We start from the raw sequence: 57671 nt of genomic DNA, 5'->3' as shown, positions 1-57671 counted from the left end.
AAATGAAAAGCTAATGGATGTTGTTACATCTATTAGTGGTTCTTCTCCAGCATATGTGTATATGTTTATAGAAGCCATGGCAGATGCTGCTGTACTTGGTGGTATGCCGAGAAAACAAGCTTATAAATTTGCGGCTCAGGCTGTATTAGGTTCTGCAAAAATGGTATTGGAAACAGGAATACATCCAGGTGAATTGAAGGATATGGTTTGTTCTCCAGGTGGAACGACGATAGAAGCTGTAGTAACGCTAGAAGAAAAAGGTTTAAGAACAGCTATCATTTCAGCTATGAAACGTTGTACGCAAAAATCTATGGAAATGTCTAGTTTAACTAGTAAGTGAGAAGCGAATTTATATAATATTTCAAATCTATTTAATGTAAAAGAAATATTATGAGGCTAGTTAATAACTAAGTAAATTTATATACAACACTAACGAGAAGAACAAACCTTATTTTAAAGGGGATACAGAAAATATGAGTAATTTACTAAAAAAGAAATCCGTTACACAATTGTTAGAGCATAATCAAAGCAAGACTTTAACGAAAACATTAGGGGCATTTGATTTAATTATGTTAGGGGTAGGCTCGATAGTTGGAACGGGTGTTCTTGTGTTAACTGGATTAGTAGCAGCAAGAAATGCTGGTCCAGCAGTTGTTTTTTCATTTATACTTGCAGCAATTATATGTGGATTTATAGCATTATGTTACGCGGAAATTGCTTCTACACTCCCGGCGTCTGGTAGTGTATATACGTACTCATATGCAACAATTGGTGAGTTTGTTGCTCATCTAGTAGGTTGGTCATTGCTGTTAATATATATCGTGGCAACAGCAGCTGTCGCTGCTGGATGGACAGGCTATTTCCACAATTTAATAAAGGGATTTGGATTAGAGATACCTAAAGCTCTAGTAACGATTCCTTCGCATGGTGGTATTGTGAATCTACCAGCAGTAATTATTACATTGATATTGGCATGGATGTTATCTCGTGGTACGAGGGAAAGTAAACGAATCAATAATATAATGGTATTGATTAAAATTGGAATGATTTTGTTGTTTATTACGGTTGGTATATTCTATGTAAAACCAATGAACTGGATACCAATTGCACCATACGGTTTAAGTGGAGTTTTTACGGGTGGAGCAGCTATTTTATTCGCTTTTACGGGTTTTGATATATTAGCAACTTCAGCAGAAGAAGTAAAAGATCCGAAACGTAATCTTCCGATCGGTATTATTGCATCATTAATCATATGTACAATTATTTATGTTATGGTATGCCTTGTTATGACAGGAATGGTTTCCTATAAAGAATTAAATGTTCCTGAGGCGATGGCTTATGTAATGGAAGTTGTAGGACAAGGAAAAGTCGCTGGTGCAATTGCTGCAGGTGCTGTAATTGGCCTTATGGCTGTTATTTTTTCCAATATGTATGCGGCAACACGAGTATTCTTTGCAATGAGTCGTGATGGATTGTTACCGAAATCATTTGCGAAAGTTAATAAGAAAACTGGAGCACCGACTTTTATAACTGGATTGGCAGGAATAGGGAGCTCTATAATAGCTGGGTTTATTGATTTGAAAGAATTAGTTAATTTAGTTAATATCGGTAGTTTGGTGACGTTTGCGTTAGTTTGTCTATCAGTTATTATCCTTCGTAAATCACACCCAAATTTAAAACGTGGATTTATGGTACCTTTTGTACCTGTATTACCATGCGTTGCAATTGTATGCTGTGTGTTTTTAATGCTAAATTTACCGTTAAGGACATGGGTGTACTTTAGTATTTGGATTACTATTGGGGTAGTAGTATATTTCCTTTATTCGATAAAACACAGTAATTTAAATGAGGAAACGATCTCGAAATTACATGATAAAATTGCGAGATAATAACGATCGAAAATTTTATTAATAATCATATTGATAGTTGAGTAACATAGAAACAGTTTTTTGACATTTAGCAAGAGATAAAATAAGAGATGCTAGGGCAGCTAAGTACTTTTTTAGAAACCTTGCTTGTTTTTTACGATTTAACACTGCTAAGGAGAGAGAAGTATGAGTGAATTGCATTTTATGAGTATAGAAGAATTGGATAATAAATTAAAAAAATCTGACAGTGGTATTTATTTCATTAAAGATTATAATGACAATATTATTTATGTAGGCAAGGCTTTTAGTATAAAAAGTAGAGTATTAGCTCATTTTAATAGTTATTCCAATATTGAGGAATATGTACATTTATTTAATAAAGTAGCGTATCTCATTGAAGATAGTTTGTTAAAACGCTCATTGTTACAAGTTACTTACATGATTAAATATAAACCAGTATTAAACAAAGAAGTACAAAAAGAATTCCCAGAGTTGTATACTCAATACATTAAGCAGACAAATAAAAAATCTATGTTGTTAGAAATTGATGAAGCTAAAGAAAAAAGGGATGAGTTAAAGAATAAATTAGTAAAATTAGTGGGTGGAAAAACTATGTTTTATGACATAATTTGTCTGTTAAATAATGGATATAACTATCATGTCCTCGCAAAAGTATTGAGCATAGAACTTCAAACTTTAATTATAATAAAAGAACACCGAAATAAATTCCCGATACCACATAATTATAAGAGGACAATAAAACATCAAGATATAATGTATGCTTTATCTGGAAAAAAGAATTTAAGTACTTAAAGGTTAAACACTTAACTTTAAAATAGTAAATTCGTTGCTTTTGTAGCTTTTATTGTTATATTGAAATGCAATGTACATTTGTGTTTCAAATTTAATTGGTGAAATAAGGGGAGGGAAAGGGTTCCTATAAAAATACTGGAATAAATTAGGTTATTCATGCGTAAATAGCATAATTAGGTACATGTTATTTATAAATATTCAAAGATACGAAAGTAATACAAATGAAATTCTTATTTCTGCTACTACAAGTACTATTGAGCAAATGAAGTATGAAAGTGCTTTTGAACTAGGGGTCACACTGGGACCTGATACATCACATCATCTGCAAATGGTTCGGATCGGTGGAGAGATTACAAAACGCTTAGTTTGAATGGCTGAAAAACAGTTAACAGGTCAATACAGACTACACTAAGAAAATAATCCGTATATATATGGATTATTTTTCCTTTAATTTACAAAAAAATAAATTTCGAAATTGAAAAAACCTCTCAGATTCCTTTGTAATAAACTTTTTTATTCGTGTTAATGACATAGGTATCAAAAAATAATCAACCCGATACGAACGATGTATGAGCCTTTAAAAGAGTTTTGGTGTTATTTGCAATTTTAATTTCATAATACTTAAGCCGATATAATAAAATGTTTTATGTCTAAATTGATATAAAGTAATAATTATTAAATGATATTTCTTTTTTATAGAATAAGTAAAAACTGATATTGTAGTAATTACTGTTTTGAGGTCAATTTACTGTGCACCTTAATTAGTGAAGTTTTTTTGTTGATTAAAAACTATTGTATTTGGAAATTAATAATAAGTTTATCCCGCTATTTGCCGGGCAGTAAGACCTCCACCTCAAAATTCAGCGGAAGCAAAGAAGTTAGGTGGGGGGCGGGCTGCCCGTAAAAGCCCGATTGGTATGGGCTAATAATCAGTGGGGGATGAACAAAACCCCCACTGATTAAAGTTTCACTTTATGTGATGCGGTAATAAAACTAGCTAGTTTGCTATTTTTAGTATTTGTAAAGTCTATATATTTTTTCCTCTTTTGTGGAAAGTAAAACTAATGTTACGACCAGTAATATAGTGTCATTTTTTGAATATTCCATTCGTTTTTTATTTTTAGTTGATGAAAAGACCTTTCTCTCAATTAAATGTTTAATTGAATCCTTGAATTTCCTCTACCTTGTATTTTTCAAAGCATAGTGCTTCAAAAATAGCCGTATCGCTTTCATCTGTTTCCAAATTCACAACTTCTTTATTATCTTTTTCTAAAATTTGGAGGAAAATAGTTTTTCAGTTTCACATGTAAATTAGCAGTATTTATTTTTTGAATTCAATTTGTAGAAAGGATTGAATTGGAACTTTGACTGTTATTTCTTGCGGTGGTACAGTATCTCCTGTTACTTCGCTTTATTTTAAATCTTTTTCCAGCTTGGTCCTCGCATTGACTACCACTGTATTTTGAAGTACTTCACTGTTTTCTCAAGTTCAATAATTATATTTTGTAGAATTAAGAAAAGAACTTAGTGTATTTCCTTTACGTATCTACTCTGATATTTAGATGCTAACTACAATTAAATAATATATGATTTTTATAAAAAAGATATAGTAATATTTTGTTGTGAATTGTACTAATTTGATATTTTATAGTATTATTTGTCGTGAATTATATATAACAAAATATATTTTATGGATCTATAAAGGAGAATGTAATGAATACTTCTATCGATATACAACACTTGTGTGATCTTGCACATAAAGCATTTAATGCCCCTGTACATATTTTATCTGCAGACAGAAAAATTTTATATCATTCTACATCTGATAATGTTTGTAGTCCTTTTTATTCTTCAAAAGAAGAACATCTTACTGATATTTATCAAGAAAACGATCCCTTTAACTTGCCACTTTTCCGAAGTAACAACTATCTTGAAAATTTTGTTCTAATTCATATAGAAAATCATGATGATATTAAAGGGACTATTATAATCGGTCCTACTATACATTCAAAAGATTCAGATGATATGATCATAAAATTTCAGAAAGAATTTAAATCAAATGATAACATTCAAGAAAGACTTGCCTATTATCAGTGTTTATCTGAGATTAAAAAAACTACATTAATTGATATGGGAATTTTATTACATTACATGATTTTCAATGAAAAGTTAGATGTAGATATTGTCTTGGAAAAAAATAAAGTACTAGAGGAAGTTCCTAATAAAATTGTGAAACCGGATTTATATATTTTAAAACGCCGACAAAACAAACCTAAAACGCACAATATGGCATTAGTAAATGATTTCTTTTCGACTATTAAAGAAGGGAATAAAAAAAAGTTAATACAGTATATGTATGCGGTTTCGCAAGAAGATGTTGAACTTATGCTAATAGAGGATCCGCTCAGGAATCAAAAAAACCTTGGAATTATTGCGATTACCTTAGCCACTCGATATGCAATAGAAGGAAACCTGCCACCAGATATTGCTTTTGCCCATAGTATTTTATATATACAAACCCTAGAACAATTAGATAATGTAGAATCTGTAAAGCGATTATCAGGGGACGCTTTACGTACCTTTGCAGATCGTGTGAAAGAATACAATGCAAAAAAGTATTCTTACGCGGTTACTACATGTATAAAACATATTAATAAAAATGTTTACGATGGAATATCTCTGAATGAACTTGCTAATCATTTAGAAATTACGCCTACTTATCTGTCTAAACTATTTAAAAAAGAAATGGGAATTACTTTAAGTGAATATATTCAAAGGGAACGAGTGGAAGAAGCAAAGAAATTATTAACCCTCACTACTTATTCGTTATCAGATATCTGTGCTTGGCTTAACTTTAATGACCAAAGTTATTTTATAAGAGTTTTCAAAAAAATCACTAGCATGACTCCTAGGCAGTACCGTGAAAAATATACAATAATATAAGCTTGTTATTTGCTGTCTCCAATGTAAAGACTTAAACATGGGTGTAAGTATCCCAAAAAATGAAAATTCACTAACCATTATTTTGCTAAAGAAAAAAAAGACAGAAGGCTGCAAAGTGTTCCAAGGAAGCTTTGCAGCTTTTTTGTAATTTAAAACCTATGTTTATAACGATGATAAGTTTATAGACTAATATCTTCATACTGAATATTTGTTAATAATGATATTAGGATGTTTTGTGAAAAAATCAACAATATAACATATATTACTAAATATATCTACATTTTATGCAATTATACATAAGTAAATAAAGGTAAAAAAGTATAAAAAGACCTATTATATTATTCTATAAGTATTTTTTCTAAAATAAAATTTCTCGGTTGAGCTAAAATAGTTATTTTTAACCGTATACACATTAATTTGTAATCATTACAATTACAGAAATGAAATTTACGGATAACTATATTTATATAATTTTTTTCGGTTCATATTTTTATTTAACAGTAAATTATCGATCGTAATCGACAAAATTTTTCTATTTACGCATTAAAAATTTAATGTTTTAATGAACAACATAACTGGTATGACCAGACAGAAAGGATAAGGTTACGCTAATAGGAATTATAGTGAAGTTGTAAGTAACATTATGTTGAAAATATTTTTCGAATAGTCTATTTATTTACAAGAGGTCAAGAATCAAGTTTGTAATAAACGTGTTCTAAGTTTCTGCATAACAAAAGTGAAGTTATTCCGCAATAAAAGTATAAGCGATGTACAGTATAATTTCACCTTTTGTAGTCTAGTAAGGAGCTTGCTGATAAAACTAAGAGTAATATTATTAAATTTAAATTAAACAATGTTATGACAAGATTAACTGTAAGCATTGGTTTATTGATTCTCGCAGTTCTGTAAGTTAAACCGCAATTCTAGGGAAGAATTACTCATTTACTATTCATAGGGTGCTTGATTCAAATATAGTTAATAAATTTTTGTTATTTATATTTGAAAAAATAAAGTATCGAAGTGAGAAGTAAGTAAAATCCTTACATCCTATTAGAAGTAAAAAATAACGATATTATCCTATCTGAAAGATTTCTCCTTCTTAATCAGTTTACAAAGAGAGAGGTCGTACAAGTTATATGAATTAAGTTATAAAAACAATGGTAAAGGAGTGTACGGAATGAAAACTAAAATAATTACAGGATTATTAGTCACATCCATTGTAACTGGAGGAAATATTCCTATCAATACTCTCGCAACACCAACCGTTCAAGCGGAAACTCAACAGGAAGGCATGGATATTTCCTCTTCATTACGAAAATTAGGTGCGCAATCTAAATTAATCCAAACGTATATTGATCAATCTTTAATGAGTCCTAATGTACAGTTAGAGGAAGTCACAGCTTTAAATACAAATCAATTCCTAATCAAACAAGATATGAAGGAATGGTCATCGGAACTCTATCCACAGTTAATTCTATTAAATTCAAAAAGTAAAGGATTTGTAACAAAATTTAATAGCTATTACCCGACATTAAAATCGTTTGTAGACAATAAAGAAGATAGAGAAGGGTTTTCGGATAGACTTGAAGTACTTCAAGAAATGACTATGACGAATCAAGAAAATACGCAACGGCAAATCAATGAATTAACAGATCTTAAATTACAGCTTGATAAAAAATTAAAAGATTTTGATACCAATGTGGCAACTGCTCAAGGCATACTAAGTACAGATGGAACAGGAAAAATAGACCAGTTAAAAAATGAAATATTAAATACCAAAAAAGCAATTCAAAATGATTTACAGCAAATTGCATTAATACCAGGGGCTTTAAATGAACAGGGATTTGCTATATTCAAAGAAGTTTATAGTCTTTCAAAAGAAATTATTGAACCAGCTGCTCAAGCAGGGGTGGCAGCGTATAACAAAGGAAAAGAAATTAACAACTCTATTTTAGAAGCTGAGAAAAAAGCAGTGCAAGAAGCAACAGAGCAAGGTAAAACTGCTCTAGAGATTGAATCAGCAAAGAAAGCAGCTCGTGAAGCAATTGAGAAAAGCAAACAAGGTGAAATAGCAGCCGCAGCCGCAGCAAAAACACAAGAGTATGACCTGATGAAGGTCATTGATACCGAAAAGATTAAGAAAACATTTGGCGTTTTTGCTGAAGTAAATAAATTAACAGCAGAGCAGCGAGCATATTTAGATGATTTAGAGAAACAAAATCAAAAAATATATGATTTAACAACGAAATTATCAATAGCTGATTTACAAAAATCAATGCTTCTTCTTACACAAAATGATTTGCATACGTTTGCAAATCAAATAGATGTAGAACTTGATCTACTAAAGCGCTATAAAGAAGATTTAAATCTAATAAAAAATAGCATTACAAAATTATCTACTAATGTTGATACAACTAGCGAGCAGTCTCAAAAAGATACATTAAGACAATTAAAAAATGTAATAAGTTACCTTGAAGAGCAAGTATATAAATTTTGATATTACGTTTTTGGAAATCTATAAAGAGTATAAGCATTTAGCGAAAGAAGGAGAATAGTCATGAAAAAATTTCCATTCAAAGTACTAACTTTAGCTACATTAGCAACTGTTATAACTGCTACTACCGGTAACACTATTCATGCATTTGCACAAGAAACGACCGCTCAAGAACAAAAAGTAGGCAATTATGCATTAGGCCCCGAAGGACTGAAGAAAGCATTAGCTGAAACAGGGTCTCATATTCTAGTAATGGATTTATACGCAAAAACAATGATTAAGCAACCAAATGTAAATTTATCTAATATCGATTTAGGCTCAGAGGGGGGAGAGTTGCTCAAAAATATTCACCTTAATCAAGAGCTATCACGAATCAATGCGAATTACTGGTTAGATACAGCGAAGCCACAGATTCAAAAAACTGCTCGTAATATTGTAAATTACGATGAACAATTTCAAAATTATTACGACACATTAGTAGAAACTGTACAAAAGAAAGATAAGGCAGGTCTAAAAGAGGGTATAAATGATTTAATTACTACAATCAATACAAATTCAAACGAAGTTACAGATGTGATTAAGATGCTACAAGACTTCAAAGGGAAACTATATCAAAATTCTACAGATTTTAAAAATAATGTTGGTGGTCCAGATGGGAAAGGTGGATTAACTGCAATATTAGCAGGTCAACAGGCAACGATTCCACAACTTCAAGCTGAAATTGAGCAACTTCGTTCTACTCAGAAAAAACATTTTGATGATGTATTAGCATGGTCAATTGGTGGTGGATTGGGAGCAGCTATTTTAGTTATTGCAGCTATTGGAGGAGCGGTCGTTATTGTTGTAACTGGCGGTACAGCAACACCGGCTGTTGTTGGTGGACTCTCGGCTCTTGGTGCAGCTGGTATTGGTTTAGGAACAGCGGCTGGTGTCACAGCATCTAAGCATATGGACTCCTATAATGAAATTTCTAACAAAATCGGAGAATTAAGTATGAAAGCAGATCGTGCTAATCAAGCAGTTCTTTCGCTTACTAACGCGAAAGAAACATTGGCATATTTATATCAGACTGTAGATCAAGCGATATTGTCTCTAACAAATATTCAAAAGCAATGGAATACAATGGGCGCAAATTATACAGATTTACTGGATAATATCGATTCTATGCAAGACCACAAATTCTCTTTAATACCAGATGATTTAAAAGCCGCTAAAGAAAGTTGGAATGATATTCATAAAGATGCAGAATTCATTTCAAAAGATATTGCTTTTAAACAGGAGTAGAACTGAAATATAAAACCTAAATTGGAGGAAAATGAAATGATAAAAAAAATCCCTTATAAATTACTCGCTGTATCGACGCTATTAACTATTACAACTGCTAATGTAGTTTCACCAGTAACAACTTTTGCAAGTGAAATTGAACAAACGAACAATGGAGATACGGCTCTTTCTGCAAATGAAGCGAGAATGAAAGAGACCTTGCAAAAGGCTGGATTATTTGCAAAATCTATGAATGCCTATTCTTATATGTTAATTAAGAATCCTGATGTGAATTTTGAGGGAATTACCATTACTGGATATGTAGATTTACCTGGTAGAATCGTACAAGATCAAAAGAATGCAAGGTCACATGCTGTTACTTGGGATACGAAAGTAAAAAAACAGCTTTTAGATACATTGAATGGTATTGTTGAATACGATACAACATTTTACAATTATTATGAAACAATGGTAGAAGCGATTAATACAGGGGATGGAGAAACTTTAAAAGAAGGGATTACAGATTTGCGAGGTGAAATTCAACAAAATCAAAAGTATGCACAACAACTAATAGAAGAATTAACTAAATTAAGAGACTCTATTGGACATGATGTTAGAGCTTTTGGAAGTAATAAAGAGCTCTTGCAGTCAATTTTAAAAAATCAAGGTGCAGATGTTGATGCCGATCAAAAGCGTCTAGAAGAAGTATTAGGATCAGTAAACTATTATAAACAATTAGAATCTGATGGGTTTAATGTAATGAAGGGTGCTATTTTGGGTCTACCAATAATTGGCGGTATTATAGTCGGAGTAGCAAGGGATAATTTAGGTAAGTTAGAGCCTTTATTAGCAGAATTACGTCAGACCGTGGATTATAAAGTAACCTTAAATCGTGTAGTTGGAGTTGCTTACAGTAATATTAATGAAATGCACAAGGCGCTTGATGATGCTATTAACGCTCTTACTTATATGTCCACGCAGTGGCATGACTTAGATTCTCAATATTCGGGAGTACTTGGACATATTAAGACCGCATCTCAAAAAGCTGAACAAAATAGATTTAAATTCTTAAAGAATAATTTGGATGCGGCTAAAGACAGTTGGAAAACATTACGAACAGATGCTGTTACATTAAAAGAAGGAATAAAGGAATTAAAAGTGGAAACTGTTACTCCACAAAAATAGGGAAATATTAATTCTGCGTAAAGTGAACTAAAACATAGAAAGTCTATGATTACACTGTTAAACAGAAAAGTGATAATTAATAAATCCTTATATAACAGAAAGGCGGAGTCTCATTAAAGACTTCGCCTTTCAATTATATATAAGTATGATTCGAATAAAAAATAACCTTGTAGTTTAATTGCTTTTTTAAAATTTGCAACAGAATCGGTTAATTTGAAGCAGATTATATACATTTTCTTTAATACTTTATGATTTGAAGGCTGCTAAAGAAAGTTCAAACGATACTGATAAAAGATGTAGAACTCATTTTGAAAGACATCGCTTTTTAATAAGATTAGAACTTGAAACTATACCTTATATAGGAGGAATACGAAATGATGAAAAAAATCCCTAATAAACTACTCGCTGTATCAGCGTTTTTAACTATAACAACTACTTATGCAGTCATACCACTAGAAACTTTTGCGATTGAAATTGAACAAACGAACAATGAAAATATATCTCTTTCAGCAAATGAAGAACAGATGAAAAAAGCTTTGCAAGATGCTGGTTTATTTGCAAAAGCTATGAATGAATATTCTTATTTGCTAATTAATAATCCAGATGTGAGTTTTGAAGGAATAACTATTAATGGAAATGCAGATTTGCCTAGTAAAATTGTACAAGATCAAAAGAATGCAAGAGCACATGCTGTTACATGGAATACACAAGTAAAAAAACAGCTTTTAGATACATTGACAGGCATTATAGAATACGATACAAAATTTGAAAATTATTATGAAACATTAGTAGAGGCGATCAATACTGGAAATGGAGATACTTTAAAAAAAGGGATTACAGATTTACAGGGAGGAATTCAACAAAATCAAAAGTCTGCAAAAGCATTAATAGAAGAATTAATTCAATTAAAAAATGCTATTGGAGAAGATGTTAGAACATTTGGAAGTCATAAAGAGACATTGCAATCGATTTTAAAAAACCAAGGTGCTGATGTGGAGGCGGACCAAAAGCGTCTAGAGGACCTTTTAGGACAAGTAAAATATCAGAAAGACATAGAATCTAAGGGGTTAGACATGGTGAAAATCCCCTTTATTCCAACCTTGATTGCTGGTGGCATCATGATAGGTGATGCAAGAGGTAAGTTAGGTTGGCTAGAACCTGAATTAGCAAAATTGCGTCAGACTGTAGATTATAAAATAACATTGAATCGTGTAGTTGGAGTTGCATTTCATAATATTAGTGATATGCATAGTATGCTTGATAGTGCTATCACTGCTCTTACTTATATGTCTACGCAATGGGAGGATTTAGATTCTCAATATTCGGGTGTACTGGGACATATTGATAAAGCTGATCAAAAAGCTGATCAAAATAAATATAAATTCTTAACCCCTAGCTTGAATGCAGCGAAAAACAGTTGGAAAACATTAAAAACAGATGTTGTCACTTTGCAAGAAGGGATAAAAATTGCAGAGAAAAAAGAACAGGATTTTTTGAATCAGCTTCGTCCATCAAACGTTTTCTACTTTTATAAAAAAATTCATAACGCATACACTTTTGAAATAAAGACTGGAACAAATGCGCCAAATGCGTCTTATAAAGTTATGAATTTAACGAAAAACACTGTTCATAATATGTGGAGTGGAGGGGCTAATACTAACATGTGGGCTGATTGGCTTTCATTCAATCCAAATGATGAATTTGCGGTAGTAGCAGTAGTGGATGGTAAAGAATATGTTGTGTATAAAGACAAAGTACAAAATATAATGAACTGAATCTGAAAGTAACGAAGTAATTGGAGCTGGAGAATAAACTAGACACCAAGTTAATCGAAAAATCTCCTTATATCCTAGAATATTTTGCTCAAGAAAAAGAATTTGTTCAGCGAAAAAGTAAATATTGAACCAAGGAGTTAGTTGTATTATGTGTATGGTTTTACCGAAAGGTTTCAAGTACATTACCCATACAATTATGTAGTTATCCTGAAGCATCTACAGGTGTTCTTATCGACCTTGAAGAACTACTTAGCTTCTTAAGTCGAGTGATTTTATGCAAAATTAAGTGAACGTTTTTGTACATAGATTAGTTGACATTCATATAGATTTTTTCCATTTTCAAAGATAGTTTTGTTTTTTATGTTATTTTTCAAAAATTACTGCTGAAATTTCTATATTCATGACTCAGTATATAATCATTGTTTGATGAAATGACATACCACGTCCCTTAGAGTTTCATACGTATTACGATAACTTAAAGAAAAAAGATAATAGTAGTCAACGGTTACTATTATCTTTTTTGAACTATTTTTCATTAAAATATCCCATCTGCTGTGTTCCTTATTTACTTTTCCAGATTTTATCCTAGTTTAAAATTTATGCATTTGAACTGTTTATACAATTTGTAGGATTTTTAGCTTTTTTGTCGAATACACTTAATGCAAGGAGGGACATTACATGATTATTAAAGATTATTTCATCAACCTTTCTATTTTTTCTTTATTAGTTAGCGCAGCAATATTTATTCAAGTGTTTACAATTAATTCTAGTCGATATTTCGAAAAGCTCTATGGAGGGATTATTGCAGTTACGTTAATGTTCTTTTCTTTTCCATACATGGGATTTTCTTACGATCTTCGAGTTGTTCCTCTTATTCTATCTTTTATTTACTTTGGTCGTATTGCTGGTTGGATTACGCTAATTAGCATAATATTAATGCGTATTTTTTACATTGGAGAGTATTGGGAACCTCCTGTGATTGCTTATTTATGTATGGGGATTCTATTTTCTACTTTTAAAACTTATTTTAAAAAACTACATCCTTTTAAAAGTGCATCGTTATATTTTTCTGTTTTTATTGGAATAAAGTGGTTAGTTGGCGTATTATTTAATACTACATTACTTTACACAGGAGGCCTATTATATATAGCGTTAGGACTTTTAATTGGGCTATTTCTTATGGAAGCCTACCAGAGATTGTATTATTTAACACAGGACTTATCTAAAATGAATCGAGAATTAAAAAAATCGAAGCAAGAACTTGCAGATACCGTACATGAGCTTCAAGGAGGAATTTTTAAATTTAAAAAAGTGGATAAGCACTTTATACACACTTTATGTGATGGACAGTTTTATTATCAAAACGGATTTTATTCTGAACAGGTGGTAGGAAAAAGCTTACGTACTATTGATGCTTCTATTGTTCCTCCACATTTAGTTCCACAATTGATGAAGTACTATCTTCAGGCATGGGAAGGAAAAGAAATTATATTTGAATTACCTTGGCCAAATGATAAAACTATTATTCTTATTGCGCTTAGGCCGATTAAACGAAATGGACAAGTTATTGAAGTTGTTGGTTCTACAGTTGATATAACCGAAAGAAAAAAGGTAGAATCAGAATTAAGCGCTACCAAAGAATTATTGGAATCATTTATAAAGCACAATCTAGATGCTATTACCATTTCTGATCGAGAAGGGCATATTTTACAAGCCAACAAAGCTTATGAAAAGATATTTGGGTGGTCATCACAAGAAATCATAGGTAAGAGATTACCTTGTGTACCAGATTTTTTAATGGAAGAATCACTTGAAAATATTCAGAAAATTCTAACAGGAGAATCGGTGGTTACTAGATTAGAAACTGTTAGACAACGGAGCGATGGGAGTCTTCTTGATATCAGTCTGACAGTTTCTCCTATACTAGATGTAAGAGGAAATGTGATAGCTTTATCAGCAATATGTAGAGACATCTCTGAAAGAAAACAAGCAGAAAGAGAACGGCATCAATTACACCAGCAATTAAGAGATAGTGAAATGAAGTACCGTGCACTAATCGAACAAGCAACTGATGCGGTATATGTAGTAGAGCTGAATGAAGATAATACTCCAAGTCGATTTATTGAGGTAAACCCTGTTGGGTGTAGAAGATTTGGATATAGTAGAGAAGAGTTGCTTTCATTATCATTTTCAAATATAGTACCACAAGATTCTCAAATAATCGTAAGGTTATTAGAAAAAATTAAAAAAGGACAAACTTCCTTCACTTTGCAAGATGAATATGTTTTTCCAACAGGAAAAGTAATAACAACTGAGTTTAGTGTTCGTGTTTTTAACTTAAATGGTAAAAAAGTTTTTCTAAGTATTTCTCGTGATATCACTGAACGGCTAAAAACAGAAGAATTATTACGAAAATCTGAAAAACTTGCTGTTGTAGGACAATTAGCGACTGTAATGGCTCATGAGATTAATAATCCATTAACTGCAATGAAAGGGTTCATGCAATTACTAAAATCAACGGAAAATGAGAATAATCAGGGTTATATTAATATAGTATCATCAGAGATTGAGCGTATAGAGAGCATAACAACTGAATTTATGGCGGTAGCCAAACCACAGGTAGTAAAAATGCAACCTAATAACATTAGTGTGCTAATGGATCAAGTTTTAATGCTACTACAACCTCAAGCAATGATGCATAATATAAAATTTAGAATCGATCTTAACCCTGGTATTCCATTGATTTCATGTGAAGGAAATCAATTAAAACAAGTATTTGTTAATATATTAAAAAATGCAATTGAATCTATGCCGATGGGAGGGGAAATTCTGATTCAAATAAATATACTTGATAATAATCAAGTAAGCATTCGTTTTATCGATCAAGGGTGTGGGATTCCAAAAGAACGTATACCATACCTCGGAGAACCTTTTTATAGTATTAAAGAAGAGGGGATTGGCTTAGGATTAATGATCTGTTATAAAATCATTGAAACACATCAGGGAAAGATATTTATTAAGAGTGAAATGAATAAGGGGACTACAGTTGAAGTCACTCTCCCTATTTGTACACTTCAAAATTAAGATATTCTCTTACTGAAATTTTTTAAGAAACCATACAGAATGTAATGCCAATGTTACTTAATGAAATAATAAAGAGAAGAACACTGGTAAATGTACCCTATAGAATAGACACTTGAAAAAGCCTGTTATAAAAACATCCTTTCTTTAGAACCAAAAGAAAGGATGTTTTTAATATTGTAATTTTTCTTGGAGACATTTCAAATTTTTACTTGTAATACATTTTTTAACTAATTTTGGTTAAGTTAGTTAAAAAGGCATTGTTTTTAAGGAGCATATTGACATATAAATATCCCTCATTTTTAAAATAGAAATTTCTAAAAACTATATATAGGTTCTTTTTGAAAGGAAGGGTATTATCAATTGAAACCACATGAAAAAGTACCTGTTCACTCTATAAAATCTTTGCAGGAATTAATGCAATTACTAAAAAAATCTAAAGATTTTATAACGTTGGAGATCGCTTCAAACAAATCCTCTATAGTCATTTCATATTTTAGAACCTTAATCGATGTAAATATATTTCATGAAGAGGTTTTAACTTATATAAAAGAGAAGAGCTTCGATTCATTACAAGATATTCGGTCTGTCTTACCCTTTGAAAATTCAAAAATAACAAATCAAATGGAAGATATTCAGGATAGTATTTTAAACGGCTATATACTTATTCAGTTCGATACAGATAAATTAAATGGCTTGTTAATCAATGTGGCAAAGAAAGAAAAAAGAGATATTACAAAAGCTGAAATTGAATACAATATCGCGGGTCCACAAATCGCGTTTGTTGAAGATTTAGATGTAAACTTAAATTTAGTACGTAGAAAGCTTCCAACACCTTATTTACAAATGAAGGAATTGAAAGTAGGCTCTCTATCTAACACAACCGTTGCGATTGTATATATTGAGGGAATTGTAAATGATCAAAATCTACAAGAAATTATAAAAAGGGTGAGTCTAATAAAAACAGACCACGTTTTGGATAGCACGTATTTGATGCAGTTAATTGCAGACAACCCGAATTCTATATTTCCTCAATTTTTGAATACAGAACGACCAGACCGTGTAGCAGCTGTATTGGCAGAAGGGAAAATTGCACTTTTTGTAGATGGCTCACCTTATGCAATCACTCTTCCAACAACATTAATTGACTTTTTTTCTACCACAGAAGATTACACCATGCCTTGGATTATTGCCTCTTTTTTTCGTCTATTAAGGCTTTTTGCTTTTATGTTTTCTGTCTTAACGACTCCATTATATGTTGCAATCTTAACATATCATTACGAGCTTATTCCAAAAGAACTTCTTGAAACGTTAATCATATCGAGAAGTAAAGTACCTTTTCCTCCATTAATTGAAGCGCTTTTTTTAGAAATAACGATTGAATTACTGAGAGAAGCGGGGGCACGTTTACCAACTAAAGTGGGTCTAACTGTCGGTATAGTAGGTGGTATTGTAATTGGACAGGCATCTGTAGAGGCAAGTCTTACAAGTAATGTACTTATTATTATTGTTGCACTTTCAGCTCTTAGCTCATTTACAGCACCAATATATCGAATTGGTAATACAATTCGAGTAATTCGTTTTCCTTTTATAATATCTGCACACCTGTTGGGTTTATTAGGAATTGTTTTAACAAGCTCTTTGCTTTTAGCACGTTTATTACGTACAGAATCATTAAGACGTCCTTATTTGTTTCCTTTTTATCCTACACGCCCTACAGATTGGAAAGACAGCATTATCCGTTTGCCGATCTCAGCGATGTTTCGACGTCCTATTTTTTCAAGATCTAAACAGCGTTTTCGTTTTAATCCAGAAGAGGTAGAGAAAAATAAAATTAAATCACGAAATGATTTTGATGATTGAAATTAACAGGGAGGAGCATTATGAAACAGATCCCAATTGAGTATCAAGTCTCTCCATATATGGTGTTTTTTTTAATTATTACTATACAGATGGGGGTTGGTATGCTTGGTTTTGAAAGGATTAGTGCAAAATTAGTTGGAAATGATGCGTGGATTAGCACGCTGCTTTTTGGAATATCTGTTAATCTTATGATTTGGATCATATATCAGATTTTAAATCAGGGTAATGGAGATATCATTGCAATCAATCAAGACGTACTTGGAAAATGGATTGGTGGATTGTTCAACTTCATTTTTTTATCTTATATTGTATTGTTAGGTGCAACAACACTACATACCTATATCGAAGTAGTACATGTTTGGATGTTTCCTTCCATTTCATCTTGGATTATAGCAGGGGCTTTTTTGGGTCTATGTTATTACATTGTGACTGGAGGATTTCGTGTAGTTGCTGGAATCGGCTTCTTTGGAATCGTTATCCCAAGCATTCTAATCTTCACATTTTTTTATCCTTTGCAGTATGCAGATTTCCAAAATTTATTTCCAATTGCACAGCATTCATTCCTAGAAATTATGAAAGGAATGAAAGGAAATATGTTTAGTTTTTTTGGATTTGAAATGTTATTGTTATACTACCCATTTATTAAAAAGGCAAGAACGTCTCAAAAATATGCGCACTATGCAAATTTAGTAACGACTATTGTCTACACATACCTTATGATTTTAACTCTTGCGTTTTTTAGTGAAAAACAACTAGCGAGCGCGATATGGGCATATTTAAGCATGATTAAAATTATACAATTTCCCTTTATAGAGCGGTTTGAATACATTATTGTTTCTGTTTGGGCTTTTTTTATATTACCCAATGTTTCCTTTACATTATGGGGAGTAAGTCGTGGTATAAAAGAGGCACTGGGAATAAAGCAAAAATATGTTTTGCCAGTTATCATCCTGTTCATCTTTGTTTTATCATTTTTCTTGAATAACCGTAATAAAATTAACTTATTAAATACTTGGACAGGTCAAATTGGCTTTGTATATATATATGTATACCTACCTATATTATGGCTAATTCAAACCGCCAAAATAAAGTTAAGGAGATAAACATGAAGCGATGGATACTTTTCCTTATAGTAAGTGTCTTCTTAATAGGTTGTGCTAAAACGAAAATTGTGGATGACATTGACTTAGTTCAAGTTGCGGCATATGATACCGAAGCAAAAGGTAAGCTAAAAGGAACCTTTGCGATTTCAGCTTATAAAGGAGGCGGGGAAGGTGAAACGAAAATCTATTCAGCATCAGGCCAGACTGGTAGAGAAGTTCTTGCAAGAGCATCCGAAAAATCTTCTGGACCTCTAGAGTTGGGGCAATTGCGTGTTATTATATTTAATGAAAAAATAATTGATAAGGGAATGCAGGAAATTTTAGAGACTTTGAACCGAAATCCTAGTGTAGGAAATGCAATTTATTTAGCAATTACAAATGTAAAAGGGGAATCACTATTAAAGGGGAATTATTCTGAAGAAAAAGAAATTGCTTCCTATCTATCCTCTTTACTGGAGCAAAATATGGATAATGGAACGCAGCCAAAAACAAATTTTTTTATGTTTTTAAACCAACTTAATGATGATGCGAGAGATTCATATTTACCGATAATATCTAAAAAAGGTAATGTGTTGGAGTTAGATGGAATAGCACTTTTTAAAAGATGTAAAATGGTTGATAAAGTAAACCCTAAAGATTTATTTGTATTTAAATTGTTGACAGATAATTTTAAACAAGGTACATACCAATTCAAACTACCTGGTTCCTCAAATACTTACGCCACGATAGAGAATATAAAAGCTAGAACAAAATATAAGATGGAGGGGAATAGTAAGCATCCATTCATAAATGCTCATATTCAAGTTAAAGCTGAAATTCAAGAATTTACAAAAACAAAAAATCTAGATAATCCTAAAGAAATAAAAAAATTAGAAAAAATTATGGAAAAAGAAATAGAAAAAAAAGCAACTACATTGATAAAGAGATTTATTAAAAAAGACACAGATCCTATAGGACTTAGAAAGCTTGGTAGAACTCACGTAAGAAAATGGAACAGTCAAGAATGGGAAGAATCCTATAAACATTTACGTTTTCGTGTAACAGCTGATGTAAAAGTAACCCAATCTGGTGTTACAGAATAAATCAAATAAGATATGGAAAATTTTAACAAAAAAATATAGTCTCGCAAGAGATTAGGGAGAAGAGAAACGATTAACAAAGAATTTCATAAATAGTAAGATGCTTTGTTAATCGTTTTTATACCTGTAGCTTTATCACTTATAGTAATCATAATTATAATAAAAGAACAACGAAACAAATTCCCGATACCACATAATTATAAGAGGACAATAAAGCATCAAGATATAATGTATGTTTTGTCTGGAAAAAAAGAATTTCAGTACTTCAAGGTTAAACACTTAACTTTAAAGTAGTAAATTCGTTGCTTGTAGCACTTCAGCTAGACTGTGCCCCCGAAAGTTAGAAAGGTCGGTTTATTAAGTAGCCTCTAGGGAATGAGCCTAGTACAATACTGGATTCATTTCCTTTTATTTTTCCTTGATTCTTTCATGATTATAGTATTTTATATACTTTGCTAATTCTTGTTTAAATTCTGTTATACTTTCAAATTCTTTCGATACAGAAATAGACATACAAAAACGCCATTCTTTCTTATAAATCTACAGAAAGAATGGCGTATTCTTCAAAAGTGAGTTCCTTTATTGAAAAGTTTTAGTTCTATATGACAGATAAAAGGGCAAGTAACGCTAAAATAGCGAGAAATCCTTGTTTCATGATAATTGATTTATTGGATGTGAAACCTCCGAAAATAGCTGCTACCACTATACAAATGATGAAAAATAATTGAATCATATAACCAATGGGATTGTTTCCAAGTATAAGTCCCCGAATGAGGCCAGCTGCTAAGAATTCATTATATAAACCGTTTGCAAATTAATTGTCTAAGTATTTCTAAGTTTAAAGAGTACAGTGTCTTCGTTTTTTATTGAATCAACTTTTACATGTTGGTTCAATATTTTCTATTCTCTTGGAACTTAGTTCTCGTTTACTTCTCACAAAAGCAATAAAATCTATTATCTCTTCTGTTGACAGTGCTTCTCCATCTATTAAAAGTGTTGGATCTGGATCGTTTAGGAGTCTTGTAATATCAATTACATCTTTGTTTTGATGTGAATGTTCAATTCGGCCTAATATATAATCTACAGATGTATCAAATAAATCGGCTATTTTTGATAAAGATTGTAATGAAGGTAATCTATAACCATTTTCATACCCGGCATAGGTGCTTTTCGCAATCCCAAGTCGATCTGCTGTCTCTTGTAAGGACCATTTTTGATTTTTTCTTAATTTAGATAAACGTTCCAGCATTCGTCTCATACCCCATCTAATTTTATTAAATTAATTATAACATAGAAAAAGAATCAAGAATAGAAAAAAAGTACGCGTATTGAATACAAAATCTTGATTAATTCAAATTAAGTTCTATAATGATAAATATAAATACGCATTACGCGAACGCTATATCGTTGTTTATTTTATGGAGGGGTTGTGTATGAAGAAAATTTTATTACTTGCAACTGGTGGGACAATTGCATCTGTGGAGGGGAATGAGGGGCTTGTTCCAGGATTGTCCGCTGAGGAATTATTGAATTATTTTTCGAAGTCTTCTCGAAACTTAGAAATAGATTGCAAAATCTTAATGAATATTGATAGTACCAATATGCAACCTGAGCACTGGAAAGAAATAGCTAATGCTGTTTTTAATCACTATGATGACTATGACGGGTTTGTGATTACACATGGAACGGATACGTTAGCTTATACATCTTCTGCGTTATCTTATATGCTGCAAGGTTTAAGAAAACCAGTTGTTTTAACAGGTTCACAAGTACCTATTAGTTTTAAAAAGACAGACGCAAAAAAAAATGTAGCTGATGCTCTTAGGTTTGCCTGTGAGGATGTTGGCGGTGTGTTTATTGTTTTTGATAGTAGGGTGATTATTGGGACGAGAGCAGTTAAAATGCGAACAAAAAGTTATGATGCATTTGAAAGTGTGAATTATCCATATGTTGCTGAGGTAAATGAAGATGAAGTGAAATATCATTGGAAGCCAACTTCCTCACATAGTGAACTTTCAATAAATACTAATTTATGTACGGATGTTTTTCTTATGAAATTGTATCCAGGTACAAAGCCTGAGGTATTTGATTGTTTAAAAGATTTGTATAAAGGGATTATTATTGAAAGTTTTGGAAACGGTGGATTACCTTTTGAAGGAAGGAACTTGCTTTCGAAAATTCAAGAGTTGACTGAAATGGGGATTGCTGTAGTGATTACTACTCAATGCCTGGAAGAAGGAGAAGACATACTTCTCTATGAAGTAGGACGGAAAGTGGCGCAACATCAAGTAATATTGTCTGGAGATATGAATACGGAAGCCATCATAGCAAAATTGATGTGGGCGCTTGGGAAAACTAATAAATTAGAAGAGATTAAAAAAATTATTGAAGAGCCTTTAGCCTACGATTTAACAATAAAATCTGATAAGGATTGGTAATGACTTCATATGATTTATTTAGGTTTTACATTTAATATGGGGGAGAAATTAAAATGGCAATGACAAACAAGAACGTGCGAGTGGAGAATGATTTTTTGGGAGGAAAGGAATTACCTATTGAGGCATATTACGGAATTCAGACTTTACGCGCTGTTGAAAATTTCCCGATTACAGGGTATAAAATTCATGAAAGTTTAATTAGAGCGTTCGCAATTGTAAAAAAAGCAGCAGCGCTTGCGAATACAGATGTAGGAAGATTGGAATTGAACAAGGGCGGTGCGATCGCAGAGGCTGCTCAAGAAATTCTTGATGGAAAATGGCATGATCATTTCATCGTAGATCCAATCCAAGGCGGAGCGGGTACTTCAATGAACATGAATGCAAATGAAGTCATTGCCAATCGTGCTCTTGAATTATTAGGGATGGAAAAGGGAGACTATCATTATATTAGTCCAAATAGTCATGTAAACATGGCGCAATCAACAAACGATGCATTCCCAACAGCGATTCATATCGCTACATTAAACGCATTAGAAGGTTTATTACAAACGATGGGTTATATGCACGATGTATTTGAATTAAAAGCAGAACAGTTCGATCATGTGATTAAAATGGGTCGTACACATTTACAAGACGCTGTGCCAATTCGCCTTGGACAAGAATTTAAGGCGTACTCTCGTGTACTTGAACGTGATATGAAACGAATTCAGCAATCACGTCAACACTTATATGAAGTGAACATGGGAGCAACTGCAGTTGGTACAGGCTTAAATGCAGACCCAGAATATATTGAAGCAGTTGTAAAACATTTAGCTGCAATTAGTGAACTACCACTAGTTGGTGCAGAAGACTTAGTAGATGCAACGCAAAATACAGATGCATACACAGAAGTATCTGCAGCACTGAAAGTATGTATGATGAATATGTCTAAAATTGCGAATGACCTTCGCTTAATGGCATCAGGTCCACGTGTTGGTTTAGCAGAGATTATGTTACCAGCTCGTCAACCAGGTTCATCTATTATGCCAGGGAAAGTAAACCCTGTTATGCCAGAAGTTATTAATCAAATTGCGTTCCAAGTAATAGGTAATGATCATACAATTTGCCTTGCTTCAGAAGCAGGACAATTAGAATTAAACGTGATGGAACCAGTACTTGTTTTCAACTTACTGCAATCGATTAGCATTATGAATAATGGTTTCCGTGCCTTTACAGATAATTGCTTAAAAGGAATTGAAGCGAATGAAGATCGCTTAAAAGAGTATGTTGAGAAAAGTGTAGGAATTATTACAGCCGTGAACCCTCATATCGGTTATGAAGCAGCAGCTCGCGTTGCGAAAGAAGCAATCGCGACAGGGCAATCTGTTCGAGAACTTTGTGTGAAAAATGGTGTATTGTCACAAGAGGACTTAGAGTTAATTCTAGATCCATTCGAAATGACACACCCAGGGATTGCAGGAGCAACTCTTTTAAAGAAAAATTAAAAGAAGAGGGGGGACAAGTCCCTCCTCTTTGTTTACAATATAGGGATTTTATATGTGAATAGAGGTAGGGAGATTATAAGTAAGTAACAGTGGCGTTTAATAGTTCATAGAAACAAAATTAAGAGGAGCAGCAATATAATCAACATCACTTTTAAATAAAGAGGATTTATTAAAACATCTTATCATGTTAACAACAAGTTTACATGAATCTTTATAAATAACTATGACCAACCATGAATCAATAGTTGGCCATAATGATCTTAAAGATCCATATCTTTTAATCCGGGACTATGCTCATTTGGCATTTCAGGAAGTTCTGGTACAGGAAAACCTTTTGGCGGGTCCGTTACTGCTAATGTTCCTTTGTTTCTACTTGGTGATTCACCTTGGAATATTTCTCCCATTCTTGTTGGATCTAAGCTAAAATTAAATTGTGCGTTATGGAATCCCATGTCTACATACTTTCTGCACTCTGGGTATTTATTAATATCATAGTTCGGCACAGGGAAGAGTTTCCCCCATTCAACACCCAATGTCTCTAAAGCCTTTGCGAAAGCATTTTGATGTGCATTATCACGTACAATTAAAAATGCAAGTGTTTCTCTAAAAGTTTGATTGGAACTCATTTCATAAATTCTAGTTTTTTGAAGTACACCTGTAGATTCAAGTACTACGTTATCTAATAAATCGCTAATTAAATTCCCATGGCTATATACCCAAGATCCATTCCATGGGTTGCCAGCTGCATCAACGGGCAATGAACTTTGAGCACCTACAATAAAGTGATGAGGATTGGCATGTTTAACCGCTTCATCAAGTGGTGCTGTGTCAACACCTGCATTTCCTGGTGTAGGTTCACCAGATCCAGTTAATAGTTGATTAATTGTATGTTGTACAAGTTCTACATGGCTTATTTCTTCTAAAAAAACACCTCGAAGTAAATCACGATATTGCTTCTCTTTCCCTCTAAAATTTGAGCTTTGGAAGAAGTATTGCATCATTGTACGCATTTCGCCATAATGCCCACCTAATATTTCTTGTAAAACTTTTGCGGCAGCTGGATCTGGCTTGTCTGGCTTGATAATATTAATCAGTTCTTCTTTATAATAAAACATGAAGTACACCTCTTTTAAGTTAGTTAACATTGTTATCGTGTCCGCTATTTGGTTACTTAATACTTTAATTCATGTTTTTACCAATTATTTATTGCCTCAAAATGCAAAGTTTTTGAAAATAACTATTTTAGATGTGAGATGAAAATAGGGGATAGATACTTAGCATTTAATAAAAAAAGATAAGATTACGAAATGTAATCTTATCTTTTCATTAAGAATAATGAATTGTAGCTTCAAGGCTTCAGAATGACTTTTATACAATCATCTTCACGATTATTAAAAATTTGATAACCGTAGCTCGCTTCTTCAAGGGGGATTTTATGTGTAATAATCTCTTTTGGATCAAATTCTTTATTTGTTATTTTTTCAAATAGTTCCGGCATAAAATGAATGACAGGTGCTTGTCCCATTTTAAGATTAATATTTCTAACCCAAAATGCCCCGAGTGGAAATGCATTATAATTGCCACCATAAACGCCAGTCATTTGAACCGTTCCATATTTCCTTACGGCTTTCGTAGCGATTTGAATAGGGCCGAGAGTTCCGCCTTGTAGTTTCAATTTTTGTTCCAGAAATTCTAGAGGCGATTTTTTTCCATCCATTCCCACGCAATCAATGACTACATCGGCACCGCCATGTGTAATTTCCTTTAAATGTTCTCCCATATCTGGAAATTTTGTAAACTCAAATACCTCAACATTGTTAATCTTTTTTGCATAATTCATCCGATAATCTAAGTAATCCACTGCAATTACACGTTTAGCACCTTGCATCCAAGCGAATTTTTGTGTCATTAATCCAACAGGTCCACAACCAAGGACGATAACAGTATCACCTGGCTTAACGCCTGCGTTTATTACACTCCAATAGGCTGTTGGTAAAACATCTGATAGAAATAGTAGGGATTCATCTTCAAGTTCGCATGATTCCGGTATAACAAATGGAGTAAAATTACCAAATGGAACTTTTAAATATTCTGCTTGTCCTCCTGGATGATTACCAAATTTCTCTGTGTAACCAAAGTATCCACCAGAATCGTAATGAGGGTTTGAGTTATCACATTGACTTTCCATTTCATGTTGGCAATAGAAACAATGTCCACAAGAAACGTTGAAGGGGATGACAACACGATCGCCTTTTTTCACTTTAGTGACATCTGGCCCGACTTCTTCAACGATTCCCATTGGTTCATGGCCGATAATGTATCCTTGAGGTAAGGGCATGTTGCCTTGATATAGATGTAAATCAGAACCGCAAATAGCGGTTGAAGTAATTTTTACAATAATATCATCTTTTTTCTCTAATTTTGCATCATCCACTTGTTTAACCTGTACTTGGTTTGGTCCTTGATAGGTTACAGCTTTCATCTCATATCTCCTTTTGAATTATGTCTCAAAACATAATTTTATTTAATCTCTTGGTGAAATAGAAATCCTTCTTTTATTTACTGAAGGGAATTAGAAAGTATACATAGTGTTGTTATGAAAGTATGTTATATCAGTTATTCTTTCTTATATGTTTTGCCCTACTTTAAGAAAAAAATCAATTTTTATTCATAATCTAATTTCCATAAAAAGGATAATTATTATTTCATAATTTGTAGCATATTAAAAACATCGGAGGTGAAACAATATGGGAAAAAATAATAGTGGAAGTCGTAATGAAGTATTAGTTCGAGGCGCTGAACAAGCTCTTGATCAAATGAAATATGAAATTGCACAAGAGTTTGGTGTACAACTTGGTGCAGATACAACAGCTCGTTCAAACGGATCTGTTGGTGGTGAAATTACAAAACGTTTAGTAGCAATGGCAGAACAACAACTTGGTGGTAGAGCTAACCGCTAAGTAAATTAGCTTAAAATATAGCAAATATGTAAATCAATTTCTTTTGTGTATTCATAAAAATAAAAAACCTTATATTAAACAGATTCTCACTCAAAGATTATTGATAATCTTCTTTCATAATCTTTGAGTATTTAATTTGTAAACTACTTTCCTAAACAATAAACACGCAGTGTTGGAAAGGTGTTTTCCATGCATAGTAGAAAATCTTTTGCAGGAAAAAGCATACTTAAAAATTTGATTTCAATATTGAAATCAATATTTATTATGATATTTTCGAAAGGTAGGAATTTAAAAATGGGTATATTAAGTGGAAATCCTCAAAATGAACCTTTACATTACGGAGAAGTATTTGACATTTGGAGTTATCTTCTTGCTGCACAGGGTGCAATTGCAAGCCATCAAGTGTTTATGAATCACACAGGTGATGAAGATTTGAAGAAGTTTTTAGAAGGCTTAATTGAAAATGATATGAATTCGGAAATAGAAGAATTAAAAGCTCTTTTAAAGATTAATGGGGTCGCTTTACCGCCAGCACCTCCAGAACGTCCAGTTGCATCTATTGAAGACATTCCTCCGGGAGCGCGTATTAATGATGTTGAAATTGCTGCAGCTGTTTCTACAGGATTAGCAGCTGGACTTGTGACATGTAGTCAAGTAATGGGAAAATGTCTTCGAGAAGATGTAGGTATGCTATTCGGACAATTTCATATGAAAAAAGCGCAGGCAGGTGTAACTCTGCTACGTTTAAGTAAGAAAAAGGGATGGGTAGTTCCACCTCCATTACATGTAAGAAATTCTGACCAAGCGTAATAAATAAAAATAAAAATAAAAATAAAAATAAAAAAGTGGCGTTGGCCACTTTTTTATTTTTTAGGTGTATCCTCAAGCTTGGACTTATTTATTGTGGAAGAATCCATATATTCATCTGATATCTCCATAGCGTATTTATCATGGTGAATATGATTATGTTCTCTTAATTCATTGTCATTACGCAGTACTAACTTCTGCATATAAATATGGAAGAAAACTTCTATTCCGCCAATAATTAAAGCAGCTAAAAATGAAGAAAATCCAATATTATGAGTAGCATCTAAATTAGTAAACAAGGATGTTAATAACCAAATTCCAAAGAAGCTTAAACCGAAATCTGCCATTGTAGCAATCGCATTTCCGTATTTAGGTAAAATGAAGAGATCTCCGATTAAATAGGCAGTTCCCGTAAGGAAAAGAGAAATTAATAATACTTTAGGAATTGAAATGCCTTGAAAGATACTGAGCATGATTAGCAATACTGCAGTTATCGCTGTGTACTTAATTAATAAAGCAACAATATGTTTCATCTTTTTTCCTCCACTATTTAAAAGTATATTGAATAAAACATTCCATTAAAAACGGGTTATGCTTTTATATAGCGTAACCCGTTTTATATTGTAATGGAGGTCTATTTATGATATCCCATGGCACGTATGTTATATTTCGTTCTCCTATACACTATTATTTTGGGCTTAAAGAGCATCAATTATACCTTTGAATTCGTGGTCGTAATTACCAATTAATTAACTATATATTTTATCATGTAATTTAACATATTAAAGAAAGAAGGAGGTGAATTAACATGTCAAACAATAACAGTGGAAGCAGCAACCAATTATTAGTACGTGGCGCTGAACAAGCTCTTGATCAAATGAAATATGAAATTGCTCAAGAATTTGGAGTGCAACTTGGTGCAGATGCAACAGCTCGTGCAAACGGATCTGTTGGTGGTGAAATTACAAAACGTCTTGTATCATTAGCTGAGCAACAACTTGGCGGTGGCGTTACTCGTTAATTTTATATACGAAATGGATATAGAGGAGAGGCATGCTGTCTCTCCTTTCTCATACATTTTTTTAGTAAATAAGCTTAGTAGCGTTAGAATTTTTTTAGATTTACAACTATAACTCGAATTTATTTGTTTAAATTTTATACTCTCGAGGTTTTAAATATATAATTAATTTTTGTGAAATAAAAGATAAGAGGTTATATTTGATGCGAAAGGGGCAGAAAAAATGAAATATGAAGCGTTATTTACAGTTGAGATTTCTGTAGGAAGTGAAAGAGTAGCAAACCATAAAATAAAGGCTCATGATGTCGTTGATGTTGTTGAAAAGCTTGCTGAGAAGTATTTAAGTAATCATGAGGGACATTCTCGAAATGAATAAAGGAGAATAGTAATATGACCTGTCATGATGTTAATAATGAAACGAAAGAAAAAAAAGATTTAAAATGGTGGCAACTCTCACTTATTGGGATTGGTTGTACGATAGGGACGGGCTTTTTTTTAGGATCTAGTATAGGAATTAAAATAGGTGGTTCTTCAATTATTCTTATTCTTATTTTAACTGGATTCACTACATATATTGTATTTGAGGCATTGGCAAAAATGGCTGTAGAAGATCCACAAAAAGGATCTTTTCGCATTTATTCAAGAAAAGCTTTTGGAAATTGGGCGGGTTTTAGTCATGGATGGACATATTGGTGTTCTGAACTGCTTATTATGGGTAGCCAGTTAAGTGCGTTAGGAATCTTTTCACGCTACTGGTTTCCTAAAATACCATTATGGATATTTGCTACTATATATGGAGTAGCGGCTATATTAATTATTTTTATAGGGGTAAAGATATTCGAACGTTTAGAGAAATGGATGGCTATCATAAAGATCGCTGCTATTATGGGGTTTATTGTAATTGCTATTTTGGTTATTTTAGGATTTATAAAGGGTGGTTTATATAAAGCACAAATTCCGCGGAATTTTAAAGATTGGTTTCCAAATGGATTAAAAGGCACTTGGTCCTCTCTAATTTATGCATTTTATGCATTTGGAGGAATTGAAATTATGGGGTTAATGACAATAAGGCTTAAAGACCCTAAAGATGCAAAGAAATCAGGAAGAGTAATGTTAATGATTTTAACGATTATTTACGTAGTCTCTTTAGGGTTGGCAATTATGATGGTTCCATTAAACCAGTTTAATACGAAAGAAAGTCCTTTTGTAATAGCATTACAAGATTATAATTTGCCGTACGTGCCATTTATTTTAAATGTGGTATTAATTTTAGCGGGTTTTTCCACATTAGTTGGTTCATTATTTGCAGTGACAAGTGTATTAATGAATTTAGCTGAAGAGGGAGATGCACCTGCAATGTTTGCTAAAAAAAATAAAAAAAACATCTCTTTTCCAGCCTTAATTCTTATTATAATTGGACTTGGTGCTTCTATCCTTAGTGCTTTATTCCTACCCAAAAATATATATGAATATGTAACAACTGCAGCTGGATTAATGTTGTTATATACATGGAGTTTAATTCTTCTTTCATTTTGGAAATTAATGAATCCCAAAGGTTGGATGCAGATAAAAAGTATTATTGGTCTTATTATGATTGCATTAGCTGTTAGTGGAACATTATTGCAAAAAACAACCCGTTTCGGTTTCCTAGTGAGTTTGTTGTTTTTAGGAATAGTTATTCTTGTTACTATAATTGTTCATTTTATCTCAAGAAAAAGAAATACAGCTATATGAAGTATCTTTCTTTTCACAATAGGAATAGTATGTCAGAAATAAATAATGGGAGTTATTGGAAAATAATTTGGTAAGTTTGAAAACCAAAATATAATCCATAAATAATAAGTGATACGCCAGATACTACCGTTATAAGAGACAATATACGAGCATTCAAAATTTTACGAAACATACTAGATGTACTTGCCATCGTAATATCCCATATAAAAATACCTAAAATAATCCCTAAGCTATATAACAAAAGCTGCTCTTTATTATAAGAAGAAGCGGCTTTTGCTAATATCGAGCCGAAAATGCCAAGCCAAAATAGGATTGTTAATGGATTAGATAAAGACATAAAGAAACCAGAAAAGAAGCTTTTAATAATTGAATCGTCATTTCTAGTATTACTAATGCTAATTTGATTCGCGTTTTTTAAACTTTCGATGCCTGTATAGATTAAAACAAAAGCTCCGAAAGACCATAAGAAAAGTTTTATAATATCTTTTTCAAGGAAATGAATTACCCCTAAATAAATAAGTGCCATGTAGATAACATCTGCAAGTAAGGCTCCTATGCCGAGAATCCAAGCGTGAAAAAAACCACTTCTAATACCCTTTTCTAACTGTGCAGCATTTATAGGCCCCATTGGAGCAGATAATGATAAACCCAAGAAAACATAGCTTAAAAATATCCCCACGTATAACATGCTCCTCCCACTAAATTTGATCTATATTAAATCTATTCAGTGGTTAAAGTTTGTACAACTAAATAATAAAAAGCAGAGGGGATTATTTATTTTTATGCAAGTATTTTATTATTCGAGAAAATGGACACTTTGATGGAATTGTCTCATCATCACGTAAAAAATATTGCTGCCATTCATAATTATCTTTTTGACCATAATCTTTGAGAGAAGGATGAATAGGAGCTTTATCATAAGCGGCTAGACGTTGACGTATTAAGTTTTTTAGTTTTCTACTGCGTTTCTCAGAGCTCATAATCCCCTGTAAAACCCATCTAGGGGTTAAAGCGAGCATCATACATGAAAAATGTCTACTTTGTCTATTGACATGGGCGGGTGTAGCGCAGTAAACGAAATATGATTCATTATGAAAGCAAAATTCCCAAGTGTTTTCCATAGGGTCATTTGGAATGTGTGTAGGCCATTCCATCTCGTCCAAACGGCTAGTTGTATTAAGGAGAGACCAATAAATATGTTCAAAATCTTCAACTGTAGTTTCTCGCTCTAAATCTATTGGTGTATGAATAAAAACAATAAATGAGGCATATTGACCTGTTTCTCTAGAACATTCAGTATATTCTTTAAGTAATGCAGCAAAATCCGCACTAGTACTCATATCTCTAGGATCACCAATGAATCCGTATCTGAGGTGATTGGCTGTAAAACCGTGTTGGGCTGGTATACAAGGGAAAGGTTTATTTTTATCTGTCATTTTCAATTTGAAAGAACGAAAAGCTTCTTGTTGCCAATGTGGAAGGGTAGTAAAAATTTTTTGTAAAGAGTCTTTATCATAAAGTATAGTCATCTTTTTATCCCTCCTAAGTCATAATATATAGCCTATTAATTACTTAGGAATGGGTGACTAACACAGCAAGAATAATTATTTTTCGATTTATTAAAATGAAATAATTTAATGGGTAACCCCTGCAACGAGTTACTTTAATATCTAATAATGTATAAATTTAAGTAACTATAAAATTTGAAAAAATATGTAGGTACAATGTTCACATTTATATTTTCTAACTAGTATGGTTTATAACGAAATAAGAAAGGATGTATTATGATGTGGATTTTTAAAGAAGAAAAAATTAAATTTATAGATTGTAAAGGCGAAGAAGTCATTTTGAAAATCAAAATTAAGGATATAAAAAAGTAGGGAAGAGGAATTAGGTCTATTTTATTGTGATTAACATAGAAGAATGGAAAGAAATGATAAATTAGGTTGAAATGAATTCATATAGTATAGGCCCTTTTTGAATTTTTTTGCATAATGTAGAATGAATGCATATTAAGGAGGAACATCTATGTCTTATCCTAATCAATTAGCTTGGCATGAAACATTGGATTTACATGAATTAGTAGCATTCCAAGCGAATGGTTTAATTAAATTAAAAAAATCAGTTAGAAATGTACCAGATCAAGCACTTCAATCGTTATATATTAAAGCTATAAATGCTATACAAAACAATTTACAAGAGTTAGTACAGTTTTATCCATATGCTCCTGGATTTCAATCGCAACATCGTGATGACACTGGATTTTACGCTGGAGATTTGCTTGGGTTAGCAAAGACATCTGTTCGAAATTATGCAATAGCGATTACTGAAACTGCAACACCGCGACTTAGAGAAGTTTTAACCCGTCAAATAAATGGTGCTATACAATTACACGCACAGGTTTTTAATTTTATGTATGAACGTGGTTACTATCCAGCTTATGATTTAAAGCAGCTATTAAAAAATGATGTGCAGAATGTGCAAAAGGCGATACAAATGCAATATTAAAATGAAGATATGGAAATTATCTTTAGAGAAAAACTATAGTTTATATATAGGTCGAATAGTTAAGACTAAATGGTAATTTCCATTGTTAATAAATTGATTAAATTCTACTAATATAAATTCATTCTAAAATATTTAAGAAATTATACAAAGGCTGTTTTAGAATACGAGAATCTATATTTAAGAACTTGTTAGAGAATTATTTTTTAAATAGAAGTAGATGTTTGTATAATATGTGGTGATTATTGGTAAAAAAAGTTGTTATCGGGAATCTCTTGAACTAGAATTTTTAGTACAAGCTATAACGGATGTTTGTACATGTTTTAAACAGGAGAGTCATTCATTTTGAATTAACTTTGTTTAGTTTTCATTTGAAAAACAAACAAAAAATAAAAAAGTAGAAATAAAATATATAAATTCCAAACACTTGGAATTGTAGATATTCCGAAATAGATTCCTCCAGGTAATAACCAAATACTGCAAATTAAAATCAAAATATTTTCTCTTTTAACTATTGAAATGAACGCCCAAAAAGAGGGGAGTAATAACATGAAAAGAACCGTGATGAAAAAGTCTTTATTAGATAGTTGATCGCTATACGGATTAAAATATAGAAATAATAGCGAAAGTAAAAAGATACTTATAGATGAAATCAATCCTACATAAACATGTATATTGTTTTTCATAATTAAGATTCTCCCCTCAATAACAATCTACTTATAATTCTATTTTCAAAAACAAATTTTATGTAATTGTTCTATAAATAAAAAAGCAGTTAGCAAAAGCTAACTGCAGTGAGAAATTTACATCCATGAAATTAAGGAGTATAACTATCTCATGGGTTAAGTATAGTATGAACAAAAAAATTGAGCTTATACTAAAAAATTAAAAAGAGCAGTTATTGATTATGACTGCTCTTTAATGGCAAGAAATAAAGCCTGGGTAAGAAGCAGACTTTATTATATATAGTGTTTGCGAAATTTCAATTTTTATTCCAAAAGAGTAGTGCTATTCTTAGAATATAGATATTGCCTACATTCAGTTTTTTAACAGATTAAGTTTAAAAGCTTTTAAAGGATGATTTTGCATTATACTTTGATTCATTAATATAAAAATAAACAAAGTATTTCCGCGTTTAATGCATCTTTTTATCTATATATTTTCCGTAATCAGGTACAGCAATTTTATCAAATTCTTGAACGAGTGTTTTGAGGCTTGTTGATAGCAATTCACCCGACATCGGTATTCCATGTCCAGTAACAGCGGTTAGAGGCTTTAACTTTTCTAGCTTAAGAACTGACTCTTTAGCGGCTTTCCAGTTTGTTGTTAAATAGCGAGGCGGACCGCTTATTTCCTGTTCTTGAGTTATGACTTTATATAGATACTCCTGTTTCACTGTAACAAAAGCGTCCCCAGCAATTAAAGTTCGGTCTTTTTCTCGGAATAATGAAATATGCCCTGGAGTATGTCCTGGTGTATGAATCCATCTAAACTCTGGCATATGGGGAACAGTTCCATCGGTAGGTAGCGCTTTCACATTATTTCCTAAGTCAATTGGTTCGTTTGGGAACAGAGGAGACATTTTCGCTACCATACCACCTTCAACTGTAGGGTCTGGTTCTGGATAGCTTTGTTGTCCGGTCAGGAACGGTAGCTCCATTTGATGTGCATAGACGGGAACATCCCAATGCTTGATGAGTTCAATTATTCCCCCAACATGATCAAAATGGCCGTGAGTTAAAATAATTACTTTTGGGCGACTATTGGTACCAAATCGATCCTCAGCGATAGAGATAATTTCATTTGCACATTTAGGCATTCCAGCATCAACTAAAACAAAATCATTGGTCTTAGGATTTCCAACAAAGCATATATTGACGATTTGAATCGTGTAACAAAATAAATCAGGCAATACTTCGATGCCGTGACCACTTTCAATTGAAGTTGCTGGAATAAACTTGTAATCACTTCCATAATTCATTTCATTGTCCAATTTTTCTCCCCCTTAATATATTTTAATACGACATTATAGTTCCCTAATCTTGAAAATTCATTTTGGCGAATTTGAGAAAAGAATTAATGCGGGATTAAAAAACAATAATTTAGTCCTAGAATTAAGAGGGATTCATATCAATTTATATAAAGTGCAAACAAAAAATATTGCTTTTAAAGTCACAGATTCTACTATTCTTGAGGCGAATTTATGGCTTAATAAAAGATTTATAAAGATATTACAATATGGATTTATATAAAAAAGACATAACAAAGTTCGATAGAAATCCATTATGTCTAATGATTGCTTTTCATAATAAAAGAATGTTTAAGTTTGGTGATGTAATTGAAGTGAATTAGAGGGGAAATAGAAGTGATGATCTCTTCCTAACTTAATTATATCATGTAATTTACGTTCGAAATAGACTGTTTCTTCTCATTTACTACTGTTACAATCAAGAACACATGAATAGTAAGGAGAGGTGCCAAATGAGTTCTTTCGTTCTCGATTTTCAGGAAATAGAAAAAACGCAGCTTTTTCTCGTTGGTGGAAAAGGATTGAATTTAGGGGAGTTATCCAATATTCAAGGGATACAAGTGCCAGAAGGATTTTGTGTTACAACGGTAGGGTATGAACAGGCCATCGGAAAAAATGGAGCGTTTCAAACTTTATTGAATCAATTAGCAATGCTAAAAATTGAGGAACGAGATCGAATTGGTGAAATTAGTAAGCAGATTAGAGAAGTCATTATGGCGGTGGAAATTCCAGTTGATGTAGTGGAATCAGTAGCTCATTATCTCTCGCACTTTGGCGATGAACATGCATATGCAGTGCGTTCGAGTGCTACTGCTGAAGATTTACCGTATGCCTCGTTTGCTGGTCAACAAGATACGTATTTAAATATTATTGGAAAAGAAAACATTTTGCAGCATATTAAAAAATGCTGGGCTTCTTTGTTTACAGATCGGGCGGTTATATACCGAATGCAAAACGGTTTTGATCATAATCAAGTTTCTATATGTGTTGTCATTCAAAAAATGGTTTTCCCTGAGGCTTCAGGGATTTTATTTACTGCGGATCCGATTACTTCGAATAGGAAGGTGTTGTCAATCGATGCCAGCTTTGGACTTGGCGAGGCGCTAGTATCTGGATTGGTTTCTGCCGATAATTATAAGGTAAAAGAAGACGAAATCGTCGAAAAGGTCATCGCAACGAAAAAATTAGCCATCTATGGACGAAAAGAAGGCGGAACAGAGAGAAAGAAAATTGCTCCTAATCAGCAAAAATTTCAAACACTTACTGAGCAACAGATTTTACAACTAGCACGCATCGGAAGACAAATCGAAGCTTATTTTGGTTGTCCGCAAGATATTGAATGGTGCTTAGTTGATGATACAATTTATATAGTCCAAAGCAGACCGATTACGACTTTATATCCAATTCCAGAAGTAAATGATGGGGAAAATCACGTGTATATATCAGTTGGTCACCAACAAATGATGACCGATGCGATGAAACCATTAGGTTTATCTTTTTTCCTGTTAACGACTAGTGCACCTATGTGTAAAGCCGGAGGAAGACTATTTGTTGATGCTACGCAAAGACTAGCTTCACCTGCTAGCAGAGATTACTTAATAAACACTTTAGGTAAATCGGATCCGCTCATACGAGATGCATTAACGACTGTAATTGAGCGAGAGAATTTTATTGAATTGTTATCGGATGATGAAAAAGAAAAGGATCTTAGTAAAAAAGTGCCACCTGCAAGTTCGCAACCACAACCTGAAAACGATCCGGAAATCGTTACGAATTTAATAAAGAATAGTGAATCATCAATAGAAGAGTTAAAACGAAACATGCAAACGAAATCAGGGGTGGATGTACTTGATTTTATTTTAGAAGACATTCAGCAATTAAAGAAAGTATTATTTAACTCGCAAAGTATAGCTATCATTATGGCAGGTATGAATGCTTCATCATGGATTAATGAAAAGATGGAACAATGGTTAGGGGAAAAGAATGCAGCAGATGTACTTTCACAATCTGTACAACATAATATTACGTCAGAAATGGGGCTAGCGTTATTGGATGTGGCAGATGTGATTCGGCCGTATCCGGAAGTCATTGCGTATTTACAGCATGTAGAAGATGACAGCTTTTTAGATGAATTAATTCAGTTTAAAGGCGGGGAAAAAGTTCGGGATGCAATCGATGCTTTTCTAAATAAATATGGAATGAGATGCAGCGGAGAAATCGACATTACGAAAACGCGCTGGAGTGAACAGCCAGCTACAATTATACCGATGATTTTAAATCATATAAGAGACTTTGAATATGGTGCTAGTAAGCGGAAGTTTGAAGAAGGGCTGCAGGAAGCTTTGAAAAAAGAAAAAGAGTTGTTAGAGCGATTGCAGCACTTGCCGGATGGGGAACAAAAAGTAGAAGAGACGAAGAGAATGATTCGTAACATCCGCAATTTCATCGGTTATCGTGAATATCCGAAATACGGCATGATTCATCGTTATTTCATATATAAGCAGGCATTACTGAAAGAAGCAGAGAAACTTGTGCAAAATAATGTTCTGGATGAAATAGAAGATATATACTATCTAACTTTTGAAGAACTTCACGAAGTCGTCCGCACAAATAAACTAGATTACAAGATTATTCATAAACAAAAAAATGCGTACAAATTATATGAAAAACTAACACCTCCGCGTGTTATCACGTCTGATGGAGAAATCATTACAGGTAAGTACAAACGCGAAAATCTCCCGGCTGAAGCAATTGTAGGTTTGCCTGTTTCTTCTGGAGTGGTTGAGGGGAGAGCACGCGTTATTTTAAACATGGAAGACGCGAATTTGGAAGATGGAAATATATTAGTTACGGCATTTACCGATCCTGGGTGGACACCTTTGTTTGTTTCTATAAAAGGGTTAGTCACTGAAGTCGGCGGGCTTATGACGCACGGAGCAGTGATTGCACGTGAATATGGCCTGCCAGCAGTTGTTGGAGTAGAGAACGCTACGAAACTAATAAAAGACGGGCAACGAATTCGGGTACATGGAACAGAAGGATATATTGAAGTGTTGTAGTTGTATTTTAGATAAATAAAGAAATCGTCCACTAAATATAGTGGACGATTTCTTTATGATTTTAATAGTTTTATCAACTTTCATCAATATTTTCTGAAATATTGATGAATCAGAATGTATGTTCATCTAAAACAAAGGATTTTTTCAAAAATATTACAAATTCAGACAATACATTGATAATTTTCTGAATTTTCCGTAATATATAAACGTTGTATCGTATTTAATATTGGGGAGGAATAGGGATGAAGAAAAAACCTTTTAAAGTGCTGTCTACGCTTGCGGCGGCAGCTGTGCTTAGTTGCACATTTGGGTATGGGGGTCAATCTGTTTATGCGGCAACGCCGTCTAATGGAGGAACTTTAAGTCCGATTGATGAAAATTTAATTCAAGAGGAGCGTTTAGCAGATGCGCTCAAGAAACGCGGTGTAATTAATGAATCTACGTCGAAAGAAGACACATTAAAAGCTGTTGAAAAATACGTAGAGAAGAAAAAAGGAGAAAATGCGGGAAAAGAACCAGCAGCGGGGGATAGTGTTACGAGAGAAGCGGCTGACTTTTTGAAAAAAGTTAAAGATGCAAAAGCAGATGAGAAAGAAAAAGCAGATCAACCTGCTAGTGGTCCAGTAGCGGGACAAGAGCCGGTTAAAGGGGGATTAAACGGCCAAGTACCAACTACTTCAGCGAAGCAAAAACAATATAACGGCGATGTTCGTAAAGATAAAGTTCTCGTATTGCTAGTAGAGTTTGCGGACTTTAAGCATAACAATATTGATCAAGTACCAGGTTATATGTATTCAAATGATTTTAATCCAGAACATTATCAAAAAATGTTATTTGGTAATGAGCCATTTACACTCTTTGATGGTTCAAAAGTACCAACATTTAAACAATATTATGAAGAGCAATCTGGTGGTAGTTATACAGTAGATGGCACAGTAACAAAGTGGTTGACAGTTCCTGGTAATGCGGCAGATTATGGCGCAGATGCAGGAGATGGCGGTCATGATAATATGGGACCAAAAGGACCTCGTGATTTTGTAAAAGAGGCATTAAATGCGGCTGTAGAAAGTGGTATTGATTTATCTGAATTTGACGAATACGATCAATATGACAATAATGGTGATGGCAATAAAAATGAACCAGATGGTCTGATTGATCACTTAATGGTTATTCACGCTGGAGTTGGGCAAGATGGGGGCGGTGGTAGACTAGGTGATGATGCAATTTGGTCACATCGTTGGCACCTTGGAACACCATATCCAATTGAAGGAACAAAAGCAAAAGTTGATAACTGGGGCGGTAAGATGGCAGCATACGACTACACAATTGAGCCAGAAGACGGAGCGGTTGGTGTATTCGCACATGAATTTGGTCATGATTTAGGTCTTCCAGATGAGTATGATACGAAGTACACAGGAGCAGGTGAGCCAATTAACTCCTGGTCTGTTATGAGTGGCGGTAGCTGGGCTGGTAAAATTGCAGGAACAACGCCACCGAGTTTCTCTCCGCAAAACAAAGAGTTCTTTCAAAAGAACATGGGTGGAAACTGGGCCAATATTGTAGAGGTTGACTATAATAAATTAAATCGTGGTATTGGCTATGCGACGTATTTAGATCAAAGTGTAACGAAATCAAATCGTCCTGGTCTGATTCGTGTTAACTTACCAGATAAAGAGGTAAAAGGTATTCAGCCTGCATTCGGTAAGAAGTACTACTATAGTACAAAAGGTGATAACCTTCATACAACATTAGAAACGCCAGTGTTTGATTTAACAAATGCAACAAATGCGAGGTTTGATTATAAATCAATGTATGAAATTGAAACGGATTATGACTTCCTTGAAGTACATGCAGTGAAAGAAGATGGTACGAAAACGTTAGTGGATCGAATTGGTGAAAAAAATGTGAAAAGTGGTCTAGACACAACAGATGGTAAATGGGTAGATAAGTCTTATGACTTAAGCAAATTCAAAGGTCAAAAAGTAAAATTAGTATTCGAATACATTACAGATGGTGGTTTAGCGCCGACCGGTTTTACTTTTGATAATGCTACATTAACTGTAGATGGAAATGTTGTGTTCTCTGATGATGCAGAAGGTGAAACGAAATTTAAATTAAATGGTTTTGTTGTAGCAGACGGTTTTGATAAGAAGAAGCATAACTACTATTTAGAGTGGAGAAACTATGCTGGTGCTGATCAAGCGTTAAAATATAGCAGTGGTGTACCATATAATACAGGTCTGCTAGTATGGTATGCAGACTCTAGCTTTACAGATAATTGGGTTGGTTTACATCCAGGTGAAGGTTTCTTAGGAGTTGTTGACTCTCACCCAGAGGCAATTGTTGGAACACTAAACGGCAAACCAACTGTTAAAAATAGTACACGATTCCAAATCGCAGATGCTGCGTTCTCCCTTAACCAAACGCCAGCATGGAAAGTGGTATCTCCAACACGCGGAACATATGATTACAAAGGATTACCAGGTGTAACGAAGTTTGATGACTCTAAATTGTATATAAATGATTTAATCCCAGATGCAGGACGTAAATTACCGAAATTTGGATTGAAATTTGAAGTAGTTGGACAAGCAGATGATAATTCTGCGGGTGCAGTTCGTTTATATCGTTAATAATGTAGAAGCTGTTGAAGGGGAGTCCTTTCAACAGCTTTTTTTACAGAAACATAAATTTCAAGTTATTAATAAAATAATAGAAATTACTAAGCAAGCGGGCTTATTTCTTTAAGCCAGCAGCATAAAAAGGTCCATGAACTGCGATTGTTGATAAAAAGCGAGCAATCTCCTCAGGTGTTTCTTTTTGTCCATTATTTAACCATTGTTGGATGACACCTATATGTGCAGATGCCATATAAGAAGTTAAATATTCGCTTGGAACAAGTAAATTCTCCTTATTAATGAGGGGACCATTCGTATCTTCAAATAATGTTTTCCACATAAAGTCTTTCAGTTTTGTTTGGAAAGATAAATCTCCTTTCGGACTTAGTACAGCTCTCATAAAATCACTATTTTCATTTAGAAATTCAAGAATAGAAGTGATAAGTATAAATGGCATTGTTGGAGAAGGATTTGATCCAAGGTCAGCAATAACTTCCGGGAATTTCTGTTTAGCAATGTTAGAAAACTCGTACATAATGTCTTCTTGGCATTTTGTCATTAAATCAAATTTATCTTGATAGTGCGCATAGAAAGTACCGCGATTAATGTTTGCTTTCGTTGTAATATCTTTCACTGTAATGGAGTCAAAACCTTTTTCTTCAATTAGCTCCACCAATGCATTTCGTATGGCAGTTTTCGTACGAACAACACGCAAATCTAAATTATTATCGCGCAAAGCATATCCCTCCTTAATTTTACTCAACACATTTGGAAAATGTGTCTTATAACCAACACATTCACGATTTTTGATTATTGTATAAGGTTCAACTCGAACATATAATTCAAAATATAAATAAACAACACGTTGTTGGTTATTATAGATCAAATTAAAGGAGGAGAAAAGAAAATGTTTAAAAATAAACTTTTATTTTTATCACCAGTTATTGCACTACTTGTTGTTTTTATTTTTTCATTAACGTTATTTCCAACTGTTCAACCAAAGCCGAAAAACTTACCAATTGCAATTGTAAATGAGGATCAAGGTGTAGAAATTCCAAATCAACTGAAAATGAATATGGGGCAAACGATCGTTGATAACATGAAAAAAACAGCGAAATCAGAGGAAGAACCCGTAGTGAAGTGGGTAGAAGTAAAAAATAAAGAAGCCGTTCAAAAGGGATTAAACAATAAAGAGTATTACGCGGCATTAGTCATCCCGAAAGAATTTAGCGCAAAACAAGCGTCGTTACGAACGCCACAGCCATCTTCACCTGAGATAGAAATATATATTAATCAAGGAATGAATACGGCTGCATCAACTATGGCAGGGCAAATATTACAGGTGATCGTTGATAATATGAACAATAATGTTCGTACGCAAATATTAGAAGGGCTGAAAGCAAAAGGAGCTACTGTAACAACAGATCAAGCTGCGAAATTAGTAACACCTATTGTAAAGAACGTGAAAAATGTGAATGAGGTCGGCAAAAATAGTGCGAACGGTAATTCACCAATATCATTGTTCCAGCCGTTATGGATTGCAAGTTTAGCTAGTGCAGCGATTATTTTTATTGCGATTAGTAAAATGCCAGTAAGATCAAGAAAAGAAAACTTTCTGTTAAAAGTAAAACAAATCGTAACAGGAGCTATTGCGACACTTGTAATTGGGTTTGGTCTTACATGGATTGCAGATGGGATGGTAGGATTAAATATTTCGAACTTCACGGATACAGCTCTATTCTTATCCATTACTTCTTTTAGTTTCTTCTTAATGATATCTGCAGTACTATCATTAGTTGGGCTAAAAGGAATCGGTTTATTCGCTTTATTACTATTCTTCGGGGCACCGTTATTATCATTAGCACCTGAGATGTTGTCTCCGTTTTATCAAGACTGGGTTTACTCATGGTTACCAATGAAATTTATGGTTGAAGGCCTAAGAGAAATCTTCTTCTTCGGAAAAGGGTTAAGCTGGAATACACCTGTTATTGTACTCGTTTGGATTGGTATAGTAAGTATGGTTACTATATTAGCAACTGCACTCAAACGTAGTGTAGTAAAAGGGCATAAAACAGAATTGAACGCTTAAAAACAAGCCGTTTCACTAATTAGTGAAACGGCTTGTTTTTGATTTTTTCTCAATGTAAATGCCTGATTGTTGAAAAGTGTAGTGTTTAGAATTAAGGCGAAATCTCTAAAGATCGCGTACGTTCCAAACAATCTCACCACGTTCATCATCCCACGTACTGTGATGACGCTTAAATCCTATCTTTTCTAGTACCCGGAGGGAAGCGATATTCCAAGCACCTACAGTCGACCAAAGTCTTTGGCGCCCAGTAGCAATCGCCGCGTCCAGTACAACAGATGCGGCCTCAGTCGCATAACCTTTACCATGAGCGCTGCGGAACAACTCGTATGCAATCTCCGGCTCTTCAAGTGTGGAACGACCGATAATTAAGCCACAGTACCCAATGAAATCGCCTTCGTCTCTCCTTCGAATAGTGAGAAGGGAAATACCATTTTCGTCTGCCTTCTTGCGCATCTCAATAAGCCGGTTACGAACGGAGTCGAGGGTCGGCATGTCCACACCACGTTCGCCAATTAATTTTCTCATCCAAACTGAATCGGATTCCTCCCACATACTCAGGTCAAGTCGTTCGGTTTTTAGCTGGAACTCCATAGTTTTAAATAAAGATGGCATAGTGGAACCTCCTAGTTATGTCACTGAACTCATAATAGCTTCGCACTGCATCATGTTGAACCAATCGTTGATTCGCGAATTTATTTTCCTAACTCCCGCGAGAGTTTATAGCAACAGTATACAATAGTATTATTTTATGCATAATCAATTCCTTTACAAAATAGACCCTTTTCTCAAACTTTTCTTTCATTCTAAAGCCGTCCCGTTAAATACACAGGCTCCTACTATTTCTAAATGCATAAAATGTTAAGCGAAAGTATGGGGGGATATGATGTATAATTCGAATTATTATGATTGGTATAGGCAGAATGATAAGTTAATTAGTGATATTGAAAAAGCTATAAATGGAGAGTATAGCGCTATAAGCTGCTATGCAAAATTAGCGAATATGGCTCCAAATCAAGTAGAACAAAAACAAATTCTTGAAATTCGTAATGATGAAATAAAGCATTTCCACAACTTTGTACAAATTTATACGAACTTAACTGGAAGGCAGCCAAAACCACAAATTACTGAAGACTGCCCAAATACGTATTTACAAGGATTAGAGTTCGCTATACAAGATGAACAAAAAACAGTAGATTTTTATTTGGAAATTTCAGATGAGACATCGGATGTACATTTGAAAGAGTTGTTACGGAGAATAGCTGCGGATGAACAAAATCATGCAGTATGGTTTTTATATTACTTTGTAAAGTCGAAGTGAGCATTAAGAATGAACGAATGATGTGGTGCATATATTAAAAAATATTTTAAAACGTAGTCCAACAATTGAATGAAATATTTAAATGTAAGCAGAAGGAAACCGTTTCGCTAGTCGTGGAGCGGTTTTTTTATGATGTACATATGTATCGACAAAATATAGTAATTACATTTGATATATAATGTATGAAACGAAAATGAATAAGTTAGGAGCAAGCATATGAAAAGAGGGATTTTTGTAGATATTCCAAATGAATACAGCGATGTACTTTGGAAAGTATTAAAGCCAATTGATATTACTGTATTTGATTGGCGAGTGAGGGATGAGGAGTCCTACTTAATAGCACGTGGTGAATTGGATGAGGCATTATTTCCAGAAGAACCAAGTGTAGTGGAAGGGTTAGCGTTGAAAAAGTTAGTTAAAGACAACATATATTATCTTATTTTTGCAGATTTAAAAGCATATCCTAAAGGAGAAAAAGCGATAGATATTGAAACATATGAAGAGTTTAAGGAAAGTAAGTGTGAGCTAATCGTATTAGCAGTGGATGCTCAATACATACAAATTTATGTGAAAGATCAAAAAGCGATTGAATTAATGTATGAAAACGCACGGAAACAAGGATTTTATGTGAAATATGTTACAGACGAAAACGACGGTAGAACGCGTTTGTCAGTATGGTAGCAATTTGAAAGGGGAAAGGCAATATGGAGAGAAATATAAGTAAAGAACATGCAATTCGAATTGCTACTGAAAATGAAAGTGATAGTATTATCCTTTTATTAAAAGAGGTAGCACAGTGGCTACAATATAAAGAAGTGGATCAGTGGCAGTATCTTTTAGGAGAGGAAGCTACGGCTGAAATACTAGAATGTATAAGAGAGAAATATACATATGTTGTTCTGAAAGAAGATGAAATAGTTGGTACGGTTACAGTTTCTCCTAAACAAAATGAATGGGATGAACATATTTTTGGTAAAGAGGAAGTTTCTAATTCATTATATATTCATAGATTTGCGGTGAAACGGAAGTATAAGGGAAATGGAATAGGAGAATGGATTTTACGGTGGGTAGAAGAGAATGTGCAATGTGATAAAGAATATTTGAAGTTAGATTGCGTGGGGCATAATCGTACGTTGAATGATTTTTATAAGAAAAATAGTTTTGAATATGTTGGAAGTACGGATGGGCTTAGTAAGTTTCAAAAGAAAAGGAGAATGTGAATGCATCCAATTAACGTAAGTTTAGTTGAAAAGTTAATACAGGAACAGTTTCCTGAATGGGCCCATTTAGAAGTGAGACCTGTAAAGTTTAGTGGGCATGATAATAGGACGTTTCACTTAGGGGATGAGATGAGCGTAAGATTGCCAAGTGATGTGGCATATGCACCGCAAGTAGAGAAAGAAAATAGTTGGCTTCCTATATTAAGTAAGGGGCTTTCTTTACTGATTTCTACCCCACTTGCGAAAGGAAATTCGTCTGAAGCGTATCCATTGCCTTGGTCTATTAATAAGTGGATAGAGGGAGAAACAGTTACGAAACAAAACGTTCGGGATTTAAATGAATTTGCGGCGGACTTAGGATCTTTTTTAGTAGAATTGCAATCTATTAATGCGAGTAACGGACCTTTAGCTGGAACACATAATTTTTACCGAGGCGGACTTATATCTGTATATGATGAAGAGGCGAGAGTTGCTATTGAAAATAATAAGGATGTTTTTGACGAGGCATTATTAAAACACCTTTGGAATGTAGCACTTAGTTCAACATGGGATCGTAAGCCAGTTTGGGTTCATGGAGATGTAGCGCCAGGGAATTTACTCGTTAAAGATGGAAAGCTTTGTGCTGTAATTGATTTTGGTATTTTAGGTGTAGGAGATCCTGCTTGTGATGCAGCGATGGCTTGGACGTTTTTTGATGAAAATAGTAGAAATGTATTTAAAGAAGTATTACGCATGGATGAAGAAACGTGGAATAGAGCGAGAGGATGGGCACTTTGGAAGGCGTTAATTACATATGACGCAAATAGGGATAGTAATGAGAAGGTGGCAGGAGAATCTTATCGTATCATTCAAGTGATTGTGGATGATTATAAAGGGTAATAGAAAAGCCTATTTCAAAATAGGTTTTTTCATATGATTAAATAGTAGAAACGGAAAGAAGGAATAAGACATAATTATACAGAATATTTAGATAATAGGAGGTGTCGAATTTTGGGTGAAATTGAATTAAAGAGTAATGTAATTAAGACAGGGCGAGAGAAGGGGATTATTCTTCGATTTATACTTGCTAGTCTCGTTGGAGTGTTTATGTTTTTCGTTCCTGTTACGATAAACGGTGCATCGTCTATTATGATTGATCATATCGTATCGTGGATTAGGGCTTCGGTTCCTGGCATAGTACCTTATTATGCATTATTTGTTATGGCAATTGGTGCGATTTATCCATTTTATACGAAGAAATGGAATGCATCTATCGTAGATATTTGTTTTTCTATTTTAAAAGTAGTTGGCTTTGTTTTTGGCATATTATATTGTTTAAAAGTAGGACCAGATTGGTTCTTTGCGCCAGATGTTGGACCGTTTTTATATGAGAAGCTAGTCATATCAGTAAGTTTGCTCGTTCCAATTGGCTCGGCGTTTTTAGCGTTATTAGTCGGATATGGATTGCTTGAATTTATCGGTACATTTTGTCGTCCGATTATGAGGCCATTATGGAATACGCCGGGGAGATCGGCAATCGATGCAGTTGCGTCTTTCGTTGGAAGTTATTCGCTTGCTCTCCTTATTACGAATCGCGTGTATAAAGAAGGAAAGTATACGACAAAAGAAGCGGCGATTATCGCTACAGGATTTTCTACAGTATCCGCTACATTTATGATCATCATCGCAAAAACCTTAGATATTATGCATTTATGGAATGTTTATTTTTGGACTACACTTGTTGTAACATTCATCGTGACTGCTATCACCGTAAGAATCCCACCCCTTAGTAGAAAACCAGATACATATGTAACAGAAGAAGGGTTCCCAGAGCCTGTTTATAAAGAGAAAATGTTAGAACGTGCTTGGGAAGATGCGTTAGAAGTATCAAAGTCTGCACCGAGCATTATGAAAAATATTGCAATGAATTTAAAAGACGGATTTATTATGACAATGGGAATTTTACCATCCATTATGTCAGTAGGATTAATTGGTATCGTCTTAGCGAAGTTCACGCCAATATTTGATTGGATCAGTTATATTTTCTATCCGTTTACATGGCTATTACAATTACCAGAAGCAGACTTAGCTGCTAAAGCCGCATCAGTTGGCATTGCAGAAATGTTTTTACCGTCATTATTAGTAGTAAGTGCACCACTCGTGACAAAGTTTGTTATTGCAGTTGTTTCCGTATCATCTATTTTGTTTTTCTCCGCTTCCATTCCTTGTATATTATCAACAGATATTCCGTTAAAAGTATCTGAACTCATTATTTTATATGTGCAGAGAACGATTTTAACGTTGCTTATTATTACGCCGATTGCTTATTTGTTGCTTTGAAGTTTTAATAAGATAAAGTTAAACAAAAGAAGCCGTCTGTAAAAAGGGGGCTTCTTTTGTTTAAAAGCGGGATATTCTTATTTATTTTTCGTATATGACGTAACGCTTCTTAAGAAGATTCCTAGTCCCGCAAAAAAGAATCCTAAGCATAATAAGCTGCCTGGCGTTCCCCAAGTAATTTGATCTAGCATTTTTTATCCCCTCCCGTTTATCATTATATAGAATTTATTGGAAATTATCAAAAAATTCTTTTTTTAATGGTTACTGATGAGTCTTCCTACCTTATACGAGAAGAATATATTTGAAAAGAATTCTTTTCTTTATATTTTTTTATTCTTATAATACGTTTTTGGTTCTTATGATATAGTAACAACAAAGGGGGCTTAAAAATGGAAATTATTCACGAAAGAGCAAAGTTGCGGTTAATGGATAATACTGATGTCGAAACTTTGTTTTCGATTGTAGAAGGAAATCGGGATATTTGGGCGTATTTAATCTCTAAAATGGATAGTGTGCAAGATATGCAACAATACGTTCAAAAAGCGATAAAGGGTTACGGAAGAGGTACTCAAATACCTTTCATAGTCGTAGATCAACAGTCGAATAAGATGGTAGGAAGTACACGTTTATATAATATTTCAGTAGAAGATAAGACAGTTGAGTTAGGGCAAACGTGGTATCATCCGAGTGTGCAACGTACGAGTATAAATACAGAGTGTAAGTATATGCTTCTTCAGTATGCTTTTGAAAAATTGCATATGCTGAGAGTGCAAATTAAGACGGATGCAAGAAATGAAAAAGCACAACGAGCAATTGAAAGGTTAGGCGCAGTAAAAGAGGGTGTGCTTCGAAATGAAAGAAAATTACCGAATGGTTATGTGAGAGATGCGGTGGTGTACAGTATTATCTCGAGTGAATGGCCAAGCGTAAAAGAAAAATTGTTAGAAAAATTAGAGTTGTATAAAGAAAAGTTATAATTCGTGTTTTGAAAGGTATATTGTTCGTGAGATATGAAAAATATACCTTTTTTCTTACAAAATGCTACTTTATTTTAATTCCTTTTGTTTCATCGTTCCCTTCTGAGAAAAAATTCGTTACAATGTAGTTGTATGGTAATAAACTTATGAATTTAAAAAATGTAATGAAAACCGCAAATGAAAATGAATTGATAATCCTCAATTTTAAATGAAAACCCTTTTATACATAAATAACAAGTAAAGTTCCTTCTTTTAAATAAACTCAAACAAAACGATTTGATATAAATGTTTTTTATAGAAGTATGGATGATGTACGGAGGCAATTACAAATGAAAGAAAATAAGAAGAGTAAGAAAAGACGAATCTTTCAAGTATTTTTACTAATGATTTGTTCTGCTATTTTATATGTAAGTTATGCAGCTTACGATATTTGGAGTTATCGTTTTAAAGCAAATGATGACGTGAAAACGGATGCTGGTATCGTACTAGGAGCAGCTTCATGGAACGGAAAACCATCTCCTGTATTTAAAGAAAGAATTAATCATGCGATTTCTTTATATAAGAACGGAAATATTAAAAAGATTATTTTTACAGGTGGTACAAAGTTCGAGGCAGAACTTGAGGAAGCACGTACTGCAAGAGTATATGCAATGAAACAAGGTGTAAAAGAGGAAGATATTTTAATTGAAACTAAATCCCTTTTCACTGAAGAAAATTTAAAAAATGCGAAGCAAGTTGGAATAGAGAACGGCATACAAACATACACGATTGTAAGTGATCCACTTCATATGAAACGCGCAATGAGAATCGCAAAACATATTAATATTGAAGCGTATGCTTCACCAACGCCGACATCAGCATATAAAACGTTAGATACAGAAATACCATTCTTCTTTAAAGAATTATTCTCGTATATTGGATATGTAACCTCTTTGCCGTTAAAAGCATTGAAGGGGGACTAATATAAGAAAAGGATCTATCCTTAAATAGGAACTTTTCTTATTAGTCAAAAACATTGTATTTTTATCGGAATAGTGAAACAATAGAGAGGTAGCTTCATATAATCATAATGACAAAATGAACGGTTTATGAATCGAGCATAAAGGAGATTATAGTATGGCACTCTCATTTGTTGAAACAGAAGAACAGTCTTTAATTATTGAGAAAATAAATAAATTGATTCCGAAGTTCATGGAAAGGGAGCATCAGCTAAGTGAATTAGGATCATTTCCGTATGAAAATATAAATGATTTGAAAGATATCGGATATACGAAATTAACGTTACCGAAGGGATTTGGTGGTAGTGCCATTTCTTTATATGACTTCGTTTTATTTCAAGAGAAAATCGCGGAAGGCTGTGGAGCTACTGCATTATCGATTGGCTGGCATCTTGGCATTGTGAAGGAGCTAGCGGAAAATCGCTCTTGGAATGATGAGATGTTCAAATGGTTTTGCGAAGAAGTACGTAATGGTGCGCTCTTTAACAGGGCAGCAACAGAACCGAAAACAGGGAGTCCGACGCGTGGCGGCAAACCAGAAACAATAGCGGTTCAACAAGGCGAGAAGTGGGTTATAAATGGAAGAAAAACTTTTACAACGATGGCGCCAGTACTTGATTATTTTATTATTTCAGCAAGTATGGAAGGCCGTGAAGAAGTTGGTGAGTTTGTTATTCCAAGAAATACACTCGGTGTATCTATTGAAGAAACGTGGGATAGCGTTGCAATGCGAGGGACTGCTAGCCACGACCTTGTCTTACAAAATGTAGAGATAGACAACCGCTTTTTTACGGATGTAAAAGGCGGGAAAGTGAAACAAAAGGGTATTGGCTGGTTGCTACATATACCAGCATGTTATTTAGGAATTGCACAATCAGCAAGAAATTATGCAGTTCAATTTGCGGAATCATACAAGCCAAATAGTTTAAATCATTCTATTAGTTTATTGCCGAATGTTAGAAAATTAGTTGGAGAGTTAGAACTTGAGCTTATGCAAGCTCGTGTCTTTTTATATCAAATTGCGAAAAAGTACGATGAGGCAGAAGATAAACTATCACTGCAAGCAGAATTAGCAGCTGTGAAATATGCTGTAACAAATGCGGCGATATCTATAGTGGATAAATCGATGCGCATCGTAGGAGCAAAAAGTTTATCAGAAAAAAATCCGCTCCATCGTTACTATTTAAACGTCAGAGCAGGATTACACAATCCACCGATGGATGATGCAACATTGTCTATGCTGGCGGATGCGGCGTTTCGGTCGTGATTTTTGAAGTTTACATTTTATTGTTTATGGATATTATAGTTGTTTTGAAAGCACGGGTTTGATTAGTAATCAAACCCGTGCTTTTTATGTGTATGAAGTACTTAATGGAGATGTAGGTTTTTAATATAAATGATTATCATGGTGTTGTGATTGTTTCTTGTTGAAAAATTCTTATTGTAATGCCAGTTTGGAGGCTGTATAAACATTTTTCGTATTTAATCCCAAATTAAAGGTCTTTCCAAGTTAACCATTCGCAAATATTGTAAAAATTGACCCGCATGGACCGCATCATGATAGGCAATTCGTAATAGCATATCACCTAAATATCGTTGATAGCCAACATCGCTTCGATCAATAAGTCTTGAATCTAGCTCGGCTATGCTTATTGATTGAATATATTCTATGAAGTCAGTAAAGTGTGATTGTGCCAATTCAATTTCTTTTTTTACACAAGTAATTGGCTCGTCATCATACGGGGTACGTATGTCGTTTATTGAACCGTTGTTTTTTATAATCATATGATAGTAAAAAGTTGAGCTCCATACGTGACGAATCATTTCACCAAAGGACATAGCCTCAGGATCAGGCTTCCAATTAAGAAAATTATCGGGAAGAGAATTCCATAATTTTTCTGAGCGCCTTCTCGTTTCTTTTAAATTTAATATACTAAGATCAATTGCATTCATAATACATTCTCCTTTACTATTAAACTTAAAATAATTGTATCAATTTAATAGTTAGGGTATCATCGAAATATGAATGTATATCCGAATATCTCATATATAGCTAAACTAATTGCTGAACCTACAAGAGCAATCATCTTAGATTGTCTAATGAATAATCAGGCACTACCTGCTAGTGAATTGGCTTATATGGCAAAAGTGTCACATCCAACAATTAGTTCGCATCTTTCTAAATTAGTAGAAGGGAATTTACTTACAGTTGAACAACATGGTAGACATCGTTACTATCGACTTGCTAATCAAGAAGTTGCAGAAGTGCTTGAAAAGTTAGGGACAATTGCACCAACAGTTCAAGTTCGCTCTTTAAAACAATCAAGCCAACTAAAACAAATTCGTTATGCTCGAACTTGTTATGATCATCTTGCAGGCAAACTCGGTGTAGAGATAACTGAAAAATTACTAGATAGGCAATTTATAATTTTAGAGGATGGAGAATACATTGTAACGGAACAAGGTAAGAAATGGTTTCTGAATTTTGGAATAAATGTTGATGAGGCAGATGCAAAAAGGAGGGTATTTGCAAAACCTTGCCTTGATTGGAGTGAACGGCGTTACCATATTTCTGGTTGGTTAGGGTCTGCAATTGCAAAACTGCTTTTTGAACAGGGATGGATTACGAAAACGGATAAGAACCGAGCTGTCCATCTTACAAAGAAAGGTGTAAAGTTATTGGAAGATCAATTAGGCATTGATCTGAAAACTGAGGAAAGAAAAGCTTGAAATTAGAAAAATCCGTCAAAATGAAGGGCTTTTTTCATTATGGTAGGAGTGTACATGAATAATAGGATGTTACCAATAATCGTTGCCAATAAAAAATCTTTCTTTTCATTCTTCTTTTTTAAGTTTTAAAGGAGAAAGCTAGGCTTCTTATTTTTACTAATGTTATAATAAGAAAAAAGCACGAAAAGAGGTCATCTCATGCTAGAGGTTATTGCAACATGTTTAGAAGATGTAAAACGAATTGAAAGTGCTGGCGGGAAGCGGATTGAATTAATTTCATCTTATACAGAAGGTGGTTTAACACCGAGTTATGCTTTTATAAAAAAAGCGGTAGAAGTGGTAAGTATACCAATTCATGTTATGATTCGTCCGCATGCGAAGTCTTTTACATATACGGAAGAAGAAATTGAAATGATGAAAGAAGATATTATAGTTGCACAGAAGTTAGGAGCAGCTGGTGTAGTATTAGGCGTATTAAACGAACGAAATGAAGTGGATGAAGAGAAATTAGCGGATTTACTATCTGTTGTAGATGGAATAAATGTAACGTACCACCGTGCGATAGATGATATAAAAAATCCAGTAGAAGCGATGAGCACTTTAAAGAAGTTTCATAAAGTGACTCACGTTTTAACTTCAGGTGGACAAGGAAATATAGTAGAGAATATTCCGGTGCTTACAGAAATGCAAAAGGTAAGTGATGGTCAAATTCAGCTTGTAGCTGGAGCTGGCGTGACGAAAGAAAATATAAAGCGATTGCTAGATGAAACTGGAATCACGCAGGCGCATGTCGGTACAGCGGTAAGAGAAGGAAAATCATGTTTTTCTGAAATAGATCCTAATTTAGTACAAGAATTAGTTGAAATAATAAAATAAGTGCTTAAGAAAGAGGAGAAACGATGAAGGAAAATACGAAGAAAGAATTATTCTCTTGGGCTAAAACGATAGGTTTTACCCTTGTATTAATTGCTATTATTCGCGGTGTTTTATTTACACCTTCTTTAGTACAAGGTGAATCAATGATGCCCACTTTAAAAAATAACGAAAGAGTTCTCGTGAATAAGATTGGTTATAGTATAAGTGGATTAGATCGCTTTGATATTATCGTCTTCCACGGGAAAGAAGGATACGATTTAGTAAAACGAGTAATTGGTTTGCCAGGCGATACAGTTGAGTATAAAAATGATGTTTTATATGTAAACGGAAAAGCGATGGAAGAACCATATTTAAAACAGTTTAAAGAAAAAGCAGTAGGCCGTGTATTAACTCCAGACTTTACGTTAGAACAAATCACTGGGAAAACGAAAGTGCCAGAAGGCCAAGTATTTGTTTTAGGGGATAATCGTGAAGTTTCTAAGGATGGTCGCATGTTTGGCTTTATTTCAGAAGATGAAATTGTCGGAAAAGGACAAGCTGTTTTCTGGCCGTTGGAACAAGTAAGAGCGTTATAAAGTGTGGTGAAGTATGGGAGAGATATTCTTCCATACTTTTTTATTTGCTTAAAATCTATTGATTGAATTGAAGGAATATTTTATAATTTTAAATTATATGTTTGTTTCGAAAAACGGAATTTAAGTTCCGTAATTCGGAACGAAAGGGAGATAGAATGAGTATAAATAAAACGGCAGTTAAGACAATGGATATTTTAGAGTTGTTTTATGAGCATGAAGAGCTAAGTTTAACTGAGATGGTTCAGCTTACAAATATGCCGAAAACATCTGTTTATCGTTTAATTGGTTCGTTGGAAGAGATGGAGTTTTTACAAAAAAACGAAAAGGGGAAATATCGTTTAGGGGTCGTATTTTTACGGTTCGGTCAACTTGTTTCACACCGATTATCAGTAAGAAATATAGCAATTCCTTATATGAAAGAACTTAGAGATAGTTTAGGACAGGCAGTTAATTTAATAATTCAGGATGGAAATGACGCAATTTATGTTGAAAAAATGGAAGGTGTTCAGCCGGTACGCGTGTATACGGCGGTTGGAAGAAGAGCACCGCTTTATGCTGGCGCATGTCCAAGAATTTTACTATCGTATTTCTCTGAGGAAGAGAAACGGAGATACATAGAGGAAGTGGATTTAAAACAGTTTGCAGATGGAACAATCGTGGATAAGAAACAATTGTTAGAAGTGTTGCAAATGGCAAAAAAGGAAGGCTACACCATTAGTTATTCTGAGTTAGAAAATCATACAGCCGCGATAGCAGCACCCATTTTCGCGAGCGATGGAACGGTTGTAGCAGGCATTAGTATTTCGGGATTAGCAATTGAGTACAACGAAAGTAACATTTCATATTTTATTGCGAAGGTGAAAGAAACAGCGCATCGCATTTCGAAAGAACTCGGCTTTTTGGCATAGAAAGAGGGAGTAGGATGAAATTTTCTGCGTTAGGGGATCAAGCAATTATTGTTACATTTGGTGAAGAAATTAAGAGGGATATATATGAGAAAGTACAGCGGTTATTTCAAGCACTGCAGCAACATCCGTTTGCAGGAATGATAGAGTGCGTTCCGTCGTTTACTTCATTAGCTGTTTACTACAATGTATACGAAGTATGGAAGGGAAATGAGAGAAGTGAAAGGTCACATGATTACGTTCGCCAGTATATAAAGGAGCTGTGTGATTCTTATAAAGAAGAAGTAAAACAGGATGTGAAACATATTTCTATACCAGTGTGCTACGGGGGAGAATATGGACCTGATTTAGAAGAAGTCGCGCATTATCACGGTTTACAAGTAGAAGATGTGATTCGAATACATAGTGAAACTACATATTTTGTATATATGCTAGGTTTTACACCAGGGTTCCCGTATTTAGGAGGACTTTCAAAAGAATTAGAAACACCTAGAAAAAAAACACCACGGTTACAAATCTCACCTGGTTCGGTAGGAATCGGCGGAAATCAAACAGGTATTTATCCACTTGAAACACCGGGTGGATGGAATATTATTGGTCGAACACCAATCTCCTTATTTAATCCGGAAGAAGAAACACCAACCTTTATTCAAAGCGGTATGTATTTACGATTTATCCCAATAACGAAGGAAGAGTACGTATCGCTTGAGGGGGCTAAAAAATGGATGTAGAGGTTTTGCATGCGGGAATGTTTACAACAGTCCAAGATTTAGGGCGATCTCATTATCAACAATACGGTGTGCCAGTTGGCGGGGTGATGGATCAAAGTACACTTCGGATGATCAATATGTTAGTTGGTAATGAAGAGAATGAAGCGGGACTCGAAATGACGATTATGGGACCTAAATTGTTAATAAAGAAAACGACTTTACTTGCGATTGGCGGAGCAGATATGGAACCGTTATTGAATGGAGAACGTATCCCCTTATGGCGTCCCATTTTAGCGGAAGAAGGTAGTATGCTTTGTTTTGGAAAAGTGAAAAGTGGTTGCAGAGCGTATGTGACCTTTGCGGGTGGAATACATATTGAGCGTACAATGGGAAGCAAAAGTACGTACATACGTGCTGCGATTGGTGGTATAGAAGGAAGAATGCTGAAAAAGGGTGACTACTTCCAAATTGGTGCACAACCAGAAATGGCGAGTCGTTTCATTCTAGACTTACAAAAAGATGCGAGAATAAAAACGAAATGGGCAATTAGCAACAGCGTACTACCAAAGTATAAGAAACATCCAAAGCTTCGTGTCATAACTGACTTTGAATACGATCAATTTACAGAAGAAAGTAGAAAGGCATTTTTTACGAAAGAGTATAAGGTATCTAATTATGCTGACCGTATGGGCTATAGGGTTGAGGGAGAGGTTTTAAATAGGAATGAAGAAAAAGAGATTTTATCGAGTCCTGTTACATTTGGAACCATTCAAGTTCCTAATGGTGGACAGCCGATTATATTAATGGCAGATAGGCAAACGACAGGTGGCTATCCGAGAATGGGAAATATCATTTCAGTAGATTTACCTCTTCTTGCCCAGCTAAAGCCGGGGGACTATGTTTCTTTTGAGAAAATTACGCTTGAAGAAGCGGAACAATTGTACATAGAACAAGAAGTAAATATGAATTTATTAAAGAAATTCATCGCTTTACGAAGCTGAAATTAGGAGGAATACATTATGACTACAATCGATTTAAACTGTGATTTAGGAGAAAGTTTTGGCGCTTATAAAATGGGGAATGATGATGAGATTCTTCCGTTCGTTTCCTCTATAAACGTTGCTTGCGGTTTTCATGCGGGTGATCCGTCTATTATGCGTCAAACTGTTGAAAAAGCTTTGGAGCATAACGTAGCAATAGGGGCGCATCCTGGATTTCCTGATTTAATTGGATTTGGTAGAAGAAACATGAATGTTTCAGCAAGTGAAGTATACGATTATGTTCTATATCAAACAGGCGCATTAGACGCATTTGTGAAAGCGGCAGGCGGGAAAATGCAGCATGTAAAGCCGCACGGTGCCTTATATAATATGGCGGCGTCTAATCCGGAAATTGCAGATGCAATTGCAAAGGCAATTTATCATATAAATCCAAGTCTATTACTTTATGGATTAGCAAATAGCGAGGCGTTTATACAGGCTGCAGAAAAATACAAAGTAACTCTTGTACAAGAGGCTTTTGCGGATCGTACATATAAGCAAGATGGTACATTAACGAGCCGTACAGAAGAAAATGCGCTTATAAAAGATGAAGTCGAAGCGATAAAGCAAGTACTTCAAATGGTGAAAGAAGGCCATGTAAATGCGGTCAATGGAGAGAAAGTAGCAGTTCAGGCGCAAACAATTTGTTTACACGGTGATGGGGAAAAAGCAGTGCAATTTGCAAAAAAAATATACAGAACATTCAAACTTAATGATATTTCTATTTGTGCACCGAAATAAAAAATAGGGGGAAGAGCTGGGATGATTAAATTAATCGGAATACTACTTGTTGCAGTGGGCTTTTTATTTAGATTAAATACACTTTTAGTAGTTATGGTTGCAGGTATTGTTACTGGTATGGTTTCAGGATTAAGTTTTTATGATGTGATCAGCATGTTCGGTAAATTTTTCATAGAAAATAGATATATGTCTATGCCAATTATATTAACTTTACCGGTAATCGGAATTTTAGAGCGTTACGGTTTAAAAGAAAGAGCAGAAGCACTTATAACGAAATCAAAAGGAGCAACAACTGGAAGAGTATTAATGTCATATTTTACGATAAGAGAATCATCAGCAGCACTAGGGCTTAATATTGGTGGGCATGCGCAAACAGTAAGGCCGCTCGTTGCACCGATGGCAGAAGGGGCCGCGCAAGGTAAATACGGTAAACTTCCTGAAAAATTAAGAGAAAAGATTAAAGCAAACGCAGCAGCTGCTGAAAATACAGCTTGGTTTTTCGGAGAAGATATTTTCATCGCAACTGGAGCTATTTTATTAATGAAAGGATTCTTCGATTCAGTAGGTATGCATGTCGGAGTATGGGATATGGCACTTTGGGGCATTCCGACAGCAATATCTGCACTTATTGTAAGCTGGATTAGATTTAGAAGGTTTGATAAATATATAGAGAAAACAATGAAGGCAGAAGGAAAAGAAGAGAAGGAGGCAATCTAATATGAACATCATCACAATGGATACAATCTATTATGTATTAGGGATAATCGTTGCTTTTATCGCTGTTCGTATCGCATTCGATCGTGAACATCCAAACAGATTCGGTTCTAGTTTATTTTGGGCATTGTTTGCAGTTACATTTTTATTTGGAAATGTAATTCCTTCGTTTTACGTTGGCTGTATCGTGCTCGCTATGGTCGTTTTAGCCTCGCTAAATAAAGTAACAAAATCAGAGGAAAAAGAAGTTCCAGTACAAGAACGTGTGAAACATGCTGAGAAATTAAAAAATAAAATTTTTATGCCTGCACTATTAATTCCTATTTTTACAATTATCGGTACG

General features: G+C 33.9%; 52 protein-coding genes and 4 pseudogenes (2 of these 56 cut by a window edge). 43 read left to right on the top strand and 13 right to left on the bottom strand.

The annotated features are described in order from the left end of the window. The 4 genes from proC to DN401_RS11770 all read left to right on the top strand — a co-directional run. A protein-coding gene (proC, locus tag DN401_RS11785) for a pyrroline-5-carboxylate reductase (protein WP_001041288.1) crosses the window boundary here: on the top strand, nucleotides 1–340 show its final stretch. Its footprint begins 479 nt before the window's first position; 340 of the gene's 819 nt are visible here — the last part of the coding sequence; its start codon lies off the left edge, out of view; its stop codon occupies nucleotides 338–340. 133 nt (nucleotides 341–473) lie between these two features. Beyond that, on the top strand, nucleotides 474–1889 hold the full coding sequence (locus DN401_RS11780; protein ID WP_000067450.1) for an amino acid permease: 1416 nt from the start codon (nucleotides 474–476) through the stop codon (nucleotides 1887–1889). Nucleotides 1890–2054: 165 nt separating this feature from the next. After that, on the top strand, nucleotides 2055–2681 hold the full coding sequence (locus tag DN401_RS11775) for a GIY-YIG nuclease family protein (protein ID WP_149287689.1): 627 nt from the start codon (nucleotides 2055–2057) through the stop codon (nucleotides 2679–2681). A 181-nt stretch (nucleotides 2682–2862) separates the two neighbouring features. Then, nucleotides 2863–3051 carry an alpha/beta-type small acid-soluble spore protein gene (locus DN401_RS11770; RefSeq protein WP_000897406.1) on the top strand — a complete coding sequence of 63 codons (189 nt, stop codon included), beginning with the start codon at nucleotides 2863–2865 and terminating at the stop codon, nucleotides 3049–3051. A gap of 786 nt (nucleotides 3052–3837) precedes the next feature. Here the strand turns inward: DN401_RS11770 and DN401_RS11765 are convergent. Then, nucleotides 3838–3969, bottom strand: a complete 132-nt coding sequence (locus tag DN401_RS11765; RefSeq protein WP_149287690.1) for a peptidase — start codon at nucleotides 3967–3969, stop codon at nucleotides 3838–3840. Between the two features lie 425 nt (nucleotides 3970–4394). Between DN401_RS11765 and DN401_RS11755 the strand changes: the two genes are divergently transcribed. The 11 genes and pseudogenes from DN401_RS11755 to DN401_RS11710 all read left to right on the top strand — a co-directional run. Then, on the top strand, nucleotides 4395–5624 hold the full coding sequence (locus DN401_RS11755) for a helix-turn-helix domain-containing protein (RefSeq protein ID WP_086384993.1): 1230 nt from the start codon (nucleotides 4395–4397) through the stop codon (nucleotides 5622–5624). Nucleotides 5625–6801: 1177 nt separating this feature from the next. Next, nucleotides 6802–8121 carry a hemolytic enterotoxin HBL lytic component L2 gene (hblC, locus tag DN401_RS11750; RefSeq protein WP_149287688.1) on the top strand — a complete coding sequence of 440 codons (1320 nt, stop codon included), beginning with the start codon at nucleotides 6802–6804 and terminating at the stop codon, nucleotides 8119–8121. 60 nt (nucleotides 8122–8181) lie between these two features. Beyond that, a complete protein-coding gene (hblD, locus tag DN401_RS11745) occupies nucleotides 8182–9402 on the top strand; it encodes a hemolytic enterotoxin HBL lytic component L1 (RefSeq protein WP_000714440.1) in 1221 nt (406 codons plus the stop codon). Between the two features lie 36 nt (nucleotides 9403–9438). Beyond that, complete coding sequence (gene hblA, locus DN401_RS11740; protein ID WP_149287687.1) at nucleotides 9439–10566, top strand: hemolysin BL binding component B; 1128 nt, start codon at nucleotides 9439–9441, stop codon at nucleotides 10564–10566. Nucleotides 10567–10940: 374 nt separating this feature from the next. Continuing rightward, nucleotides 10941–12341, top strand: coding sequence for a hemolysin BL regulatory component HblB (hblB, locus tag DN401_RS11735; RefSeq protein WP_086388591.1), 1401 nt, complete (start codon nucleotides 10941–10943; stop codon nucleotides 12339–12341). A 20-nt stretch (nucleotides 12342–12361) separates the two neighbouring features. Then, nucleotides 12362–12589 (top strand): annotated as a pseudogene (locus DN401_RS30580) (hypothetical protein); the annotation flags it as partial. A 430-nt stretch (nucleotides 12590–13019) separates the two neighbouring features. After that, a complete protein-coding gene (locus DN401_RS11730; protein WP_059303663.1) occupies nucleotides 13020–15425 on the top strand; it encodes a PAS domain S-box protein in 2406 nt (801 codons plus the stop codon). Between the two features lie 360 nt (nucleotides 15426–15785). Beyond that, nucleotides 15786–17285: a spore germination protein gene (locus DN401_RS11725; RefSeq protein WP_149287686.1), complete on the top strand. Its 1500-nt coding sequence runs from the start codon at nucleotides 15786–15788 to the stop codon at nucleotides 17283–17285. 20 nt (nucleotides 17286–17305) lie between these two features. Continuing rightward, complete coding sequence (locus tag DN401_RS11720) at nucleotides 17306–18388, top strand: GerAB/ArcD/ProY family transporter (protein WP_000809697.1); 1083 nt, start codon at nucleotides 17306–17308, stop codon at nucleotides 18386–18388. A 2-nt stretch (nucleotides 18389–18390) separates the two neighbouring features. Next, nucleotides 18391–19470, top strand: coding sequence for a Ger(x)C family spore germination protein (locus DN401_RS11715; RefSeq protein ID WP_000832873.1), 1080 nt, complete (start codon nucleotides 18391–18393; stop codon nucleotides 19468–19470). 147 nt (nucleotides 19471–19617) lie between these two features. Then, nucleotides 19618–19750, top strand: a pseudogene (locus DN401_RS11710) (excinuclease ABC subunit C); the annotation flags it as partial. Between the two features lie 125 nt (nucleotides 19751–19875). Here the strand turns inward: DN401_RS11710 and DN401_RS11705 are convergent. The 3 genes and pseudogenes from DN401_RS11705 to ansR all read right to left on the bottom strand — a co-directional run. Beyond that, nucleotides 19876–19962, bottom strand: a pseudogene (locus DN401_RS11705) (IS3 family transposase); the annotation flags it as partial. 103 nt (nucleotides 19963–20065) lie between these two features. Further along, nucleotides 20066–20281: pseudogene (locus DN401_RS11700) on the bottom strand (DUF1304 domain-containing protein); the annotation flags it as partial. Nucleotides 20282–20338: 57 nt separating this feature from the next. After that, a complete protein-coding gene (gene ansR, locus DN401_RS11695; RefSeq protein WP_000893569.1) occupies nucleotides 20339–20716 on the bottom strand; it encodes an HTH-type transcriptional regulator AnsR in 378 nt (125 codons plus the stop codon). A 184-nt stretch (nucleotides 20717–20900) separates the two neighbouring features. On the opposite strand from ansR, the gene ansA reads away from it, so the two are divergent. Further along, entirely contained in the window at nucleotides 20901–21905 is a 1005-nt protein-coding gene (gene ansA / locus DN401_RS11690) for an asparaginase (protein WP_000722302.1), read from the top strand. A 53-nt stretch (nucleotides 21906–21958) separates the two neighbouring features. Further along, a complete protein-coding gene (gene aspA / locus DN401_RS11685; RefSeq protein WP_001251924.1) occupies nucleotides 21959–23389 on the top strand; it encodes an aspartate ammonia-lyase in 1431 nt (476 codons plus the stop codon). 260 nt (nucleotides 23390–23649) lie between these two features. Here aspA and DN401_RS11680 read toward each other — a convergent pair whose 3' ends face one another. Both DN401_RS11680 and DN401_RS11675 read right to left on the bottom strand, forming a co-directional pair. Further along, nucleotides 23650–24504, bottom strand: coding sequence for a manganese catalase family protein (locus tag DN401_RS11680; protein ID WP_000500358.1), 855 nt, complete (start codon nucleotides 24502–24504; stop codon nucleotides 23650–23652). Nucleotides 24505–24737: 233 nt separating this feature from the next. Next, nucleotides 24738–25871, bottom strand: a complete 1134-nt coding sequence (locus tag DN401_RS11675; RefSeq protein WP_000649085.1) for a zinc-dependent alcohol dehydrogenase — start codon at nucleotides 25869–25871, stop codon at nucleotides 24738–24740. A 265-nt stretch (nucleotides 25872–26136) separates the two neighbouring features. Between DN401_RS11675 and sasP the strand changes: the two genes are divergently transcribed. Both sasP and DN401_RS11665 read left to right on the top strand, forming a co-directional pair. Further along, nucleotides 26137–26349: a small acid-soluble spore protein, SasP family gene (gene sasP, locus DN401_RS11670; protein WP_000517671.1), complete on the top strand. Its 213-nt coding sequence runs from the start codon at nucleotides 26137–26139 to the stop codon at nucleotides 26347–26349. A gap of 294 nt (nucleotides 26350–26643) precedes the next feature. Further along, on the top strand, nucleotides 26644–27159 hold the full coding sequence (locus DN401_RS11665; RefSeq protein ID WP_001986359.1) for a DUF3231 family protein: 516 nt from the start codon (nucleotides 26644–26646) through the stop codon (nucleotides 27157–27159). Nucleotides 27160–27212: 53 nt separating this feature from the next. On the opposite strand, the gene DN401_RS11660 is transcribed toward DN401_RS11665, so the two are convergent. Next, nucleotides 27213–27689, bottom strand: a complete 477-nt coding sequence (locus tag DN401_RS11660; protein WP_000680664.1) for a YndM family protein — start codon at nucleotides 27687–27689, stop codon at nucleotides 27213–27215. 275 nt (nucleotides 27690–27964) lie between these two features. Here DN401_RS11660 and DN401_RS11655 point away from each other — a divergent pair, with 275 nt between their 5' ends. The 3 genes from DN401_RS11655 (at nucleotide 27965) to DN401_RS11650 (ending at nucleotide 29908) form a co-directional block, all read left to right on the top strand. Beyond that, complete coding sequence (locus DN401_RS11655) at nucleotides 27965–28177, top strand: alpha/beta-type small acid-soluble spore protein (RefSeq protein WP_000069660.1); 213 nt, start codon at nucleotides 27965–27967, stop codon at nucleotides 28175–28177. A 220-nt stretch (nucleotides 28178–28397) separates the two neighbouring features. Further along, the gene (locus DN401_RS29775; RefSeq protein WP_006920787.1) at nucleotides 28398–28550 is read left to right on the top strand and encodes a hypothetical protein; all 153 of its coding nucleotides are present in this window, start codon (nucleotides 28398–28400) and stop codon (nucleotides 28548–28550) included. Nucleotides 28551–28564: 14 nt separating this feature from the next. Next, a complete protein-coding gene (locus tag DN401_RS11650; RefSeq protein ID WP_118414568.1) occupies nucleotides 28565–29908 on the top strand; it encodes an amino acid permease in 1344 nt (447 codons plus the stop codon). Nucleotides 29909–29960: 52 nt separating this feature from the next. Here the strand turns inward: DN401_RS11650 and DN401_RS11645 are convergent, their stop codons facing one another. Together DN401_RS11645 and DN401_RS11640 are read right to left on the bottom strand one after the other, a co-directional pair. Further along, nucleotides 29961–30587, bottom strand: coding sequence for a LysE family transporter (locus tag DN401_RS11645; protein WP_149287685.1), 627 nt, complete (start codon nucleotides 30585–30587; stop codon nucleotides 29961–29963). A gap of 91 nt (nucleotides 30588–30678) precedes the next feature. Next, nucleotides 30679–31437: a YqcI/YcgG family protein gene (locus DN401_RS11640; RefSeq protein WP_006920793.1), complete on the bottom strand. Its 759-nt coding sequence runs from the start codon at nucleotides 31435–31437 to the stop codon at nucleotides 30679–30681. Between the two features lie 499 nt (nucleotides 31438–31936). Between DN401_RS11640 and cotF the strand changes: the two genes are divergently transcribed. Further along, on the top strand, nucleotides 31937–32416 hold the full coding sequence (gene cotF, locus DN401_RS11635; protein WP_065484273.1) for a spore coat protein CotF: 480 nt from the start codon (nucleotides 31937–31939) through the stop codon (nucleotides 32414–32416). Between the two features lie 1132 nt (nucleotides 32417–33548). Here cotF and DN401_RS11625 read toward each other — a convergent pair. Then, nucleotides 33549–34406 (bottom strand): MBL fold metallo-hydrolase, encoded by an 858-nt coding sequence (locus DN401_RS11625; protein ID WP_149215625.1) that lies wholly within the window; start codon nucleotides 34404–34406, stop codon nucleotides 33549–33551. Nucleotides 34407–34894: 488 nt separating this feature from the next. Between DN401_RS11625 and ppsA the strand changes: the two genes are divergently transcribed. Then, on the top strand, nucleotides 34895–37501 hold the full coding sequence (gene ppsA / locus DN401_RS11620; RefSeq protein ID WP_149287684.1) for a phosphoenolpyruvate synthase: 2607 nt from the start codon (nucleotides 34895–34897) through the stop codon (nucleotides 37499–37501). A 242-nt stretch (nucleotides 37502–37743) separates the two neighbouring features. Then, nucleotides 37744–40131 (top strand): immune inhibitor A domain-containing protein, encoded by a 2388-nt coding sequence (locus tag DN401_RS11615; RefSeq protein ID WP_149287683.1) that lies wholly within the window; start codon nucleotides 37744–37746, stop codon nucleotides 40129–40131. 103 nt (nucleotides 40132–40234) lie between these two features. Here the strand turns inward: DN401_RS11615 and DN401_RS11610 are convergent, their stop codons facing one another. Next, entirely contained in the window at nucleotides 40235–40852 is a 618-nt protein-coding gene (locus DN401_RS11610; protein WP_304521032.1) for a TetR/AcrR family transcriptional regulator, read from the bottom strand. 171 nt (nucleotides 40853–41023) lie between these two features. Here DN401_RS11610 and DN401_RS11605 point away from each other — a divergent pair, with 171 nt between their 5' ends. After that, nucleotides 41024–42205, top strand: a complete 1182-nt coding sequence (locus tag DN401_RS11605) for a YhgE/Pip domain-containing protein (RefSeq protein ID WP_149287681.1) — start codon at nucleotides 41024–41026, stop codon at nucleotides 42203–42205. Nucleotides 42206–42310: 105 nt separating this feature from the next. Here DN401_RS11605 and DN401_RS11600 read toward each other — a convergent pair whose 3' ends face one another. Beyond that, on the bottom strand, nucleotides 42311–42817 hold the full coding sequence (locus tag DN401_RS11600; protein WP_001139531.1) for a GNAT family N-acetyltransferase: 507 nt from the start codon (nucleotides 42815–42817) through the stop codon (nucleotides 42311–42313). Nucleotides 42818–43088: 271 nt separating this feature from the next. Between DN401_RS11600 and DN401_RS11595 the strand changes: the two genes are divergently transcribed. The 8 genes from DN401_RS11595 to DN401_RS11560 all read left to right on the top strand — a co-directional run bounded on the left by DN401_RS11595 (nucleotide 43089) and on the right by DN401_RS11560 (nucleotide 50304). After that, nucleotides 43089–43523 (top strand): ferritin-like domain-containing protein, encoded by a 435-nt coding sequence (locus tag DN401_RS11595; protein ID WP_000282831.1) that lies wholly within the window; start codon nucleotides 43089–43091, stop codon nucleotides 43521–43523. 216 nt (nucleotides 43524–43739) lie between these two features. After that, entirely contained in the window at nucleotides 43740–44204 is a 465-nt protein-coding gene (locus tag DN401_RS11590) for a DUF2691 family protein (RefSeq protein ID WP_149287680.1), read from the top strand. Nucleotides 44205–44227: 23 nt separating this feature from the next. Beyond that, the gene (locus DN401_RS11585; protein WP_000440744.1) at nucleotides 44228–44743 is read left to right on the top strand and encodes a GNAT family N-acetyltransferase; all 516 of its coding nucleotides are present in this window, start codon (nucleotides 44228–44230) and stop codon (nucleotides 44741–44743) included. Next, the gene (locus tag DN401_RS11580) at nucleotides 44744–45622 is read left to right on the top strand and encodes an aminoglycoside phosphotransferase family protein (protein WP_149287679.1); all 879 of its coding nucleotides are present in this window, start codon (nucleotides 44744–44746) and stop codon (nucleotides 45620–45622) included. A 111-nt stretch (nucleotides 45623–45733) separates the two neighbouring features. After that, entirely contained in the window at nucleotides 45734–47062 is a 1329-nt protein-coding gene (locus DN401_RS11575; RefSeq protein ID WP_149215628.1) for a YjiH family protein, read from the top strand. Nucleotides 47063–47451: 389 nt separating this feature from the next. After that, nucleotides 47452–48039, top strand: a complete 588-nt coding sequence (locus DN401_RS11570) for a GNAT family N-acetyltransferase (protein WP_149287678.1) — start codon at nucleotides 47452–47454, stop codon at nucleotides 48037–48039. 329 nt (nucleotides 48040–48368) lie between these two features. After that, nucleotides 48369–49001 carry a YdcF family protein gene (locus DN401_RS11565; RefSeq protein WP_000662215.1) on the top strand — a complete coding sequence of 211 codons (633 nt, stop codon included), beginning with the start codon at nucleotides 48369–48371 and terminating at the stop codon, nucleotides 48999–49001. A gap of 154 nt (nucleotides 49002–49155) precedes the next feature. Continuing rightward, nucleotides 49156–50304 carry an acyl-CoA dehydrogenase family protein gene (locus DN401_RS11560; RefSeq protein WP_086388311.1) on the top strand — a complete coding sequence of 383 codons (1149 nt, stop codon included), beginning with the start codon at nucleotides 49156–49158 and terminating at the stop codon, nucleotides 50302–50304. A gap of 215 nt (nucleotides 50305–50519) precedes the next feature. Here the strand turns inward: DN401_RS11560 and DN401_RS11555 are convergent, their stop codons facing one another. Beyond that, nucleotides 50520–50990, bottom strand: coding sequence for a DinB family protein (locus DN401_RS11555; protein ID WP_086388310.1), 471 nt, complete (start codon nucleotides 50988–50990; stop codon nucleotides 50520–50522). Between the two features lie 69 nt (nucleotides 50991–51059). On the opposite strand from DN401_RS11555, the gene DN401_RS11550 reads away from it, so the two are divergent. The 9 genes from DN401_RS11550 to DN401_RS11510 form a co-directional block, all read left to right on the top strand. Beyond that, nucleotides 51060–51767 (top strand): ArsR/SmtB family transcription factor, encoded by a 708-nt coding sequence (locus DN401_RS11550; protein ID WP_149287677.1) that lies wholly within the window; start codon nucleotides 51060–51062, stop codon nucleotides 51765–51767. A gap of 198 nt (nucleotides 51768–51965) precedes the next feature. Continuing rightward, nucleotides 51966–52643, top strand: a complete 678-nt coding sequence (locus DN401_RS11545; protein WP_000895119.1) for a copper homeostasis protein CutC — start codon at nucleotides 51966–51968, stop codon at nucleotides 52641–52643. Nucleotides 52644–52666: 23 nt separating this feature from the next. Next, nucleotides 52667–53218, top strand: a complete 552-nt coding sequence (gene lepB, locus DN401_RS11540) for a signal peptidase I (RefSeq protein ID WP_000662501.1) — start codon at nucleotides 52667–52669, stop codon at nucleotides 53216–53218. A gap of 155 nt (nucleotides 53219–53373) precedes the next feature. Continuing rightward, complete coding sequence (locus tag DN401_RS11535) at nucleotides 53374–54126, top strand: IclR family transcriptional regulator (RefSeq protein WP_000026361.1); 753 nt, start codon at nucleotides 53374–53376, stop codon at nucleotides 54124–54126. A 14-nt stretch (nucleotides 54127–54140) separates the two neighbouring features. Next, complete coding sequence (gene pxpB / locus DN401_RS11530; protein WP_000672282.1) at nucleotides 54141–54854, top strand: 5-oxoprolinase subunit PxpB; 714 nt, start codon at nucleotides 54141–54143, stop codon at nucleotides 54852–54854. After that, complete coding sequence (locus DN401_RS11525) at nucleotides 54845–55834, top strand: 5-oxoprolinase subunit C family protein (protein ID WP_000382249.1); 990 nt, start codon at nucleotides 54845–54847, stop codon at nucleotides 55832–55834. Before pxpB ends, DN401_RS11525 begins: the two co-directional genes overlap by 10 nt. An 18-nt stretch (nucleotides 55835–55852) precedes the next feature. Next, nucleotides 55853–56614: a 5-oxoprolinase subunit PxpA gene (pxpA, locus tag DN401_RS11520; protein WP_127064021.1), complete on the top strand. Its 762-nt coding sequence runs from the start codon at nucleotides 55853–55855 to the stop codon at nucleotides 56612–56614. A gap of 21 nt (nucleotides 56615–56635) precedes the next feature. After that, entirely contained in the window at nucleotides 56636–57331 is a 696-nt protein-coding gene (locus tag DN401_RS11515; RefSeq protein ID WP_000593392.1) for a DUF969 domain-containing protein, read from the top strand. A 1-nt stretch (nucleotide 57332) separates the two neighbouring features. Beyond that, nucleotides 57333–57671, top strand: the 5' end (the start) of a protein-coding gene (locus tag DN401_RS11510) for a DUF979 domain-containing protein (RefSeq protein ID WP_001021658.1). 624 nt of this gene lie beyond the right edge of the window; 339 of the gene's 963 nt are visible here — the first part of the coding sequence; the start codon lies at nucleotides 57333–57335; the stop codon falls past the right edge of the window.

Source organism: Bacillus sp. BF2-3 (assembly GCF_008368795.1).
Lineage (GTDB): Bacteria > Bacillota > Bacilli > Bacillales > Bacillaceae_G > Bacillus_A > Bacillus_A cereus.
Note: the sequence above shows the minus strand (reverse complement) of the source record. Positions and strands in the feature narration are given on the sequence as shown.

Coding starts and splice junctions, on each gene's coding strand:
- DN401_RS11780 (WP_000067450.1), top strand. CDS start 474: ATGAGTAATTTACTAAAAAAGAAATCCGTTACACAATTGTTAGAGCAT.
- DN401_RS11775 (WP_149287689.1), top strand. CDS start 2,055: ATGAGTGAATTGCATTTTATGAGTATAGAAGAATTGGATAATAAATTA.
- DN401_RS11770 (WP_000897406.1), top strand. CDS start 2,863: ATGTTATTTATAAATATTCAAAGATACGAAAGTAATACAAATGAAATT.
- DN401_RS11755 (WP_086384993.1), top strand. CDS start 4,395: ATGAATACTTCTATCGATATACAACACTTGTGTGATCTTGCACATAAA.
- hblC (WP_149287688.1), top strand. CDS start 6,802: ATGAAAACTAAAATAATTACAGGATTATTAGTCACATCCATTGTAACT.
- hblD (WP_000714440.1), top strand. CDS start 8,182: ATGAAAAAATTTCCATTCAAAGTACTAACTTTAGCTACATTAGCAACT.
- hblA (WP_149287687.1), top strand. CDS start 9,439: ATGATAAAAAAAATCCCTTATAAATTACTCGCTGTATCGACGCTATTA.
- hblB (WP_086388591.1), top strand. CDS start 10,941: ATGATGAAAAAAATCCCTAATAAACTACTCGCTGTATCAGCGTTTTTA.
- DN401_RS11730 (WP_059303663.1), top strand. CDS start 13,020: ATGATTATTAAAGATTATTTCATCAACCTTTCTATTTTTTCTTTATTA.
- DN401_RS11720 (WP_000809697.1), top strand. CDS start 17,306: ATGAAACAGATCCCAATTGAGTATCAAGTCTCTCCATATATGGTGTTT.
- DN401_RS11715 (WP_000832873.1), top strand. CDS start 18,391: ATGAAGCGATGGATACTTTTCCTTATAGTAAGTGTCTTCTTAATAGGT.
- ansR (WP_000893569.1), bottom strand. CDS start 20,716: ATGCTGGAACGTTTATCTAAATTAAGAAAAAATCAAAAATGGTCCTTA.
- ansA (WP_000722302.1), top strand. CDS start 20,901: ATGAAGAAAATTTTATTACTTGCAACTGGTGGGACAATTGCATCTGTG.
- aspA (WP_001251924.1), top strand. CDS start 21,959: ATGGCAATGACAAACAAGAACGTGCGAGTGGAGAATGATTTTTTGGGA.
- DN401_RS11680 (WP_000500358.1), bottom strand. CDS start 24,504: ATGTTTTATTATAAAGAAGAACTGATTAATATTATCAAGCCAGACAAG.
- DN401_RS11675 (WP_000649085.1), bottom strand. CDS start 25,871: ATGAAAGCTGTAACCTATCAAGGACCAAACCAAGTACAGGTTAAACAA.
- sasP (WP_000517671.1), top strand. CDS start 26,137: ATGGGAAAAAATAATAGTGGAAGTCGTAATGAAGTATTAGTTCGAGGC.
- DN401_RS11665 (WP_001986359.1), top strand. CDS start 26,644: ATGGGTATATTAAGTGGAAATCCTCAAAATGAACCTTTACATTACGGA.
- DN401_RS11660 (WP_000680664.1), bottom strand. CDS start 27,689: ATGAAACATATTGTTGCTTTATTAATTAAGTACACAGCGATAACTGCA.
- DN401_RS11655 (WP_000069660.1), top strand. CDS start 27,965: ATGTCAAACAATAACAGTGGAAGCAGCAACCAATTATTAGTACGTGGC.
- DN401_RS29775 (WP_006920787.1), top strand. CDS start 28,398: ATGAAATATGAAGCGTTATTTACAGTTGAGATTTCTGTAGGAAGTGAA.
- DN401_RS11650 (WP_118414568.1), top strand. CDS start 28,565: ATGACCTGTCATGATGTTAATAATGAAACGAAAGAAAAAAAAGATTTA.
- DN401_RS11640 (WP_006920793.1), bottom strand. CDS start 31,437: ATGACTATACTTTATGATAAAGACTCTTTACAAAAAATTTTTACTACC.
- cotF (WP_065484273.1), top strand. CDS start 31,937: ATGTCTTATCCTAATCAATTAGCTTGGCATGAAACATTGGATTTACAT.
- ppsA (WP_149287684.1), top strand. CDS start 34,895: ATGAGTTCTTTCGTTCTCGATTTTCAGGAAATAGAAAAAACGCAGCTT.
- DN401_RS11615 (WP_149287683.1), top strand. CDS start 37,744: ATGAAGAAAAAACCTTTTAAAGTGCTGTCTACGCTTGCGGCGGCAGCT.
- DN401_RS11605 (WP_149287681.1), top strand. CDS start 41,024: ATGTTTAAAAATAAACTTTTATTTTTATCACCAGTTATTGCACTACTT.
- DN401_RS11600 (WP_001139531.1), bottom strand. CDS start 42,817: ATGCCATCTTTATTTAAAACTATGGAGTTCCAGCTAAAAACCGAACGA.
- DN401_RS11595 (WP_000282831.1), top strand. CDS start 43,089: ATGTATAATTCGAATTATTATGATTGGTATAGGCAGAATGATAAGTTA.
- DN401_RS11590 (WP_149287680.1), top strand. CDS start 43,740: ATGAAAAGAGGGATTTTTGTAGATATTCCAAATGAATACAGCGATGTA.
- DN401_RS11585 (WP_000440744.1), top strand. CDS start 44,228: ATGGAGAGAAATATAAGTAAAGAACATGCAATTCGAATTGCTACTGAA.
- DN401_RS11580 (WP_149287679.1), top strand. CDS start 44,744: ATGCATCCAATTAACGTAAGTTTAGTTGAAAAGTTAATACAGGAACAG.
- DN401_RS11570 (WP_149287678.1), top strand. CDS start 47,452: ATGGAAATTATTCACGAAAGAGCAAAGTTGCGGTTAATGGATAATACT.
- DN401_RS11565 (WP_000662215.1), top strand. CDS start 48,369: ATGAAAGAAAATAAGAAGAGTAAGAAAAGACGAATCTTTCAAGTATTT.
- DN401_RS11560 (WP_086388311.1), top strand. CDS start 49,156: ATGGCACTCTCATTTGTTGAAACAGAAGAACAGTCTTTAATTATTGAG.
- DN401_RS11555 (WP_086388310.1), bottom strand. CDS start 50,990: ATGAATGCAATTGATCTTAGTATATTAAATTTAAAAGAAACGAGAAGG.
- DN401_RS11550 (WP_149287677.1), top strand. CDS start 51,060: ATGAATGTATATCCGAATATCTCATATATAGCTAAACTAATTGCTGAA.
- DN401_RS11545 (WP_000895119.1), top strand. CDS start 51,966: ATGCTAGAGGTTATTGCAACATGTTTAGAAGATGTAAAACGAATTGAA.
- lepB (WP_000662501.1), top strand. CDS start 52,667: ATGAAGGAAAATACGAAGAAAGAATTATTCTCTTGGGCTAAAACGATA.
- DN401_RS11535 (WP_000026361.1), top strand. CDS start 53,374: ATGAGTATAAATAAAACGGCAGTTAAGACAATGGATATTTTAGAGTTG.
- pxpB (WP_000672282.1), top strand. CDS start 54,141: ATGAAATTTTCTGCGTTAGGGGATCAAGCAATTATTGTTACATTTGGT.
- DN401_RS11525 (WP_000382249.1), top strand. CDS start 54,845: ATGGATGTAGAGGTTTTGCATGCGGGAATGTTTACAACAGTCCAAGAT.
- pxpA (WP_127064021.1), top strand. CDS start 55,853: ATGACTACAATCGATTTAAACTGTGATTTAGGAGAAAGTTTTGGCGCT.
- DN401_RS11515 (WP_000593392.1), top strand. CDS start 56,636: ATGATTAAATTAATCGGAATACTACTTGTTGCAGTGGGCTTTTTATTT.